Source organism: Salmonella sp. SAL4457 (assembly GCF_046548235.1).
Taxonomy (GTDB): domain Bacteria; phylum Pseudomonadota; class Gammaproteobacteria; order Enterobacterales; family Enterobacteriaceae; genus Salmonella; species Salmonella enterica.
Window position 1 is genome coordinate 116952 of record NZ_JBGDZO010000007.1, and the last position, 57671, is coordinate 174622.

The following is a 57671-nucleotide window of genomic DNA, read 5'->3' on the forward strand; positions in this document are numbered from 1 at the left end:
AACAGCGGTGTGCTTCAGGTCGGCGAGGGCGAGCTGGAAAATACGCTTTCCGGCAGCGGTTCGCTGGTCAAAACCGGTACCGGCGAGCTGACGTTAGGCGGCGATAACAGCTATTCCGGCGATACCACCATCGCCGACGGCACGCTGATTGCCGCCAACGTCAACGCGCTGGGCAGCGGCAATATCGACAACAGCGGTACGCTGATGCTGGATGCCAACGGCGCATTTGAGCTTGCGAACATCACCACCCATACCGGCGCCACGACCGCACTGGCGGCGGGCAGCACCCTTGACGCGGGCCAGCTCACCCAGGAAGACGGCAGTACGCTAAGTATTGACCTCGGCGCGGCCACCGACGACGCCGTGATTACCGCCGACAGCGTCACGCTGGGCGGCACTCTGAATGTTACCGGCATCGGCAGCGTTACAGACAGCTGGACGCCTGAGGCATACACCTATACGCTGATTGACAGCGACAGCGCCATTACGAGCGATTTCGACGATCTGACCATTGCAGGGATGAACCGCGAAGATGTTGACTTCCTGACTATCGACGGAAAAGTCGATGAAGCAGACAACACCCACTATGATCTGACGGCCTCCCTCTCCTGGTATGCGGACAGAGACAACGCCACTACCGACGCCCACGGCACCTTTACCCTGAGCGACCCTGACGGCAGCTTTAACGTTGCGGCTACACTGACAGACGTTGATGACACGCTGGATCCGGGTAGCAGATGGGACGGTAAATCGCTGACCAAAGAAGGCGCAGGCACGCTGATCCTCTCCGGCGACAACGACTACAGCGGCGGCACCACCATCAATGAAGGTACGCTGGTCGCCGCCAGTACGACGGCGCTGGGCACCGGTCTGGTAGACAATAACGCCACGCTGGTGCTGGACGTAGACGGTGAAGTCAGCGCGGTGGGCGGCATCACCACTCATAGCGGCGCGACGACCCAACTGGCGCTCGGCACCTCGTTGGATCTCGGCGACAGCGCGTTAATTCAGCAAGATGGCAGTACGCTGAACGTTGAGCTGAATAGTGACTCAGTGCAACCGCTGATCACCGGCGGCAGCGCCACGCTTGGCGGCGATTTGGTCGTCAGCGACGCCAGCCTGCAAGCGCGCGCCTCCGATGCGGAGTTCCAGTCCTTTAAACTGATGGATATGGACAGCGATATCAGCGGCGACTTTACCAGCCTGACGATGAACCTCACTGACCAGCCGGACTATCTGACCGTAACCGGGACAATCAATCCTGAAGATGCGTCAGAATATCTGCTTACCGAAGGGCTGAGCTGGAATGCGACCGCCACGTCAGCGACGCCAGCACACGGCACGTTTACTCTGGGCGCAGGCGACAGTTTTGAAGTCACCAGCGTACTGGGCGATAAAACCGGCAACGGCGACTGGGACGGCAAATCGCTGACCAAACTGGGCGCGGGTAAATTGACGCTGAGCGGCGCGAACACCTACACCGGCGATACTAACGTACAGGAAGGCACGCTGTGGCTGGCCGGAGACGGTACGATTGGCGAAGTGGGCAGCCAGCAGGCGGTGAACGTCGCTTCCGACGCGACCTTTGGCGGCAGCAATGGTACGACCGTTAACGGTAAGGTGACCAATGAAGGGACGCTGGTCTTCGGCGACAGCGAGGAGACAGGCGCTATCTTCACCCTCAATGGCGATCTGATCAACATGGGGACAATGACCAGCGGTAGCAGCTCCAGCACGCCTGGCAATACGCTTTATGTTGACGGCGATTATACCGGTAACGGCGGCTCGCTTTACCTGAATACCGTCCTGGGCGACGATGATTCGGCGACCGATAAGTTAGTCATTACCGGCGATGCCTCCGGCACCACCGATCTGTACATCAACGGCATCGGCGATGGAGCACAGACCACTAACGGTATCGAAGTGGTGGACGTTGGCGGCGTATCGACCAGCGATGCGTTTGAGCTAAAAAATGAGGTTAACGCCGGTCTGTATACCTACCGTCTGTACTGGAATGAAAGTGACAACGACTGGTATCTGGCGTCAAAAGCACAGTCTGATGATGACGACAGCGGCGGTGATGACACGCCTTCGGATGGCGGTGACGATGGCGGTAATGTCACGCCTCCGGACGACGGCGGCGATGGCGGCGATGTCGCACCGCAGTACCGTGCGGATATCGGCGCGTACATGGGCAACCAGTGGATGGCGCGCAACCTGCAAATGCAGACCCTCTATGACCGCGAGGGCAGCCAGTATCGTAACGCAGATGGCAGCGTATGGGCGCGCTTCAAAGCGGGTAAAGCGGAATCCGAGGCTGTCAGCGGCAATATCGATATGGACAGCAACTACTCCCAGTTCCAGTTAGGCGGCGACATTCTGGCCTGGGGCAACGGCCAGCAGAGCGTTACCGTTGGCGTCATGGCGAGCTACATCAACGCCGATACCGACAGCACCGGTAACCGTGGCGCGGACGGTAGCCAGTTCACCAGTAGCGGCAACGTAGACGGCTATAACCTTGGCGTCTATGCCACCTGGTTTGCCGATGCCCAAACGCATAGCGGCGCGTATGTCGACAGCTGGTACCAATATGGTTTCTACAACAACAGCGTAGAGAGCGGTGATGCGGGATCTGAATCTTATGATTCAACCGCTAACGCCGTCTCGCTGGAAACTGGTTATCGCTACGATATTGCGCTTAGCAACGGTAATACTGTCAGTCTGACGCCGCAGGCGCAGGTTGTCTGGCAGAATTACTCAGCGGATAGCGTGAAGGATAACTACGGCACCCGGATCGATGGTCAGGATGGCGACAGTTGGACAACGCGTCTGGGTCTGCGTGTTGACGGCAAGCTGTACAAAGGCAGCCGTACGGTTATCCAGCCGTTTGCTGAAGCTAACTGGCTGCACACCAGCGATGATGTGTCGGTATCGTTTGATGATGCTACGGTGAAACAGGATCTTCCGGCTAACCGTGCGGAGCTGAAAGTGGGTCTGCAGGCAGATATCGATAAGCAGTGGAGCGTTCGCGCTCAGGTTGCCGGGCAGACTGGCAGCAATGACTTTGGCGATCTGAACGGTAGCCTCAATCTGCGCTATAACTGGTAAGTTAGACAAAACCGGGCGGGTGTTCCCTGCCCGGTTTTGAGGCGAATGACAAACCGGTTGATCGTCAGATTATGGCTACACCTTATCCGACGTGGCGCGTAGGTTGGCTGAGGCGAAGTCGAAACCCAACATCGCGCTGCAAAGGGTGGGGGAGTGTTGGATTACGTGCCCGGCGTGACGGATTTGACTTCACTTTCAAGCCAGCCGTCCTCCAGTCTCGTGGTCATGATATCGCCTGCTTTGACCTGTTTGATCTTTTTCAGCACCTTGCCGTCCGTTGTCGTCGAAACCGTATAGCCGCGCGCCAGCGTGGCTAACGGGCTGACCGCTTCCAGATGCGTGACCGCGTTGCCAAAACGCTCGCGCTGTTCGCTTAACCGTGAGCGGATATTCTCCGTCAGACGATATTCCAGCTGTTGGATGCGCGACTGCGCGCGGTGAATGCGCGGCTGCGGATTTTGCTGGCTCAGGCGTTGACTTACGCGCTGTTGGCGTTGATTGGCCTGCTTAATCCTGGCCTCAAGCGCAAATCCCATCCGTTGGCGTAGACGTTCCAGCGCGGTTTGCTGACGGGCCAGACGCAGTTGCGGATGTTGCTGTTGCAGACGGTGAAAAATCTGCGTGAAACGGCGGCTGCGATTGGCGAGGTAGTAGTCCATCGCCATGCCCAGACGCTGCTGGGCGGACTGGATCTGACGCAACAACTCCTGCTGGTTACGGCTGACAATTTCTGCCGCTGCTGATGGCGTAGGCGCGCGCAGGTCGGCGACAAAATCAGCTATCGTGACGTCCGTTTCGTGACCGACGGCGCTGACCACCGGAATGCGGCTGGCAAAAATCGCCCGCGCCACGCGTTCGTCGTTAAAACTCCACAAATCTTCCAGCGAACCGCCGCCGCGTCCGACGATCAGTACATCACATTCGCCGCGCGCGTTCGCCAGTTCGATAGCACGAACGATCTGCCCCGGCGCGTCGTCGCCCTGGACTGCGGTTGGATAGATAATAACGGGCAGGGATGGGTCACGACGCTTTAGCACGTGGAGAATATCGTGCAGCGCCGCGCCGGTTTTCGAAGTGATCACCCCAACGCAGTGGGCCGGGGAGGGCAACGGCTGTTTATGCTGCTGATCGAACAAGCCTTCGGCCTGCAGTTTGGCTTTTAGCTGCTCATATTTCTGCTGCAACAAGCCTTCGCCCGCGGGCTGCATACTTTCGGCGATGATTTGATAATCGCCGCGCGGCTCGTACAGCGTAATGTTGGCGCGTACCAGCACCTGCTGCCCGTGCTGCGGGCGGAACGTCACCCGGCGATTGCTGTTACGGAACATCGCACAGCGCACCTGAGCGGTATCGTCTTTGAGCGTAAAGTACCAGTGGCCCGACGCAGGCTGCGTGAAATTAGAAATCTCGCCGCTGATCCATACCTGTCCCATCTCCTGTTCTAACAGCAGACGAACCGTCTGGTTAAGGCGGCTTACGGTAAAAATTGAGGAAGTTTGAGAGGATAACATGTGAGCGGGATCAAATTCTAAATCAGCAGGTTATTCAATCGATAGTAACCTGCTCACGGGGGATCGCAAGCACTATTTGCAAAAAAATGTAGATGCAACCGATTACGTTCTGTATAATGCCGCGGCAATATTTATTAACCTCCCAGGTGAGATATTGCCCATGCTACGTATCGCTAAAGAAGCCCTGACGTTTGACGACGTCCTCCTTGTTCCCGCTCACTCCACCGTTTTGCCGAATACTGCCGATCTCAGCACGCAGTTGACGAAAACCATTCGTCTGAATATTCCTATGCTTTCTGCGGCGATGGACACCGTGACGGAAGCGCGTCTGGCAATTGCCCTGGCCCAGGAAGGCGGCATCGGTTTTATCCACAAAAACATGTCTATTGAGCGCCAGGCGGAAGAAGTTCGCCGCGTGAAGAAACACGAGTCCGGCGTAGTGACCGACCCGCAGACCGTCCTGCCAACCACCACGTTGCATGAAGTGAAAGCCCTGACCGAGCGTAACGGTTTTGCGGGCTATCCGGTGGTGACTGAAGATAACGAGCTGGTGGGTATCATCACCGGTCGTGACGTGCGTTTTGTGACTGACCTGAACCAGCCGGTGAGTGTTTACATGACGCCGAAAGAGCGTCTGGTGACCGTTCGTGAAGGCGAAGCCCGTGAAGTCGTGCTGGCAAAAATGCACGAAAAACGCGTAGAAAAAGCGCTGGTCGTTGATGATAACTTCCATCTGCTTGGCATGATTACCGTAAAAGATTTCCAGAAAGCGGAACGTAAACCAAACTCCTGTAAAGATGAGCAGGGCCGTTTACGTGTCGGCGCGGCGGTCGGCGCAGGCGCGGGCAACGAAGAGCGCGTTGACGCGCTGGTGGCGGCAGGCGTTGACGTCCTGCTGATCGACTCTTCTCACGGTCATTCAGAAGGCGTGTTGCAACGTATCCGTGAGACGCGCGCTAAATATCCTGACCTGCAAATTATCGGCGGCAACGTCGCGACAGGCGCAGGCGCTCGCGCACTGGCGGAAGCCGGTTGCAGCGCGGTAAAAGTGGGTATCGGTCCGGGTTCCATCTGTACCACTCGTATCGTGACTGGTGTGGGCGTTCCGCAGATCACCGCTGTTTCCGACGCGGTAGAAGCGCTGGAAGGCACCGGAATTCCGGTTATCGCTGACGGCGGTATTCGCTTCTCCGGCGATATCGCCAAAGCCATCGCCGCAGGCGCGAGCGCGGTAATGGTGGGCTCTATGCTGGCCGGTACGGAAGAATCCCCGGGCGAAATCGAACTCTACCAGGGCCGTTCGTACAAATCTTACCGCGGGATGGGCTCGCTAGGCGCGATGTCCAAAGGTTCCTCCGACCGTTACTTCCAGAGCGACAACGCTGCTGACAAACTGGTGCCGGAAGGTATCGAAGGCCGCGTAGCCTATAAAGGTCGCCTGAAAGAGATCATTCACCAGCAGATGGGCGGCCTGCGCTCCTGTATGGGGCTGACCGGTTGTGCTACCATCGACGAACTGCGTACTAAAGCGGAGTTTGTGCGTATCAGCGGTGCGGGCATTCAGGAAAGCCACGTTCACGACGTGACCATCACCAAAGAGTCCCCGAACTACCGTCTGGGCTCCTGATTTTCTTCGCCCGACCTTCGCGTCGGGCGATTTATTTAATCTGTTTCACTTGCCTCGGAATAAGCGTCAATGACGGAAAACATTCATAAGCATCGCATCCTCATTCTGGACTTCGGTTCTCAGTACACTCAACTGGTTGCACGCCGCGTGCGTGAGCTGGGTGTTTACTGCGAACTGTGGGCGTGGGATGTGACAGAAGCACAAATTCGTGACTTCAACCCAAGCGGCATTATACTTTCCGGCGGCCCGGAAAGCACCACCGAAGAAAACAGCCCGCGCGCGCCGCAGTATGTCTTTGAAGCAGGCGTGCCGGTATTTGGCGTCTGCTACGGGATGCAGACCATGGCGATGCAGCTTGGCGGTCATGTAGAAGGTTCTAATGAGCGTGAATTTGGTTACGCGCAGGTCGAAGTGCTGACCGACAGCGCGCTGGTTCGCGGTATTGAAGATTCCCTGACCGCAGACGGCAAACCGCTGCTGGACGTGTGGATGAGCCACGGCGATAAAGTGACGGCGATTCCGTCCGACTTCGTGACCGTCGCCAGCACCGAGAGCTGTCCGTTCGCCATTATGGCCAACGAAGAAAAACGCTTCTACGGCGTACAGTTCCACCCGGAAGTGACCCACACCCGCCAGGGTATGCGCATGCTGGAGCGTTTTGTGCGTGATATCTGCCAGTGTGAAGCCCTGTGGACGCCGGCGAAGATCATCGACGACGCCGTGGCGCGCATTCGCGAGCAGGTGGGCGACGACAAAGTGATCCTCGGTCTCTCCGGCGGCGTGGATTCTTCCGTCACCGCCATGCTGCTGCACCGCGCCATCGGTAAAAATCTGACCTGTGTATTCGTCGACAACGGCCTGCTGCGTCTCAACGAAGCCGAGCAGGTGATGGACATGTTTGGCGACCATTTTGGCCTGAATATCGTTCACGTTCCGGCGGAAGAGCGCTTCCTGTCCGCGTTGGCTGGCGAAAACGATCCAGAAGCCAAGCGTAAGATCATTGGCCGTGTTTTTGTGGAAGTGTTCGACGAAGAAGCGCTGAAACTGGAAGACGTGAAATGGCTGGCGCAGGGCACCATCTACCCTGACGTTATCGAATCTGCGGCGTCTGCAACCGGTAAAGCGCACGTCATCAAATCTCACCACAATGTCGGCGGCCTGCCGAAAGAGATGAAGATGGGGCTGGTTGAACCGCTGAAAGAGCTGTTCAAAGACGAAGTGCGTAAGATTGGTCTGGAGCTGGGCCTGCCGTACGACATGCTGTACCGTCACCCGTTCCCGGGGCCGGGCCTCGGCGTACGCGTACTGGGCGAAGTGAAGAAAGAGTACTGCGACCTGCTGCGTCGCGCGGACGCTATCTTCATTGAAGAGCTGCGTAAGGCGGATCTGTACGACAAAGTCAGCCAGGCGTTCACCGTCTTCCTGCCAGTACGCTCCGTTGGCGTCATGGGCGATGGTCGTAAGTACGATTGGGTGGTCTCCCTGCGTGCCGTCGAAACCATCGACTTTATGACCGCGCACTGGGCGCATCTGCCGTATGATTTCCTGGGTCGTGTTTCCAACCGCATCATCAATGAAGTCAACGGGATTTCCCGTGTGGTGTATGACATCAGCGGTAAACCACCGGCTACCATTGAGTGGGAATAAGCCGATAATCCTTCCTGTGTTTTCATGAACAGGTAAAAGTGAATTTAACCCTCTGTTTTTGCAGAGGGTTTTTATTTATGTGCATAGATGAGTTTTCTGTGTAGTGCACAGCTTCTGACGGCAAAGCACTGCATCGACACAATAGTGGGTTTCACTGGCAGCACACAATCAAATCTGACAGTCGGCTTCGAGCGAGGTGCGGACATTGGTAGCCTCAACAACATGACTAGCATTGAGGTGTATTAATCAACGGGAAGCAGGTCAGTTTATTCCGCCAGCCCGACTTTTACGAAAGGGCTACCATGACTACGCGATTTTTTGATTAGCTTGCCTACGTATAATTCTCTGATTTCTGGTGATGCGATTCGTCCAACAAATTCTGAACGGTTGGTTTCGGGGGGGATGACCAATTCCCGGGTAAAGTATTGCTGAGAGCCTGCCTTCAACCAACACTGTATCTCGTAAACTTCCATCACCAAACCGCCGTAGGTGGCGTATGCAAATTGTAGGTTTTCATCTTTTGGTACTTTTGCCCAGACGCCACGCGTAGCTTCATATAATGCAAGTGCACTCATGCCAGACTTGTAGGTGCTGTTTAGCAAAAAAGCGAGCCCGGCATGTTCAGGTGCGATTTCCGTCTCTTGCTTAAGAAGAAGATGATTGAGCTCATCCAGCGTGATTCGCCCCATAAGGGAGCTGCTTCCTCGTACTTTGTTGGTCAGTTCTCCAACACCCAAGAGATCAATACATGTTGCTTCAACAAGCTTCGCGGTTGCCTCATCCATGCCATGGCGTAGTATGTCGATACCCAGATTTCCTGTTTTTAACAGATGATTAATTCGTTCTGATTTCGGAGAGTCATCATTATACTTTATATGATCAAGGCAGCGTTCTGACTTGCCTTTGCCTATATAAAACGGCTTTTTAGCTGCATCTTCAGTGTCATAAAATGCATAAACATAGAACTTAGCCATCCCTAACGCTTTTGAGTATTTTGAAAAATCTTTCAAACCTTGCTTCCTTAAGGCAAAAGTACTTAATTTTACTATCGGCACTTATAGTTCAGAACTTAAGCGCAAAACAATTAGCGTATAGATTGACCTGCGTCCATTGATGAATATGGGACAAAGTAAACAACGTCCGCTATTGGCACAGACCTGCCTGCCTGTCAGATTAGGTTTAGGTCTGTGCCATAGCTATGTCAGGTCAAATCTGAGCTAATACACATAAATGATTAGCAAAATCAGTTAAACCAGCCGCTTGCCTTTTCCTCACGGGCTTTACCTTCGCTTTGCAGCAGATCGCGACCGCCTTCAGATAGATTTCTGTTTGCATCAGCATGAGATTGAATAACATCTGTCTGGGCAGCTTTACTTTTCAGCTCTTGATCGATGAATTCATTTTCTCTTTTTACCCGGGCCTCTTCCCTGGCCAGCGCCAGTTTTTGTTTCTGAATTTCTAAACGACGAAGCTCATCTTCGTAGCTTTGATCGCGCGCTTTATCTTGCGCGGCTTCCGCTGCCAATTTTGCTTGCCGTGCTTTCCGTTCAGCTTCTGCCGCTTTTGCTCGCTGCTTAGCAACCGCTGCCGCATTGGCTTGCCTTTGTCTTTCCTGTTGAGCCTCTTGATCTCGTTTGGCTTGCAGAGCATCACGCTGTCTGTTTTCTTCATTTTTTCCTTGCTGTTCAGCCTGGGCTACCGCCGCAAGCTGATCCTGCAAAGAAGAAGATAAAACCGAGCCGCTTAGGGTGAATAAAACAGCGCCTAAAATAACTTTCTTCATAAAATCTCCCGATAGTTAGCTTTTCTCAGGACATTTCGTATTGGGTTGAATTCGCGTTTCGTTATCTTTGGTCGATATCACCATAGCCAGACCGGTGGTAAATTGGCACGTTTTTCCCACCTGGGTGGAGGTATAAACCTTCGTTCCTTCTTTGTAAGTCAAAGATACGGCTTCAACTAACGTTTTATCTTTAACTAATGAACCCGCCGCTGCGCCAACGGCTCCGCCGCCAACCGCGCCGGCAGTAGTACCCAAACCGCTACCTGAGCCCACGTTATGACCAGTAACGCCGCCCGCTACAGCCCCAAGAATTGCGCCGAAGGTCTGAGCGGTTTTTTTATTGGCGGTGTTATCTACGGCAACTTTCGCTGGCAAAACAGAGATAATATTGACGGTCTTTGTTTCTTGCTTCGCGTTTAACTGCCCGGTTTGGTAAACATCTGCGGCGTAGTCATCCGCATTGGACTGGCATCCGGCAAGAGAAAAAGAGGCAAACAAAACCAGAGGCAAAGCATTTTTTTTAAAATTCATCACAATTCCTTGTTTAGGTAATAACGCAAAAAGGAATGTATTTAAGACTAATCTTAAAAAAAGTAAACTATCGTTTCTTGTAGTTGATTGTTTTTTTACACTAAAAAACAAAGCATTAGATAATACGATGCTTTGTTTTTATCGGTTCATGCTAAGCCAGGGAAGGGGGTAACAGAGCGCTGGATAACACGGCAAACCTGTGACGATAATACCGCCATCACTATTTTAACGGATAACAGCTTAACGTTGTCCCGGCGTGGTGACAGAAAGCGATGACTGTTGCGCTTCTTTTTTATCCTGATGGTGCTGCCAGGCGCCGATAGAAGAGTAGACGAAACGTCCAAAGAAGAAGAGAAAACTGATAAGCAGTACGATACGGGTCATGCGAGTGTTAAATCGATGTCGTTTTCGCATACTGTTGGCCTGACTCACAAAGGGTTCCTTAACGTTGGCCCAGCGGTATGGGCGGGATCAGGCTGGGTTCTTCAAGGGTATTATCAAGGCGAAGAACGTAACAAGCCTGCGTTCACTCTACATTAAGGCATACTGCGAACCGATGGTCAATTCCTCTTAATGTAAAATTGCGTCAGTTGATTTATCTTATATTGTTATGGAAGATAATTTTAGTATTTACATTAATAATAAATTAATGATAACAAAGAATAAAAAGGCGAATAAAGGCTGCAGGAGAAAGGTAATAATTGACTTAAATCAAATGTTACTTTTGTTTAATAATTACAATCGATGACTATCGTGTGATGTATATCGCATCATCAATTTAAAGTCAGGTGGGATGCCTGTCTGTTAACGCCCCTTTGGGATTGGGGGGTTCTGCTGAGCATCTATGAAACTAAATAAAACTTATATAAATATCAGAGATAAATGGTGGGGACTACCGCTCATCCTTCCTTCGATTTTACTACCTGTTTTAAGTAGCGCAAATACTTATGCGCTTACCAGCACTGGAAATGTGGTTCTTTTTTACCTGCCGTTAGCTTATATGCTTAGCCTGATGCTCTTTTTCGGCTGGGCAGCACTGCCGGGCATTGTACTTGCTATCTTCTGGCGCAGATACCCGCAGACAGGGCTGTATGAAACCCTTTCTGTGACGATGCACTTTATCATTACTATCGTGCTAAGCTGGGGCGGCTATCGTGTCTTTTCCCCCCGGCGAAACAATGTTTCCCACGGCGACGCCCACCTGTTGTTTCAACGAATATTCTGGCAGGTATTTTGTTCAGCAACATTATTTCTGGTCATCTACCAGTTTGCCGCTTTTGTTGGCATGTACGAAAGCAAAGCCAGCCTGATGGGGGTAATGCCCTTTAATATCAACACGCTGATTAATTACCAGGCGTTACTGGTCGGTAACCTTGTCGGCGTGCCATTGTGCTATTTTATTATTCGTACTCTCCGCAATCCGCTGCACCTGCGGGGGTATTATCAGCAATTAAAGCTACAGATTGATAGCAAGGCCACTAAAAAAGAGATCGTTATTTGGCTGGCCGTATTGACTACACTAATGTTTATACTGTGTATGCCATTGACTGATAATAGTTCAATATTTAGTACCAACTATACGCTTTCGTTATTATTGCCGGTCATGCTGTGGGGCGCGATGCGCTATGGCTATAAGTTTATTTCAATTATCTGGGCCGTCGTGTTAATTACGTCGATTCATTATTATCAGCGTTATATGCCCTGGTATTCAGGTTATGATACGCAATTAGCGATTACCTCTTCGAGCTATCTGGTTTTTTCTTTTATTGTTAATTATATGTCTGTACTGGCCACGCGTCAGCGCGTAGTGAGTGGTCGCGCACGGCGGCTGGCCTATCTTGACCCGGTTGTACATCTTCCCAATTTACGTGCGTTAAACCGCGCGCTCCAAAATGCGCCCTGGTCTACGATCTGTTTTTTACACGTGCCGGGCCTGGAGCTATTGGGTAAAAATTATGGCGTCATGCTACGCATCCAGTATAAGCAAAAGCTCTCTCACTGGATTACGCCGATGCTGGCCTCAAATGAGTGCGTCTACCAGATGTCAGGGCACGACCTGGTGCTGCGTCTTAATACAGAGTCGCATCAGCAGCGTATTGAAGCGCTGGATAAACATATTAAGCAGTTTCGGTTTATCTGGGACGGACTGCCGCTACAGCCGCCTGTCGGCGTGAGCTACTGCTGCGTGCGTTCTCCGGTTAGCCACCTTTATCTTCTGCTGGGCGAATTAAGCACCAGTTCCGATCTTTCGTTGACGACTAACGCGCCGGAGGATTTACAGCGGCGCGGCGCAATGCACCTGCAGCGCGATTTGAAGGGCAGAATTGCGATGATGAATCGCCTGCAACAGGCGTTGGAGCACGATCATTTTTTCCTGATGGCGCAGCCTATTTTCGGTGTTCGTGGGGACGTTTACCATGAAATCTTACTGCGACTCAGGGATGACAACGGCGACGTTATCAACCCGGACAATTTTTTACCCGTGGCGCATGAGTTTGGATTGTCTTCCGCTATCGATCTCTGGGTGATTGAAAACACGCTGCGGTTTATGGCGGCCAGCCGGGAATATATGCCCGCGCATCGTTTTGCCATTAATCTGTCGCCAACATCGGTATGCCGCGCTCGTTTCCCTGCAGAAGTTAAGCAGTTGCTTACGCAATATCAGGTTGAACCCTGGCAACTGGTTTTTGAGGTAACGGAAAGCAACTCTCTCACCAATGCTGAGCAGGCGCAGTTGACGCTGGGACAGCTACAGCAGTTTGGCTGTCAGATAGCGATTGATGATTTCGGTACTGGCTACGCCAGCTATGCGCGGCTGAAAAACGTTGACGCCGATATTCTTAAAATTGATGGCAGTTTTATTCGCAATATAGTGTCAAACAGTCTCGATTATCAGATTGTGGCTTCTATTTGTCATTTAGCGCGAATGAAAAATATGCAGGTCGTCGCGGAGTATGTCGAGAGCGAAGAAATACGAAGCGTCGTGCTCTCGTTGGGGATCGACTATCTTCAGGGATATTTAATTGGCGAGCCGCAGCTATTATCTGAGATTCAGTAAAGACAGACGCCGCGGCGCGGCGTCTGATCCACAATTTACGCGGCGATCTCCGGCGAGCTTTCTTCCTCAATATTGAGACGCCAGCCAGTTACCGCTTCCCAGTACTGCTGTTCTTTTTCCAGATCAAGCAGTACCAGCGCATTCTGGCTGAACCAGTCATGCGGAAAACATAACGTCCAGTGGCTGTCATCGGTCGTTAGTCGCAGCGTCGGCGGCGTAGTGGTCGCCTGCCGCTGGTTGTTCAGTAATACGCCCAGACGAAGTAGCTGAATTAACGGCAGATACTGTTTTTTCTTAAACAGCGTAAAGCGGGGCATATCATCCAGTTTTATGGCTTTACGATGGTAACGCACCAGCGTCGCCATCATCATTTGCTGCTCCTGATTAAAGCCGGGCAAATCGCTGTGTTGCAGAATATAAGCCGAATGGCGATGTAAACCGCTGTGATTAATATTCAGTCCAACCTCATGCAGCATTGCCGCCCAGCGGAGCAACGCTTCAAGCTGCGGATGCGCCAGTTTTGGCTGCTGGGCCTGCCACTGCTCGTACATCTGCATGGTGGTTTCCAGCACGCGTCTGGCCTGTTCTCTGTCAATGTTGTATTGATTGGCCAGACTTTTTGCGGTACGGCTGCGAACATCCTGATGGCGGAAGCGGCCTTCCATTTCATACAGCACGCCTTCGCGCAACGCGCCGTCGGAAAGGCGAAGCTCGCGGATAGCCAGAGCATCAAAAACGCCGCACAGAATCGCCAGGCCCGGCACAAAGACCGCTTTGCGTTCTTCAGACAGACCCGGCAGGCTGAGCGCATTAAAGGAGCGGTGCTTCAACACTTCTGACTTCAGTTTATCGAGGCGCTCCGGCGTAATGAAGCCATCTTTCTCACCCAGCGCCAGGAGAACTTCATGAGCGGCCTTAATCGTACCGGAAGCGCCCATCGCTACGTTCCAACCCTGAATACGATACTGCCAGGTTAAGGTTTCCAGTTTTTGCGCCGCCGCCATTCGGGCGCGCTGGAAGTTTTCTTTATTGATAACGCCGCCGGGAAAGTAGAGCTGCGCGAAGCTCACGCAGCCCATACGACGGCTTTCAACCAGCCTGGGTTCGAAGTTTTCGCCAATGACCAGCTCTGTTGACCCGCCGCCGATATCGATCACCAGCTTGCGGCCTTTTTCCGGCTGCGTATGTTCTACGCCCATAAAAATCAGGCGCGCTTCTTCGTTACCGGAAATAATCTCTATCGGGTAGGGAATAACCTTTTCCGCGCGTTTGAGAAAATCAGCGGCATTTTGCGCCTGACGTAACGTATGGGTGCCTACGATACAGACGCTGGAAGGGGAGAAACCTTGTAAGCGTTCAGCAAACAGCGACAGACAGCTAAGCCCCCGTTCCATGGCTTCTTCGCTGAGTTTATTATCTGCGCCCAGCCCGTCCGCCAGATGGACGCGCTGTTTTAAACGCCCGATAATCTGCATTGCGCCGTCAACCACGCGGGCAATGACCATATGAAAGCTGTTTGACCCGAGATCGACCGCAGCGAACTCCTGCGGGCGGGGGGATTTATCGTAAATTGGCATAGCGTTAGTCTGGTTGCTCGAGTGATTTGATGTAGTCATAAATTGCCAGCTGCGCCTGGACTTTACGGCGATTGCCGCGCGGTACGTAGCGGTTGCTGAGTTCTTTATCGATAAAACGCGCTTTTACCGTGTCGCTAAACAGAATGTCAATGATATCCAGGACGCGCTGTTTAAGCCGCGGGTCGAGGATAGGCGTAGCGACTTCGATACGGTAGTCAATATTACGCGTCATCCAGTCAGCTGAAGAGAGCCAAACTTGCTTATCACCGCCGTTTTCGAAAATATAAACTCGATCGTGTTCCAGATAGCGATCCACGATGCTAATCGCGCGAATATTATCGCTAATGCCTTCCAGTTGCGGAATAAGAGAACACATACCGCGTACCAGCAGATTGACCTGGACGCCCGAACCCGACGCGGCGTATAGCCTGTCGACCAACCCTTTATCAACCAGGTTGTTAAGCTTTAAGGTAATCCCTGACGGTAAGCCTTGCTGGGCATTGGCGATTTCACGATCGATCATCTCATACAGCAGACGCCGTGAGTTTTGTGGAGAAACCATCAAATAATCGAAAGTGACCGGGCGATAGGGGTTTTCAATAAAATTAAAGACCCGACGCACTTCATTGGTAATGCGCGCATCGGCGGTCAGCAGCGAATAATCGGTATACAGCCGCGCTGTTTTTTCGTTGAAGTTACCGGTGCCGATATGCGCATAACGCACCACGTCATCGCCCTCTTTTCGTGAGATGAGGAAGAGTTTGGCGTGAATTTTCAGCCCGGGCGCAGAGAAAATAACATGGACGCCCGCTTCGGTTAACCGCTTGGCCCAGTGAATATTCGCCTCTTCATCGAAGCGCGCCTGCAACTCCACCACCACGGTGACTTTTTTGCCGTTATGGGCGGCATGGATCATCGAGTCAATAATGCGCGAGTCTTTCGCTACGCGATAAATATTGATTTTGATCGCCAGCACGCTTGGGTCAAACGACGCCTGACGCAGCAGTTCCAGCACATGTTCAAAGGTGTGATAAGGATAATAGAGCAGCACATCACGTTCACGAATCGCGTCGAAACCGTTACGAAACTTCTCTTTATCAAACCAAAGATGGCGTAACCGCGGTAACGGTTTATTGACCAGGTTGGCTTTACCGACATTCGGAAAATTAATAAAGTCTTTAAAATTGTGGTAGCGCCCGCCGGGTACGATTGAGTCATACCGGGAGATCGTCAGTTTTTCCCGCAGTACGTCGACCAGCGCGGCGGGCATATCGCGTTGATAGACAAAGCGCACAGGCTCAGCGGTCAGGCGCTGCTTCAGGCTGGAAGACATCAGCTCCATCAGACTGGATTCCATCTCATGCACCAGGTCATATTCGGCATCGCGGGTCATTTTCATCGAATAGGCATTAAGCGCGTCATAGTCGAAGAACCCTTTAAAAATGTCATCCAGGCAGTAGCGCAGAATATTATCCAGCAGGATCATCGGCTTGCGTCTGCGCGGTGTCTCCGGCGGCAGATTAACGAAGCGTGGGACTTTGTCGGACGGTATCTCCAGCAGCGCATAGTTGATGGTGTCGCCGCGGATAATCTCCACCGCCAGATAGGTGTAATCATCTTTTAAAAACTGAACAAGATCCGTCTCCCGGTTAATGAGAATCGGGGTAATATGCTGGCGCAAATAGTGCTTAAAATAGTGGCGCAACCAGCTTTGTTGGTTCACCGAGAGCTGACGCTCGTTGATCAGAAAGATTTGATTACGCGCCATTTCCAGCAGTAATTCGTTGTACAGGCCGTCGAACTCCTGGTCTGCTTTCAACACGCGGGACTGAATTTTGCCTAACAAATGGCGTGAATGAGAATTTGAACCCTGTTCTTCGCTGATAATAATGCGTCGTTTCAGTTCAGCGAAACGCACTTTGTAGAACTCGTCGAGGTTATTAGAATAGATTCCCAGGAACCGCATCCGCTCAATCAACGGGTTGGATTTGTCCGCCGCTTCCTGTAACACGCGTTCGTTAAATGCTAACCAGCTTAGTTCTTTCTCGATATATAGCTTTTCCTGACCCATTACTACCTATACTCCGTTTTATTCACGGGACACTGCCTGATGATTATGGCGAGCATTACGCGTTAATGTCCAACTGCGCCAGAAAAATATGACAATAAACTGATAGCATAAAGGAAGGGAAAAGAGTAGGCCGGATAGGCATTTATGCCGCCATCCGGCAAGCAGACGCAGTCCTGTTCGATGACGTATTATTCGTCAGACGCATAACCTTGCGGCGGCAGACGACGCCCGTCCAGCCAGGCGGCGTTATCGCGCATCTTTAGACGCCCCTGCGCAAACCAGCTAATCACCAGCGGATAAATCGCATGTTCCTGAGTCTGTACGCGTGCGGTGATATCATCTTCGCTGTCGTCGGCAAAAACCGGCACCTTCGCCTGGAGAATGACCGGGCCGCCGTCGAGTTCGTCTGTCACGAAATGTACCGAGGTACCGTGCTCCTCATCGCCGTTTTCCAGTGCCTGGCGATGGGTATGCAACCCCGGATATTTTGGCAGCAGGGAAGGGTGAATGTTCAGCAGACGCCCGTAGTAATGCGCGACAAACATCGGACTCAGAATACGCATAAAACCAGCCAGCACGACCACATCGGGCGCATACGCGTCTATCTTGCGAATTAACTCGCGATCGAAGGCGTCGCGGCTGTCAAACCGATCGGCAGTCAGCGCTTGCGCCGGAATACCGGCTTCTCTGGCGCGTTCAAGGCCGAACGCATCGGCCTTATTGCTGAATACTGCCCTGAGGGTGCCTTTAATTTTCTTCGCTTCGCAGGCATCGATAATCGCCTGTAAATTGCTTCCGTTGCCGGAAATCAGCACCACAATATTCATTATTCAATAACCACACGCTGTTCGGAATCAGAGGCTTTGATGATACCGATTTTCCATGCGTTTTCACCTTTCTCGTTTAGCAGAGCAAGCGCTTTGTCCGCTTCCGGAGCGGAGAGCGCAATCACCATGCCGACGCCGCAGTTAAAGGTACGGTACATTTCATGTCGGCTGACATTACCGGCGGTTTGCAGCCAGGTAAAGATGGCGGGCCACTGCCAGGACGACTCATTAATTACCGCCTGGGTATTCTCCGGCAGAACGCGCGGAATATTTTCCCAAAAGCCGCCGCCGGTGAGGTGGGCGATAGCGTGTACATCGATGTTTTCAATCAGTTCCAGAACCGATTTTACGTAGATACGGGTCGGTTCAAGCAGATGATCGGCCAGCGGCTTCCCTTCCAGCAGAGTGGTTTGTGGGTCGCAGCCGCTAACGTCAATAATTTTCCGCACCAGCGAATATCCATTCGAATGTGGGCCGCTGGAGCCGAGCGCAATCAGCACGTCGCCTTCGGCAACCCGGGAGCCGTCGATGATTTCTGATTTTTCGACTACGCCGACGCAGAAACCCGCCACATCGTAATCTTCGCCGTGATACATGCCCGGCATTTCCGCCGTCTCGCCGCCGACCAGCGCGCAGCCGGATTGCAGGCAGCCTTCGGCAATACCGTTGATCACGCTGGCGGCGGTATCGACATCCAGTTTACCCGTGGCATAGTAATCGAGGAAAAACAGCGGTTCCGCGCCCTGAACGACCAGATCGTTTACGCACATTGCCACCAGATCAATACCGATAGCGTCGTGGCGCTTTAAGTCCATCGCCAGGCGAAGTTTGGTGCCTACGCCGTCAGTGCCGGAAACCAGTACCGGTTCACGATATTTTTGCGGCAACGCGCACAGCGCACCGAAACCGCCCAGACCGCCCATAACCTCCGGGCGGCGAGTTTTCTTCACTACGCCTTTGATTCGATCAACCAGAGCGTTACCCGCATCAATATCGACGCCGGCATCTTTATAGCTAAGAGAGGTCTTATCGGTCACTGCCTGGTTCCCCACGTTTTTTTTGCGGTAAAAGTTAAATTCGGCGCAATTCTAACAGGGAAAGCAAACGTTTGCGAGCGTGGTCTGCGCCCTGGTTATCCGGGCGATTTTTTTTGCATGGTTTCGATCGCTGCTTGAAAATTTCCCTGTTGGTAAAAAAGAAAAGAATATCCAGCACTTGGTTTACGACAGGCGGTCGGGACAGGTCATTCACCCTTAAAATTGCTAATATTCAAACGGTTGTTAGCCTTTATCGCCTGTTTCAACGTGAGTGATTTATACTCACTTTTCCGCTATCAGCGCTTTTGGTTGATCCAGGTCAAGCATACATTGTGTTGCGTCAGAGAGGAAAAGCGGTATAATCCGGCGATTTTTTTTGTGGTTGCCAGTCATCTGAGGATAGGAGAAGAGTATGAAGATCGTGGAAGTCAAACACCCACTCGTCAAACACAAGCTGGGTCTGATGCGTGAAAACGACATTAGCACTAAACGCTTTCGTGAACTCGCCTCAGAAGTAGGCAGCCTGCTGACGTATGAAGCGACAGCCGACCTGGAAACGGAAAAAGTCACCATCGAAGGCTGGAATGGCCCGGTGGAAATCGACCAGATCAAAGGTAAAAAAATTACCGTTGTGCCGATTCTGCGCGCGGGTCTGGGCATGATGGAAGGCGTTCTGGAAAATGTACCGAGCGCGCGTATCAGCGTAGTCGGGATGTACCGTAACGAAGAGACGCTTGAGCCAGTACCTTATTTCCAGAAACTGGTATCGAACATTGATGAGCGCATGGCGCTGATCGTCGACCCGATGCTGGCGACCGGCGGTTCTGTCATCGCGACCATCGACCTGCTGAAAAAAGCCGGCTGTAGCAGCATTAAGGTGCTGGTGCTGGTCGCCGCGCCGGAAGGCATTGCGGCGCTGGAAAAAGCGCACCCGGACGTTGAACTGTACACCGCCTCTATCGATCAGGGGCTTAACGAGCACGGATACATTATTCCGGGGCTTGGCGATGCCGGCGATAAGATTTTTGGTACCAAATAAGTGAATAAATAATTAAAAGCCGACTTTAAGAGTCGGCTTTTTTTTGAATAAAACCACTCATAACAAACACACTTAGAGGAAAACACTATGACGCGCCGTGCTATCGGGGTGAGTGAAAGACCGCCGCTTTTACAGACAATCCCGCTTAGTTTACAGCACCTTTTCGCCATGTTTGGCGCGACCGTGCTGGTGCCAGTTCTGTTTCATATCAACCCCGCGACGGTGCTGTTGTTTAACGGTATCGGAACGTTGCTGTATCTCTTTATCTGCAAAGGTAAAATTCCGGCCTACCTCGGATCGAGCTTTGCCTTTATTTCCCCGGTACTACTGCTGTTGCCGCTGGGTTATGAAGTGGCGCTGGGCGGTTTTATTATGTGCGGCGTGCTGTTCTGTCTGGTCTCTTTCATCGTTAAAAAAGCGGGCACCGGCTGGCTGGATGTGATGTTCCCGCCTGCGGCAATGGGCGCAATCGTTGCCGTCATCGGTCTGGAGCTGGCTGGCGTCGCGGCGGGGATGGCCGGATTGCTGCCTGCGCAAGGGCAGTCGCCGGACACGAAAACAATTATCATCTCCATGGTCACGCTGGCGGTGACGGTGTTCGGCTCCGTACTGTTTCGCGGTTTCCTGGCGATCATTCCGATTTTGATCGGCGTGCTGGCGGGCTATGCGCTGTCATTCGCGCTGGGAGTGGTCGATACCACGCCGATTGCCCAGGCACACTGGTTTGCGCTGCCGACCTTCTATACGCCGCGTTTTGAATGGTTCGCGATCCTGACGATTCTGCCCGCGGCGTTGGTCGTGATCGCCGAGCATGTCGGTCATCTGGTGGTGACGGCGAATATCGTCAAAAAAGATTTAGTGCGCGATCCCGGTTTGCACCGCTCGATGTTCGCTAACGGACTGTCAACGATCGTCTCCGGCTTCTTCGGCTCCACGCCGAATACCACCTATGGGGAAAATATTGGCGTCATGGCGATCACCCGCGTCTACAGTACCTGGGTTATCGGCGGCGCGGCGATTTTCGCCATTCTGCTTTCCTGCGTCGGCAAACTGGCGGCGGCGATTCAGATTATCCCGTTACCCGTGATGGGCGGCGTCTCGCTGCTGTTGTACGGCGTTATCGGCGCGTCGGGGATTCGCGTATTGATCGAATCGAAAGTCGATTACAACAAAGCGCAAAACCTGATCCTCACCTCGGTGATTTTGATCATCGGCGTGAGCGGCGCGAAAGTGCATATCGGCGCGGCAGAATTGAAAGGGATGGCGCTGGCGACCATCGTCGGGATTGGCCTGAGCCTGATTTTTAAACTGATTAGCCTGTTGCGTCCGGAAGAAGTGGTACTGGAGGCAAATGATGCGGAGCCCCCGCATCAGTAACGGGTTGCCGGGCAGCGATGCTGCCCGGTTCTATCTCACGGGAATTATGTGGTAAACTCAGCGCGATTTTATGTCATCCTGGGTTGAGGTATCTCTGAACACACCGGCACAGCTCTCTTTGCCACTTTATCTTCCTGACGACGAAACTTTCGCAAGTTTCTGGCCGGGGGATAACGCCTCTCTACTGGCCGCGTTACAAAACGTGTTGCGCCAGGAACATAGTGGATATATCTACCTTTGGGCGCGTGAAGGCGCGGGCCGCAGCCATTTGCTGCACGCCGCCTGCGCTGAATTGTCGCAGCGTGGAGATGCGGTAGGCTACGTCCCGCTCGATAAACGTACCTGGTTCGTGCCGGAAGTGCTCGACGGTATGGAACACCTCTCGCTGGTGTGTATTGATAACATTGAGTGTGTCGCTGGCGATGAACTGTGGGAGATGGCGATCTTTGATCTCTATAACCGCATTCTGGAGTCCGGTAAGACGCGGTTATTGATCACCGGCGATCGTCCGCCAAGACAGTTAAATCTGGGCTTGCCCGATCTCGCTTCCCGTCTGGATTGGGGGCAAATCTATAAACTCCAGCCTCTTTCCGATGAAGACAAACTTCAGGCGCTACAGTTGCGTGCCCGGTTACGGGGGTTTGAACTGCCGGAAGATGTTGGGCGGTTTTTACTCAAACGTCTTGATCGCGAAATGCGCACGCTGTTTATGACGCTGGATCAGCTCGATCATGCGTCGATCACTGCCCAGCGAAAACTGACGATCCCGTTTGTCAAAGAGATTCTGAAACTGTAATACGCCGCGACGGCGGCGTTCAACGGTTAACCGAGGATGTCCAGCACCTGCTCAGGCGGTCGGCCAATGCGCGCCTGACCATTTGCCACCACAATGGGGCGCTCCATCAGTTTAGGGTGTTCAACCAGCGCCTGGATTAACGCCTCTTCACTCAGCTGGCTATCCGCCAGGTGAAGCGTTTTATAGAGATCTTCTTTCTGGCGCATCAGTTCGCGCGCGCTGGACATGCCCAACATACGCAGCAGTTCCCGCACGGTGGCGGCGTCGGCGGGCGTATCCAGATAAAGCACCACTTCCGGTTCCACGCCGTTAGATTTCAGTAGGTTCAGCGTGTCGCGGCTCTTCGAGCAGCGCGGGTTATGGTAGATTTTAATCGTGTCGGTCATGAGTTCTCCTTGTGACGCCATCCGGCTAATAAACGGCGATTACATTTTCGTGTATGGCTTGAAGCGTTCCTGTAACTGGCGCAGCTGGTCGATACGCGCATCGTAACGCGCCTGTTGCTGGCTACCCAGTTTTGCCTGGGCGCTGGCGCTACTGAGCAGTGAAATTGCCTGATCCAGTCGTCCCGCCAGCGCATAACTTTCAGCGCGCGCCGCCAGCTCCTGATCGCGGTTGTTCAGCGCGGCTTCGGCCTGAGCAAGCAGATCCCAGCCGTTACCGTCATCTTTATGGCTAAAGGTGTAGCGATTCAGAATGGTTTCCGCCGCTTTTGGCTGGCCTCCCTGGAGGTACGCATTGGCGAGGTTTAACTGCAGCACAGGATTAACGCGCAGATCGCGGGCATTTTTCAGGCGATTAATCGCGTCGTTGGCTCTTTTCTGCCCGAGGTCAATATCGGTGGCGAGGTCAAGATACCAGGCATTGTTCGGTTCTGCGCTTAACAGCGGCTGCAACGTTTTGCGCGCTTCATCGTACTTGCTCGCTTCCATCGCCTGCAACGCCCGGCCATATTGCGCCGCATGTTGCTGACGCACGTTGCCTTTAGACCACTGATCCAGCAGGTCGCTGGTGAGCTGGTTACGTCCGGAATTGTACATTCCCAGGGCGCGCGCTTTGGCGAAATAAAAGTCGGCGGAAGATTGCACCACGACCGGGCGCATCTGGTTGGCACGGTTGCGGGCATCCGCAAGGCGGCTTTCCGGTAAGGGGTGAGTGAGCAAAATTTCAGGCGGACGCGTGGAGTAACGCGCCTGGTCGAGCAGTTTTTCGAGGAAAGAGGGCATCGCCTGTGGGTCAAATCCGGCGCGTTGCAGTACCTGAATACCAATACGGTCGGCTTCTTGCTCATTTTGCTGGGTGAAACTTATCATTCCCTGGCGCGTTCCCGCCAGAGTACCGGTTAGCGCCGCCATACCGGCCTGTGGGCTGGCCATGGCCAGCAAAATGGAACCCAGCGCGCCCACCCAGGTAAGCGGCGCGCTGCGCTTTTGATCTTCCATCGCGCGCGCCAGGTGGCGCTGCGTCACGTGGGAGATTTCATGCGCCATGACTGAAGCTAGCTGGCTTTCGTTATCCGCGTAGCGAAAAAGCGCCGAGTGCAGCACCACATTGCCGCCAAAGAACGCGAACGCGTTGATTTCGTCATTATTGATTAAGAAAAAATGGAAGGGCGTTTTGACGGAGTCGGCGTGCGAGACCAGACGCATCCCCAGCGCGTTAATGTATTGCACCAGCAGCGGATCGTTGATTAACGGCGCGCTACCGCGTAGCTGGCGTACATAAAAGTCGCCCATTTGCATCTCTTGTCCGATAGAAAGCGTGCTTCCTGCCGAGGTTCCCATATCGGGCAGCGTGTCGGCAGGGTCGGCAAATGCGGGCGCGACCTGACCGAGAGCCAATGCTGCAATGAGGGTTGCCACCAGGTTTTTTTTCAACTGCCTGAACATAACCTCTATCCTGTTGTTTTGAGATAGCCCTTTGACCAACGTCGTGAAATATCGTTCCACGCTCCGACACTTCATAAGTGTAACTGTGATGAGCACAGACTCACTATTTTAGTTTCCTGAATCAACGATAAAAAGCGAAGTCTTTTTTGTGACATTTCGATACAATTCGGCATCACAATCCCGCAGTTGAGTTCTGGGAAGGGTTTTATGCTCGAAATGTTAATGCAATGGTATCGCCGTCGCTTCAGCGACCCGGAGGCGATTGCCTTGCTGGTCATTCTGGTGGCTGGTTTTAGCATCCTCTTTTTCTTTAGCGGCCTGTTAGCGCCGCTGCTGGTCGCAATCGTACTGGCCTACCTGCTGGAGTGGCCGACGGCGCGCCTGCAGGCGATTGGCTGTTCCCGGCGCTGGGCAGCCTCCATTGTCCTTATCCTCTTTGTCGGCATTCTGTTATTAATGGCGTTTGTGGTGATGCCGATTGCCTGGCAGCAGGGTATTTACCTGATTCGTGATATGCCCGGTATGCTGAATAAACTGTCCGATTTCGCCGCGACCTTGCCGCGACGCTATCCGGCGCTGATGGATGCGGGCATTATTGATGCGATGGCGGAAAACATGCGTACCCGGATGCTTAACATGGGCGATTCGGTGGTGAAATATTCGCTGGCTTCGTTAGTCGGGCTACTGACGCTGGCGGTATATCTGGTGCTGGTGCCGCTGATGGTCTTTTTCCTGGTAAAAGATAAAGAGCAGATGCTGAATGCCGTGCGCCGCGTGCTGCCGCGTAATCGCGGGCTGGCGGGGCAGGTGTGGAATGAGATGAATCAGCAGATCACCAACTATATCCGCGGAAAAGTGCTGGAGATGGTAGTGGTGGGCGTGGCGACCTGGCTGGGCTTTTTGCTGTTTGGCCTCAACTATTCGCTACTGTTGGCGGTACTGGTGGGCTTTTCGGTCCTGATCCCCTATATCGGCGCCTTTGTGGTGACAATTCCGGTGGTGGGCGTCGCGCTGTTTCAGTTTGGCCTGGGGACGGAATTCTGGAGCTGTTTTGCCGTTTATCTGATTATTCAGGCACTGGATGGCAATCTGCTGGTACCGGTACTTTTCTCCGAAGCGGTGAATTTGCATCCGCTGGTGATTATTCTGTCAGTGGTGATTTTCGGCGGTCTGTGGGGTTTCTGGGGGGTGTTTTTCGCCATTCCATTGGCGACGCTGATTAAAGCCGTTGTCCATGCCTGGCCGGATGGTCAGGTGACGGATGCCTCATCCTGAGCGGTCTGTACAAAAGTTGTAAAGCGTGAACAACATCATAGTGCCCTGCCGCCATTTTGCGCACGCCTGATGAGGGACAAGCGCTTAGAAAGCCGCTCTTTTTTTTAATGCCGCACCGTGTTGCGGCATTTTTATTGTCGGAACCTACAAAATGCTCGCTGCTGAAGGAAAACTGTATTGTAGAAATTGATTCCGCTACCGCCAATCAGCTTAAAGGCGTGCGATGTCAACAATCCGCTGTGTGGTCCTCAGGGCGCATCGGCCATTTTTGGCCCACAAAAAGGGGCGACAGCGGAAATGGTGAACACCCTGGACGAGGCGCTGGAAAACTGCGGCCGGCATATTTATCAGGCTACGGGACGTGAGGTGATTAACGCTCCCGGCGCGGCAGGCGGAATGGGCGCCGCGCTTTTAGGGTTGCTCAATGCTGAATTACGCGCCGGCGTAGAGATTGTCGTGGAAACGCTACAGCTTGAGCAGGCGGTTAAAGATGCCGATCTGGTGATGACCGGAGAAGGGCGTCTGGCGCGGCAAGCCTGACGGCGCATTCCCTTTCCAGGCCGCACATCAGCGCGGCCTGAGGCTTTTACGCGTTTTCTTTCAGCCAGTTCAGCACCACATCATGGTGATTGCTGGTTTTAAAATCATTAAAGACGTGTTCAATCTTACCATCAGCGTCAATCAAAAAGCTGATGCGGTGAATGCCGTCATACGTTTTGCCCATAAACGACTTTTCGCCCCAGACGCCGAACTGTTCACACACCTGATGGTTTTCATCGGACAAAAGGGTAAAGTTCAGCAGCTCTTTTTCAGCGAAACGGGAGAGTTTTTCAGGTTTATCGGTGCTGATGCCCAGCACGTCCACGCCTGCTTTTTTGAGCTCGTCCATGTTATCGCGTAAGCCGCAGGCCTGCACGGTACAGCCGGGTGTCATGGCTTTTGGGTAGAAATAAACCAGAACGCGCTGTCCCTGGAAGTCGGTCAAATTTACTTGTTCCCCGTCTTGATCCGGCAAGCTAAATTTCGGTGCGATATCACCGGCTTTCAGTGGATTCATTACTTAACTCCATCCTGTTCATCATGTTGTGAGTAATTGACGACGTTTATACTGCCTTGCGCATTGAGTTCTGTACATAGTGCTTTAAAGGCTTGCTCAATATTTGCGGAATTTTGCGACGCCGGGCTATGTGCGGTGATTTGAATAAATAATTGCGCAGCTTTATCACCTTCAGCCGGCTGTGTGCGGGAGACCAGCTCCGCAATATTCATTTCATGACTATTAAACAGCGCGGTGAATCGCTCAATTAAATGCGGGGAGTCGGCGACCTCAACCTGAACCCATACCGTCGCGGGCATTGCCGGGCGGGGGCGGTCGGACGTCCGTTTCATCACAATCAGCAGATCCAGCTCCGCGCCTTTTAACGGCAATGTCGATTCAATCAAGGTAATCGCGTTCCACGTGCCGGACAACAGCATAATAAACGTGAATTCATCGCCCAGCATCGCCAGTCGGCTGTCTTCGATATTACAGCCGCAACTGCTGACATGGCGAGTAATGGTATTCACAATACCGGGCCTGTCGGCGCCCAGCGCAGTGATAACCAAATAGTGTTGTGATGACGGTGTCAAACCAGTTATTCCTTTGAGCGGTGAGGTAATCTTAAGGAAACCATAAAAAAAACCTGCATACAACAATCAGAACGGCTTTGGTCGCTTGCTTTTATTGCCATACCAAACGTACCATTGAGAGACTTGTTTGCACAGAGGATGGCCCATGTTCACGGGAAGTATTGTCGCGCTTGTTACGCCGATGGATGAGAAAGGTAACGTCAGTAGGTCTTGCCTGAAAAAACTCATTGATTATCATGTCGCCAACGGTACCTCGGCGATTGTTTCGGTTGGCACTACCGGCGAGTCTGCCACGCTAAGCCATGATGAACATGGCGATGTCGTGATGATGACGCTGGAACTGGCTGACGGACGTATTCCGGTTATCGCCGGCACGGGCGCAAACGCGACCGCGGAAGCGATTAGCCTGACGCAGCGTTTTAACGATAGCGGTATTGTAGGCTGCCTGACGGTAACGCCGTACTACAATCGCCCCACGCAGGAAGGTTTGTTCCAGCATTTCAAAGCCATCGCGGAACACACTGACTTGCCGCAAATTCTGTATAATGTGCCGTCCCGTACCGGTTGCGACATGTTGCCGGAAACCGTGGGTCGTCTGGCGGAAATAAAAAATATTATCGCTATCAAAGAGGCGACAGGGAACTTAACCCGCGTTCACCAGATCAAAGAGCTGGTTTCAGACGATTTTATTCTGCTTAGCGGTGATGACGCGTCTGCGCTGGACTTTATGCAACTGGGTGGTCATGGCGTGATTTCCGTTACGGCTAACGTAGCGGCGCGCGATATGGCTGACATGTGCAAACTGGCGGCGGAAGGGCAATTTGCCGAGGCGCGCGCTATCAACCAGCGTCTGATGCCGTTACACAACAAACTATTTGTCGAACCCAATCCTATCCCGGTGAAATGGGCATGTAAGGCATTGGGTCTTGTGGCGACCGACACGCTGCGCCTGCCAATGACGCCTATCACAGACCATGGTCGTGACATCGTCAAAGCAGCGCTTCAGCATGCTGGCCTGCTGTAAAGTTTAGGGAGATTTGATGGCTTACTCAGTACAAAAGTCGCGCCTGGCGAAGGTTGCGGGTGTTTCGCTTGTTTTGCTGCTCGCTGCCTGTAGTTCCGATTCGCGCTACAAGCGCCAGGTAAGCGGCGATGAATCCTATCTGGATGCCGCGCCGCTTGCTGAACTTCACGCCCCGGCAGGAATGATCCTGCCGATAACGACCGGCGACTACGTTATTCCGGTCACGAAGGGGAGCGGCGCGGTTGGTAAGGCGTTGGATATCCGTCCGCCAGCGCAGCCGTTAGCGTTAGTGAGCGGCGCGCGTACCCAGTTCTCTGGCGATACCGCTACGCTATTGGTGGAAAATGGTCGTAGCAGCACGCTGTGGCCGCAAGTCGTCAGCGTGATTCAGGCGAAAAATTATCCGATTGAAAAACGTGACGATGCCAGCCAGACTCTGACGACCGATTGGGTGAACTGGAACCGACTGGATGAAGACGAACAGTATCGTGGACGTTATCAAATCTCGGTGAAGCCGCAGGGCTATCAGCAGGCGGTAACGGTAAAACTGGTTAATCTGGAACAGGCTGGCAAGCCGGTCGCTGACGCGGCGTCGCTGCAGCGCTATAGCACGGAAATGATGAACGTCATTTCCGCCGGTCTGGATAAGACCGCTACGGATGCGGCAAATGCCGCGCAGAACCGTTCCGCCGCAACGATGGATGTGCAGAGCGCCGCTGATGATACCGGTTTACCTATGCTGGTCGTTCGCGGTCCGTTCAACCTCGTGTGGCAGCGCCTCCCGGCCGCGCTGGAAAAAGTGGGCATGAAAGTCACCGACAGCACTCGCTCTCAGGGCAGCATGGCGGTAACGTACAAACCATTGTCTGACAGCGACTGGCGGGATCTGGGCGCTAGCGACCCGGGCCTGGCATCCGGAGACTATAAATTGCAGGTCGGCGATTTAGATAACCGCAGCAGCTTGCAGTTTATCGATCCTAAGGGGCATACTCTGACGCAAAGCCAGAACGACGCGCTGGTTGCCGTCTTCCAGGCAGCGTTCAACAAGTAATTTAACAGGGCTGGAGTAATCCGGCCCTTTTTTCTGATAAGATACGCAAACGTGTGCGTCGGTACAAAAACGCGATTTAACCGCTATTTCGCACCACAATTACAGGCCGACGTCTCCGGCAGGCGTAGCAGGAAATGAATACTTATCGTTAATTCACACCCAGGAGTGTTAAAGATGCAAAAGCAAGCTGAGTTGTATCGTGGTAAAGCGAAAACCGTATACAGCACGGAAAACCCGGACCTGTTGGTGCTCGAATTCCGCAATGATACGTCAGCAGGGGATGGCGCGCGCATTGAACAGTTTGATCGCAAAGGCATGGTAAATAACAAATTCAACCATTTCATTATGACCAAACTGGCCGAGGCGGGCATCCCGACCCAGATGGAACGTTTGCTGTCTGATACCGAGTGTCTGGTGAAGAAGTTGGAGATGGTGCCGGTTGAATGTGTGGTGCGCAACCGTGCGGCAGGGTCGCTGGTCAAGCGTCTGGGCGTGGAAGAAGGCATGGAGCTTAACCCGCCGATCTTCGATCTGTTCCTGAAAAACGACGCGCTGCACGACCCGATGGTGAATAGTTCCTACTGTGAAACTTTCGGGTGGGTAAGCCAGGAAAATCTGGCGCGTATGAAAGAGCTAACCTACAAAGCCAACGACGTACTGAAAAAACTGTTTGATGACGCGGGTCTTATCCTGGTGGATTTCAAACTGGAGTTTGGCCTGTATAAAGGCGAAGTGGTGCTGGGCGATGAGTTTTCACCGGACGGTAGCCGCCTGTGGGATAAAGAGACGCTGGACAAAATGGACAAAGACCGCTTCCGCCAGAGCCTGGGCGGTCTGATTGAAGCCTATGAAGCCGTTGCGCATCGCCTGGGCGTGAAATTAGATTAATTCCGCTTCTGACCGGGGGGCAACCGCTCTCCGGTATCATCCTTTCCTCATTCTGATAGCGTTTACCTGTGGTAATCCTGCGCCTGACCGCCTACGATCATCTGTATAACAAAGAGAGAATGAGGTGATTATGCGCTGGCAAGGGCGTCGTGAAAGTAACAATGTAGAGGACAGACGTAATCGGCCAGACGGCCCCTCGCTGGGTGGCCCTGGCTTTCGTCTTCCGCGCGGAAAAGGCGGCATCATTCTGTTGGTGGTGGTGTTGGTCGCAGGGTACTATGGGGTGGATTTAACCGGTCTGTTGACCGGTCAGCCGGTTTCGCAGCAGCAGTCGACGCGTTCGATAAGCCCCAATGATGATGAAGCGGCAAAATTTACCTCGGTGATCCTGGCGACGACCGAAGATACCTGGGGGCAACTCTTTCAAAAAATGGGGCGCGGCTATCAGCAGCCAAAACTGGTGATGTACCGTGGTATGACGCGTACCGGCTGTGGTGCGGGTCAGTCCGTGATGGGGCCGTTTTACTGCCCGGCGGACGGCACCGTTTATATCGATCTCTCATTTTACGATGATATGAAAAATAAGCTGGGCGCGGACGGTGATTTTGCTCAGGGTTATGTCATCGCCCACGAAGTCGGCCACCACGTACAAAAACTGTTAGGTATTGAGCCGAAAGTACGCCAGCTACAGCAAAACGCGTCGCAAACGGAGGTGAATCGCCTTTCGGTGCGCATGGAGCTACAGGCGGATTGCTTTGCCGGCGTGTGGGGACACAGTATGCAGCAGCAAGGCGTACTGGAGGCGGGCGATCTGGAAGAGGCGCTCAATGCCGCACAGGCTATCGGCGACGATCGCTTACAGCAACAGGGGCAGGGGCGCGTCGTGCCGGATAGTTTTACCCACGGCACCTCAGAACAGCGCTACAGCTGGTTTAAGCGTGGCTTTGACAGCGGCGACCCGGCGCAATGTAATACGTTTGGCAAAAACTTTTGATAAACCGGGGCAGGGATGTCTGATATCGATGCGCTACGGGCGTTAACGTCGCAAATGACACAGGAAGGCATTCGCCGTTTACTGGTCATCAGCGGCGACGCGGCGTGGTGCCGGGAGCGGGCCGAGGCGATACGCGCTGCATTGCCCGGTGACTGGCTGTGGGTCTCGCCTGACGCGCCCGCCCAGCCGTGCTGTACGCCACAGGCGTTACAAACGCTGCTGGGCCGTGAATTCCGTCATGCGATATTTGATGCCTGGCAGGGCTTTGACGCCGCAGCGTTTGCCGCCCTGAGCGGGACCTTGCAGGCCGGAAGCTGGCTGCTTCTGCTGATGCCGTCGTACGAGACGTGGGAAAGCAGGCCTGATACCGATTCACTGCGCTGGAGCGACTGCGCGCAGCCTATCCCCACACCGCAGTTTGCACAGCATCTTAAACGGACTCTCTCCCACGATCCGCAAACGCTGCTTTGGCGACAGCGCCAGCCGTTTTGCTGGCCATCTTATCCTTCCCGTGAACGCTGGCGACCCGCCACCGGCGAGCCGCAGCCGGAGCAGGCGGCTATCTTATCGCGTTTACGTGAAATGCCGCCCGGCGTGGCGACGGTGATTGCCCCCCGTGGGCGCGGCAAATCGGCGCTGGCCGGGCAATTCATCTCCCGGATGGCGGGCACGGCTATCGTGACCGCACCGGCGAAAACGGCAACGGATATCCTGGCAGCGTTTGCCGGTGAGCGGTTCTGCTTTATGGCGCCGGATGCGTTGCTGGCGAGCGGGGCAAGAGCCGACTGGCTGGTGGTTGATGAGGCGGCGGCAATCCCCACGCCGCTGCTGCTGCAACTGGTTTCGCGCTTTCCCCGCATACTACTCACCACCACCGTTCAGGGCTACGAAGGCACCGGACGCGGTTTTTTACTTAAGTTTTGCGCCCGTTTTCCGCAGCTTCACCGCTTTACGCTTCGTCAGCCTGTCCGCTGGGCGCCAGAATGCCCGCTGGAAAATATCGTCAGCGAGGCGCTGATATTCGACGATGAAGCGTTTGCGCAGGCGCCGCATGGCGGGATAGCAATCTCGGCTTTTTACCAGCAGGCCTGGGGGGAGACGCCCGCGTTGCCGAGGGCTGTGTATCAGTTACTGTCGGGGGCGCACTATCGTACTTCGCCGCTGGATCTGCGCCGAATGATGGATGCGCCAGGACAGCATTTCTTGCAGGCTACGGCGAATAACCGTGTGGCGGGCGCCCTCTGGCTGGTCGAAGAGGGTGGGTTATCCGCAGAACTCAGTCAGGCTGTATGGTGCGGTTTCCGGCGGCCGCGTGGGAATCTGGTGGCGCAGTCGCTGGCGGCGCACGGTAGCGACCCTTTAGCCGCGACGCTGGTTGGGCGTCGCGTAAGCCGTATCGCAGTGCACCCCGCTCGCCAGCGTGAAGGCATCGGTCAGCAGTTGATTGCCTGCGCGTGCATGCAGGCGGCGCAGTGTGATTATCTTTCCGTCAGCTTCGGCTATACGCCGGAGCTGTGGCGTTTCTGGCAACGCTGCGGCTTTGTACTGGTACGGATGGGCAACCATCGGGAGGCGAGCAGCGGTTGCTATACGGCGATGGCGTTATTGCCGCTGAGCGACGCGGGAAAACGGCTGGCGCAGCAGGAACACCGGCGTTTGCGCCGCGATGCGGACATCCTGACGCAGTGGAACGGCGAGGCGATACCGCTGGCGGCGTTAGATGAACAGGCGCTTAATGATGAAGACTGGCGTGAGCTGGTCGGTTTTGCGTTCGCGCACCGTCCGCTACTGACATCGTTAGGTTGCCTGCATCGTTTACTGCAATACAGCGCATTGCCATTACCGGCGCTGAGAGGGCGGCTGGAGGAAAAAGCCAGCGATGCCGAACTGTGCGCCCGGCTACGCATTTCAGGCCGTAAAGCTCTGCTGGCGTTGCAGCGTGCGCAGGCGGCGCAGGCGCTGATTGCGCTGGATGCCGGACGAACGCAGCGTTTGCGCGACGTAATGTCCGGCGGTGGGGACCATGCCGGATAGCGATACCTGTCCGGCATGTTATCCAGTTACTTTTTCGGCTGATCTTTCTTCGGCCAGTCGTCTTCATCGTCCCACTTATCGTTAAAATCGCGATGCGGGGGCAGCTCAGGTTTGTTGGCAAGGAATTTCTTATGGTCGATGCGTTTGAGATCTTTGATCACATTCAGCAGTACGCCTACCAGAAACACCAATACCAGAATCCACCAATATTTTGCCAGCCAGTCCATGCTTATTTCCTCTTACCGGAACGCTCATCAGGCGACGAGCTGTTCCATAATACGTTGATACATACGGGCCAGTAGCTGGAGATCGGCGGCATTCACACATTCATTAATTTTATGAATGGTGGCGTTCACCGGCCCCAGTTCTACCACCTGCGCTCCCATACGGGCGATAAAACGTCCGTCGGACGTACCGCCCGTCGTCAGTAATTGCGGTTTAATTTCATTATAGTGCTCAATGGCGTTTACCACCGCGTCCACCAGCTTTCCGCGTGCGGTCAGGAACGGCTGACCGGAAAGCCACCAGTCTACGGTATAACGTAGCTGATGCTTCTCAAGCAGCGCATGTACCCGCTCTTTGATCATCTCATCGGTCAGTTCCGTGCTGAAACGGAAGTTAAACTGCACGAACAGTTCGCCGGGAATGACATTATTGCTGCCGGTGCCTGCCTGGATATTGGCTACCTGCATGCTGGTGGCCGGGAAAAAGTCATTGCCCCGATCCCACTCGATAGCGACCAGTTCATTAAGAAAAGGCGCGGCGCGATGAACAGGGTTATCCGCCAGATGCGGATAGGCGACGTGCCCCTGAACGCCATGAATAGTGAGGTTACAGGTGAGGGAACCGCGACGCCCGTTTTTGACGACATCGCCCACAATTTCAGTACTGGAAGGTTCGCCGACCAGACAGTAATCCAGCCGCTCGTTACGGGCCATCAGCGCTTCAACCACCTTTACGGTGCCATTTTTTGCGCTGGCTTCCTCATCAGAGGTAATCAAAAACGCGAGGCGGCCCCGGTGATGAGGATGCTGCGCAACAAAACGTTCAGCAGCCACCACCATGGCCGCCAGTGAACCTTTCATATCCGCCGCGCCGCGACCGAACAACATTCCGTCGCGAATCGTAGGTTCAAACGGCGGATTGATCCAGCGATCGACATCGCCAGCCGGTACGACGTCAGTATGCCCGGCGAACGCCAGCGTTTCGCCACGCCCACGCCATGCCCAAAAATTTTGCGTGTCGCCAAAATCCATATGCTCAATGGTAAAACCGATTTTACGAAGGCGTTCAATCATTAATGCCTGACAGCCTGCGTCATCCGGACTCAGGGAGGGACGACGAATAAGTTGCTGTGTCAGCTCAATAACCGGGCACGACATAGACTACACCTCATCAAAAAACTGCTGATAACGGGATTCACTGAAACCAAGCAGCATAGGCTTCCCGGGCGCGCAGAGCAATGGGCGTTTGATGATTGCCGGCTGTTCAACCATGAGAGCAGCGGCGGAGTCGGCATCGGTAATCCCGCTGCGGTCGCCTTCATCCAGTTTGCGCCATGTTGTGCCGCGCGTATTCAGTAACGGCTGCCAGCCGAGTTCGGCAATAAAGGTATTAAGAAGAGGGAGGTCTATGCCATCCACACGGTAATCGTGAAAACGATAATCAATGCCATGCTCCTCCAGCCAACGGCGCGCTTTTTTGATCGTGTCGCAATTCTTAATGCCATAGAGGGTAATCATATTGAATCCTTTAACGCGAAATTCGAATAAATAATCAATAGTATCGTCTGCGGGATAATAAGTGTGGCTGTTAATGGTTATTTATCCAGCGCTGATCGGCAATCAATATAACATTGTTGAGTGAATGTGAATAATGATTCCAAAACGTTCCAGATGTGGCTTGTTTATAATTCGCGAGGAAAATCCTATTTTGCGCACATGCAATTGATTGTTTTTTAACCCGATTTGATAAAGTAGTAGAAAAGGTATTAATGTTGCTAAATATTGCAGGAAGTCACATAAAATTTACGGCTACAGCGCCATAGTAATATCATAGACAGCATAACCAGAGGATATCGCAACAATCGGTTAAATGAACTTCTCTCTATACCGCTAACTACGTAGAATACCCATAATAATAAGAGAGGCTATTATGATTGAACGTGAACTGGGGAACTGGAAAGATTTTATCGAAGTCATGCTTCGTAAATAAATGCCTGGAAGGCACCGCGCTCCCATAGGGGATAAGAAAAGGCGACTCAACGAAAGTCGCCTTTTTTGTGCCCGACACCTCGTATCAGGCTGGCCGGGAGCTTATTCCGGGCGCGGCTTCAGCGGGAAGCGGCGACGTATCAGCACGAAAAACAGGGGTACAAAGAAGATAGCCAGAATGGTTGCTGAGATCATTCCCCCCATCACGCCGGTTCCGACAGCATGTTGGCTACCCGAGCCTGCCCCGGTGCTGGTGGCCATCGGCAATACGCCAAAGATAAACGCCAGCGAAGTCATCAGTATCGGTCGCAGGCGCTGGCGGCTGGCGTACAGCGTGGCGTCTAACAGCGCGTGTCCCTTCTGATTCATTTCGTTGGCGAATTCCACAATCAGAATCGCGTTTTTCGCCGAGAGGCCGATAACGGTCAACAGCCCCACCTGGAAGTAAACATCGTTTTCCAGCCCGCGCATCCAGGTAGCGAGTAGCGCGCCAATGACGCCGAGCGGCACAACCAGCATCACCGAGAAGGGCACCGACCAGCTTTCATACAATGCCGCCAGACACAGGAAGACGACTAATAGCGAAATAGCGTACAGCGCGGGCGCCTGCGCGCCGGAGAGCCGTTCCTGGTAAGACATGGCTGTCCATTCCAGGCCAAAACCGCCCGGTAGCTGATGCACTAACGACTCCATGACATCCATCGCCGTCCCGGTACTGACTCCCGGCGCGGCCTCTCCGACAATTTCTACCGCCGAATAGCCGTTATAGCGTTCCAGACGCGGCGATCCGGTTTCCCAGCGTGAGGTGGCGAAGGCGGAGAAGGGGACCATGCCGCCGTCTTTGTTACGGACATACCAAAGATTAATATCATCCGGCAACATACGATATTTCGCTGCGGCCTGAACATAGACCTTCTTCACGCGGCCCCGGTCCATGAAGTCGTTGACGTAGCTCGACCCCCAGGCTGTTTGCAGGGTGTCGTTGATATCGTCAATCGATACGCCCAGCGCCTGCGCTTTCCGTTGGTCAATATCAATTTGCAGTTGCGGGCTGTCGTCCAGGCCGTTGTGGCGCACGCGGGTCAAGGAACTGTTTTTCCCGGCCAGCTCAATGAGTTGATCTCGTGCGGCCATCAGCGCGTCATGGCCTGCTCCGGCGTGATCCTGTAATTCCATATCAAAACCGGCGGAGCTGCCCAGACCGCTAATTGCCGGCGGGCTGCTGGCGAAGACGCGAGCTTCTTTAATCTGGTTAAATGCTTTTGTCGCCCGCTCAATAATGGCGAACGAGGAGCCGGTGGTGGGATCGCGCGCGTCCCAGTCTTTCAAGCGAACAAACATGCGCGCGACGTTTTGCCCGTTCCCGCCAGGGCCGGAACCGACCGTCGAGAAGACCGACATAATGTTGTCTTTCTCATGGGTGAAGTAATAGTTTTCAACCTTTTCAACGACTTTCAGGGTCTGCTGTTGCGTAGAACCGCTCGGTAGCTGGATAGACGTAGTGAACATGCCCCGATCTTCCTGCGGTAGAAAGGAGGTGGGGAGACGCAAAAACAGGAACACCATGCCGCCAAGCAACAGAACATAAATCAGAATCCAGCGCAGGCTGCGATGCAAAATTTTCGCTACGCCTTTCTCATAACGTTCGGCATTACGATTGAAGGTACGGTTAAACCAGCCGAAAAATCCGCGTTGCCCGTGCTGCTCGCCTTTGTGCAGCGGTTTTAATAACGTTGCGCACAGCGCCGGTGTCAGGATCATGGCGACCAGCACCGACAGCACCATTGCCGAGACAATGGTAATAGAAAACTGACGATAAATCGCCCCGGTGGTACCGCCAAAGAACGCCATCGGCACGAATACCGCAGACAGCACCATCGCGATACCGACCAGCGCCCCCTGGATTTGTCCCATGGATTTGCGCGTCGCTTCACGCGGCGTGAGCCCTTCTTCGCTCATGATACGTTCGACGTTTTCCACCACCACGATGGCATCGTCGACCAGGAGCCCGATCGCCAGCACCATCGCGAACATGGTTAATGTGTTAATACTGTAGCCAAACGCGTAAAGCACGGAGAAGGTGCCCATTAATACTACCGGCACGGCGATCGTCGGAATGAGCGTGGCGCGAAAGTTTTGCAGGAACAGATACATCACCAGGAAAACCAGCGCGATAGCTTCCAGCAACGTTTTGACCACATCGATAATCGAGGCTTTGACAAAGGAGGTGGTTTCATACGCGATCTTGTATTCCAGGCCGTGAGGGAAGTACTGCGCCAGCTCGTTGAGGCGATCCAGTACCAGCTTCGCGGTCGCCATTTCGTTCGCGCCGGAGGCCAGCTTAACGCCAAGGCCGGAAGCCGGATTGCCGTTAAAACGGCTGAGGTAGTCATACTTTTCCGCCCCCAGCTCCACGGTGGCGACATCGCCCAGTTTGACCTCGGAACCGTCCTGATTAACGCGCAGGGTGATATCGCGAAATTGTTGCGGCGTTTGCAGCAGTGACTGCGCATTAATGGTGGCGTTCAGCGCCTGTTTGTCGACCGAAGGCGTACCGCCAAGCTGCCCGACGGCGATTTGCGCATTCTGCGACTCAATTGCATCGGTCACGTCTTTCGTGGTCATCTGAAAACTATTCAATTTGGCCGGATCGAGCCAGATACGCATAGAGTACTGTGAACCATAAGCGTCAATATCGCCGACGCCGTTGACGCGGCTGAGCGGGTCCTGAATATTACTGGCGACGTAGTCGGCGATATCCTGCTTGTCCATAGAACCGTCGGTAGAGACGAAAGCGATGGTCAAAATATTGGTATCGCCCGTTTTGCGTACCGTGACGCCTTGATCCTGTACCGCCTGCGGCAGTTTACGCATCGCGGACTGTAACTGGTTTTGCACTTGCTGAACCGCCTCATCAGGATCGGTTCCCGCAATAAAGCTCAGGGTGATGGTCGCCTGTCCGGTTCCGCTGCTTTGTGATGACATGTACATCAGATTATCGAGGCCCGTCATATTCTGCTCAATAACCTGGGTTACGGTATTTTCCAGCGTTTGCGCCGACGCTCCCGGATAATTCGCGGTAATACGTACGTTGGGCGGCGCCAGATCGGGATATTGTTCAACAGGTAAAGAGAAAATGGCTAACGCCCCTGTCAGACACAACAGGATAGCCAGCACCCAGGCAAAAATGGGGCGATCGATAAAAAAATTCGCCATTAAAGGGAAACCTCGTGTTTCTACATATCGTTATAGATTTGAACTGCTTCACTGTAGCGGCAAGCTACGAGCCAAACGTGGAGAAATAAAGGAGATAATGTAAATTATCATGCGCTTTTACAGCATACTTTTTGTGCCAACGCCGGAAAGCCTGACATCTGGCCTTCCGGCGATTTGCCGTTCTTTACGTTAACTGACTCTCTTCCTTGTTGGAGGAGCGAAAACTGATACTGACCAGTGTGCCGCCGCCGGAGGGTTGCGAAAAATTCAGCGTGCCGCCAAGGCGCTCCGCGCGCTCACGCATTATATTCAGACCATAGTGTCCGGCAGGCTCATGCGGTTCGCCGATACCAATGCCATTATCGCGAATATAAACGGTATGATCGCCGTCAGGCGCGGTGACGCAGCTCACGGCGATTTCGCTCGCGTTGGCGTGTTTAATGGCGTTCAGGACCGCTTCACGCACAATTTGCAACAAATGCACCTGCATTTGCGCATCCAGCGCCAGCGTGGGTAAACGGCAATCCAACGTGAGTTTGGCCGGGGTCTGACTCTGTAAATCTTCCAGCATCTCATGCAATGCGGAGGGTAAATCGGCCTGCTGTAACGTCAGACGGAACGTGGTGAGTAGCTCGCGAAGCTGACGGTAGGCGTCGTTCAGCGCTCTGGAAAAATCCGCCATGATGCTTTGCGCGCCGGCGTTATCCTCAGGAATAGCGCGCTTCAAAAGCGTTAACTGAATACGTAAATAAGAAAGTACCTGCGCCAGCGAATCGTGTAGCTCACGGGCAATTGTCGCGCGTTCTTCCATTAACAAAAGTTGCTGGAAGTGTTTTTGCGCCTGATTAAAGTACAAACCACGCCCCAGCATCGTGGAGACGCTGTTCAGCAACGGCGTAGAGGCATTAACGTTGGGGCTTTGCCAGTGGAGTTCGCCATAGACCGTGTCCTGCATCGTCACAGGCAGCATTTGCATCGGCAGGTCGGGGCTTTGCGCGCCTTCGCTAATCCGCCAGTTATCGCCCACGGTTAACTCCAGATACCAGGCGGCGTCATGTTCACGGACAATTTGCAAAATATGGCGAAAACAGTGGACGTCGATTTGGCTGGTATTCAGCGCCTGGGAGCACTGGTATAACACCTCCAGGCGGCGGTGCGCTTCGTGCAGATCGTGCGTTTTTTCTTCCACCGAGGCTTCCAGCGAACGGTAAAGTTTATGCAGCTCGCTCGACATCTGACTAAACGTTTTCGCCAATAATCCCAGCTCATTGGGTAAGCTGGTATCCAGCGGCAGCGGGGCGAACTGACCATGCTCAATACGCTGACTGGCGGTGACCAGTTGATTTAGCGGGCGAACGACCTGCTGGCGGATACGTCGTAGGGTAAAAAAGACCAGCGTAAATATGCCGATACCGCCCGCCAGCGATATGGCGACGACCAGCATGACTTTACGCTCGGCGTAATGCTGTAATGCCAGAACGAAGAGATCAATTTGATTGACGTAATTGTTGATATTGGTCTGATACCAGGCAATGTCGCCGTCCTGTAGGCGGCTATTCATCTCCAGCCAGTTGGCGTGCAGGCGCGCGTAGCGAGTTTTCACCGCCTGCGGCACATACCAGGCGTTGAGATTTTGCAGTACCGGCGAGTTGAGCGCGTGCTGGAAAAGTTGACGATGCGCATTAATCTGCGGGCTACGGCTTTGCAGATCGTAACCCAGCCGATAGCTCTGCATTCGTAGCGAACCGGCGATATTGATCGCTTCGGCATCCCGTAAACTGCTGGTCAGCGTCAGTAATGCGCTGCCGGTGGACAGAATAGACAACAGCACAATATAGAAAAAAGCCTTAGCCAGACTGGCCGAGACCGGGCGTTTAACCGTCACACTGGTACTCCCCGCATTTAGCTGAACCGCAATTTCATTTGCTTTGAAATAAATTGATCTGCCACAGGTTCTGGACAGATAGTTGTGCTTCCTGGGCAGATGAACATTGCCGACCCCGCCTTCGTCAGTTAATAACAATGCTCATATAAAGAATAAGGTTTTTGCAACCAAAACAGAAGGACGCCATGAATCGTTTTATTATGGCCAATAGCCAGCAGTGTCTGGGCTGCCATGCCTGCGAGGTCGCCTGCGTAATGGCTCACAATGATGAGCGACATGTCCTGACGCCACAGCGCTATCAGCCCCGAATTACTGTCATCAAACATCAGCACCAGCGCAGCGCGGTCACATGTCACCATTGCGAAGATGCGCCCTGCGCCCGTAGCTGTCCGAACGGCGCGATCGCGCATATTAACGACAGCGTGCAGGTCAATGCGCAGAAGTGTATCGGCTGTAAATCCTGCGTCGTCGCCTGCCCATTCGGCACCATGCAGATGGTATTGACGCCCGTCGCGCCAAACCAGTTCAAAGCCAGCGCGCATAAATGCGATCTGTGTCAGGGACGTGAACAGGGTCCGGCTTGTGTGGAAAATTGCCCGGCGGATGCGCTGCAACTGGTCACCGAAGACTCGTTGACCCGTCTGGCTAAAACGCGACGGCTGCGTACCGCCCGGCAGGAGATTCGCCCCTGGCATACCGTTGATACACAACACCGTGGGACAGCAAGCAGCAAAGTCGAGCGTATGCAGGCGACGCCGCCGCGCGGCGAACCGGATAAACTGGCGATTGAAGCGCGTAAAACCACCTTTGAGGAAATTTATCTGCCGTTTCGCGCCGCGCAGGCGGAGCGTGAAGCGTCCCGCTGCCTCACATGCGGGGAACACAGTATCTGCGAATGGACCTGTCCGCTGCATAACCATATTCCCCAGTGGATCGAACTGGTGAAAGCTGGCGATATTGATGCGGCGGTAGAGCTTTCTCACCAGACCAACTGCCTGCCGGAAATTACCGGGCGCGTTTGTCCGCAGGACCGGCTATGCGAAGGCGCGTGTACACTCCGCGATGAGTATGGCGCGGTTACCATCGGCAACATTGAGCGCTATATCTCCGATCGCGCTCTGAGCAAAGGCTGGCGTCCCGACCTGTCGGACGTACAGAAGAGCGACAAGCGCGTGGCGATTATCGGCGCGGGGCCGGCAGGTCTTGCCTGCGCTGACGTGCTGGCGCGTCACGGCGTAAGCGCCACCGTCTACGATCGCCATCCGGAAATCGGCGGTTTGCTCACCTTTGGTATTCCGGCTTTCAAACTGGATAAATCTCTGCTGGCGCGCCGTCGGGAAATCTTCAGCGCGATGGGGATTCGTTTTGAGCTTAACTGCGAAGTGGGGAAAGATATTTCTCTGGAGACGCTGCTGGAAAGTTATGACGCCGTCTTTGTCGGGGTAGGAACCTATCGTTCCATGAAGGCTGATTTACCGAATGAAGACGCGCCGGGGGTATATGATGCGTTGCCATTCCTCATCGCCAATACCAAACAGGTGATGGGGCTTCCGGCGTTGCCTGACGAGCCGTTTATTGATACTGCGGGCCTTAACGTGGTTGTGCTGGGCGGCGGTGACACCGCAATGGACTGCGTACGTACGGCGCTGCGTCATGGCGCTGCTAACGTCACCTGCGCTTATCGCCGCGATGAGGCCAATATGCCGGGGTCGAAAAAAGAGGTGAAAAACGCGCGGGAAGAGGGCGCGAACTTTGAATTTAACGTTCAGCCGGTTGAGTTGGTGCTGGATACGCACGGGCGCGCCAGCGGTATTCGCTTTTTGCGTACGCGGCTTGGCGAACCGGATGGTCAGGGGCGACGCCGCCCGGTACCTGTACCGGACAGCGAGTTCGTGATGCCGGCGGATGCGGTCATTATGGCGTTTGGTTTTCATCCGCATGGTATGTCGTGGCTGGAATCGCATGGCGTGAAGGTGGATAACTGGGGACGTATTGCCGCCAGCGTCGAGAGCGAGTTTCGTTACCAGACGTCCAACCCGAAAATTTTCGCCGGCGGCGATGCGGTGCGCGGCGCCGATCTGGTGGTGACGGCGATGGCAGAAGGCCGACATGCCGCGCAGGGGATTCTCGACTGGTTAGCTAAATAAGCGTATTTGTAGGCCGGTTAAGGCCTGGTACGGTTAAATGATTGAGTGATAAAAAATCTTAAACTTATTGGCTAACCTTATTCCGTTTGCAGAAATGTTGACGCTCGCAGGGCTGGACGCCCTGCGATAAACATTTTCCCGCTGGGTCGATGTTTAACAGGCCTGATAAGGTCAATCTTAGTATTGAAAATAGAGTGTAAATTGAAGGAAGGGACGCTATCAGAATCCCTTCTTAGAGCCTATTCCATTAGGGCTATTTTACTTGCCATTTTGGACCTGGGCAGTGCTCGCCAAAACGCGTTAGCGTTTTGAACGCCGCTAGCGGCGGCCCGAAGGGCGAGCGTAGCGAGTCAAACCTCACGTACTACGTGTACGCTCCGGTTTTTGCGCGCTGTCCGTGTCCAAACTGGCTGCGCCAATAACGTCTGGTGGGATAGGCTCTTAATTTTTATTTTAAGGAACCATATATCTGGTCAACAATCCAGCCATACGTCGCCGCAGGTAATAATCCACTGACAAAAACATTCGGGTTCACTTTAGGATTTGCTACCGGCGAGTGCGGCCTGTTACCTAAAATAACAATCGCCATATGATTAACCGGATCGATAGACGTCAGCGTGCCGGTCCATCCGGTATGTCCATACGTTTGCGGACTGGCTAATACCCCGAACGTGGGGGTCATTGAGGCGTTGCCGTTAACGCGCCACCCCAGACCAAAGGTAGCATCTTCTGGCGAGCGGCGAGTAAACTGCGCAACCGTTTTGTCGTCGAATAGCTTCACGTTACCGTAGCCGCCCCCATTGAGCATGACTTGCATTAACACAGCCATATCATGGGTGTCAGAAAACAGTCCGGCGTGTCCTGAAACGCCGCCCATTGAGTACCAGGCTTTTTCATCATGCACCTGGCCCCATAGTGTATTGGTGCGAATATTGGGGAAATGAATCACGCCGTCACGCGTGTTGCCATGTAGTTCCGTTGCGGCGATTTGCGGCGGCGTGAAGCCTTTCATCAGCGGGTTAAAGACGGTATGTTTTAATCCGAGCGGTTTATAAATGGTGGTTTCGACGTAGCGATCTAATGGCATTGCCGTTATCGATTCAATGATAAAACCAAGAATCATATAATCCACGTCGCTGTAGATATGCTTCGACCCAGGTTGATATTCCAGCGGTGTCTTTTTAATCATCTCCAGAGTAGTGCTTTTACTCTGTGAGAATAATTTACCGGCGACGTTTTTATTAGGATATTGTGGGTCGGCAGGAAAGCCCGCGACGTGATGAAGAATATCAATAATGCGGAGTTTATCTTTGCCTTTTATTTTATCCCCAGGCATATCCTTAAAGCCGGGGATATATTTTGATACCAAATCATTGACATCTATTTTTCCTTCATACACTAGTTTTTGCAATGCGAAATTAGTGGCATACATTTTTGTGTTTGAAGCCAGGTCATACATCGTGTTAGTGGTCGCCCGAATGGGATGGGCTAACAGCGTGGAACCGTCATATTTTTTGGCATAGCCCCAGGCTTTTTGTAGAACAATATGATTATCTTTTATCACCAGAAGATTGATGCTGGGATATCCGGCATCAATTTGATTTTGAATCCAGCCATCAAGTCGGTGAAGTTTTTGGCTATCAAACCCCACCTGATCAGGGCTCGCGGTGGTCAATACCGGATACTCAACGGCAAAAGCTGAAAGGGAAAACGTCAGTAGAACCGTCGCAACGAGAGTAAATTTCATGATGATTCCCTCAGTCTCACTCCGGCCGTCAAATCATATCGCGAGCATGGACTCTGCGGCCCGGAGAAGCAGAATATGGTCATGGCAGTGACAGAAAAATATGGCTGTACATCCGTTCAGTCGGCATTAAGGATTAACCCTTCAGCAGACAAAACCGACCTCACGGCGTAATATTAATGCTCTTTTTACACCCTGGAGCCAGCATGTCGCAAACCATTACGCTTATTAAGGATAAAATTCTTTCTGATAATTATTTTACTCTGCGCAACATTACCTATGACCTGACCCGTCGTAATGGCGAGGTTATCCGTCACAGGCGTGAGGTTTACGATCGCGGGAATGGCGCAACCATTCTGCTTTACAACTCAACTAAAAAAACCGTGCTTCTGGTTCGCCAGTTTCGCGTGGCGACATGGGTCAATGCTAATCAAGACGGTATGTTAATTGAAACCTGCGCTGGCCTGCTTGATAACGACGAGCCGGAGGTCTGTATCCGTAAAGAGGCCATTGAAGAGACAGGGTATGACGTTGGCGAGGTACGCAAGATATTTGAGCTTTATATGTCGCCAGGCGGCGTCACGGAGCTGATTCATTTCTTCATTGCCGAATATCATGATAGCGAGCGCGCCAGCATCGGCGGCGGCGTGGAGGACGAAGAGATTGAGGTGCTTGAACTGCCGTTTTCCCGGGCGCTGGAAATGGTGCGCTCAGGTGAGATTCGGGACGGTAAGACCGTGTTATTGCTTAACTATTTACAGACATCTCATCTAATGGACTGAAAAAAAAGAAATATATTTCTTTACACAAAAAAGACCAATCCGATAAATCTGATTGAGAACCCTGAGGCGCGCAAGGAAGATACCGCCTGAGCTGTGTTGTTCTGAATCTGGGGTTGTTCCGTTCATGCGCTACCGCGTTATTCTTTTTTGTCTGTTTGGCCTGTTGCCGGTCCAGCTACTGTGGGCTGCGCCAGCGCAACGGACTTTTTCCGACTGGCAGGTCACCTGCAATAACCAAAATTTTTGCGTAGCGCGCAATACTGGCGAACATCATGGGCTGGTGATGACATTAAGCCGCAGCGCCGGGGCGCGTACCGATGCGGTACTGCGTATCGATCGCGGCGGTTTGGCGCCGCCCGACGCTAAAGAAGCCGCAATTGCGCCTCGCTTATTGCTGGATGGCAAACCGCTTTCGTTCAACAGTCCACACTGGCGCGTGTCGCCCTGGCATCTCATGACCGGCGATCCTGCCACCATCACCGCATTTTTACAGACGATTCAGGATGCGCAGGCCATCACCTTAAAAAACGGCGTTCAGACGCTTTCGCTGGCGGGATTAAAAGCGGCATTACTGTTTATCGACGCGCAACAAAAACGTGTGGGCAGCGAAACCGCCTGGATTGAAAAAGGAAACGAACCGCCGCTCAGCGTGCCTCCGGCACCGGCATTAAAGGGGATCGCCGTGATTAATCCAACGCCCGTACCGCTGAGTGAGGAAGAACGCGACGATCTGCTGGACTACGCAGCATGGCGGGTAAACGGCATTCGTTGTTCGCTTGACCCTCTGCGTCGCGAGACGCAGGTCAGCGCGTTGACGGATGATAAAGCGTTATTGATTGTTAACTGCGAAGCCGGCGCCTATAACACTATTGATCTCGCCTGGGTAGTTTCACGCAAAAAAACGCTCGCCTCGCGCGCCGTGCGTTTGCGGCTGCCGTTTAATCGCGGCGTCGAAAGTAATGACATGGAGTTGATGAACGCCTTCTTTGACGAGAAAACGCGCGAGCTGGTGACGTTGGCGAAAGGGCGGGGGTTAACCGACTGTGGTATCCAGACGCGCTGGCGTTATGATGGCGATCGTTTTCGTCTGGTGCGTTATGCCGAAGAACCGAGCTGCGATAACTGGCACGGGCCGGATGCCTGGCCTACGCTGTGGATCACGCGTTGAATCCTGGTTGTTATCCCCTTTTCAGAATAGGGATACACCTATTGAGGTTTCATTTATGGTATAGAGATTGCTACGTTACGGTAGGATTGTTACTTTACCCGATAGCCTCACCACAGCAGGAAATAGTATGAAAATAAATAATGGCCCCGTATTATGCCCCCATTGTGGCTGCCTGAGCGCTTATTATGAAATAGATCGGCTGGCGGCGATAAGAGAGAAAGTGAATAAAGAAGGCGGATCAGCGGCATGGGATTCAACATTACAGGCGCATAAAAAAAAGGCCTTTTGCCTGATGTGCCATAAATCCATTGATGAGGTCGTCATCGGGCAGTCAGATGCGCCTGAGTCTACGAAGTAATTTTGCACAGCCTACAGAACAGGTCTGCAGACTGTGCAAAGTCTGTGTTGCTAACGCTCGCCTTAGCCTTTGATGTTCAGCACCCGGCGGGCTTTTTCTACAATATTTTCCACGGTAAAGCCAAAATACGGGAACAGTTTGTCAGCCGGGGCGGATTCACCGTATCCCGTCATGCCAATAATTGCGCCTTTTAGGCCAACATATTTATACCAGTAGTCGGCTATACCGGCTTCCACCGCGACGCGGGCGGTCACGTGCGCCGGTAGCACTGATTCGCGATATGCCTCGTCCTGCGCATCGAAAATATCCGTTGAAGGCAACGACACCACGCGAACGTTATGCCCCTCGCCAGTCAATTTTTCCGCCGCCTGTAGGGTAATTTCCATTTCCGATCCGGTAGCGATCAGAATGATATCCGGCTTGCCGCCGCTATCTTTCAGAATATAACCGCCGCGGGCAATCGCTTTCACCTGTTCCGGCGTGCGTTCCACCTGCGCCAGATTCTGCCGCGAGAGAATCAACGCCGTCGGCCCGTGGTGACGTTCAATGGCCAGCTTCCAGCCGACCGCCGCCTCAACCTGATCGCAGGGACGCCAGGTGCTGAAGTTTGGCGTTAAGCGCAGGCTCGCCAGTTGTTCCACGGCCTGGTGCGTCGGGCCATCTTCGCCCAAACCGATGGAGTCGTGGGTATAGACCATAATCTGCCGGGCTTTCATTAAGGCCGCCATACGTGCCGCGTTACGCGCATATTCGACAAACATCAGAAACGTGGCGGTATACGGTACAAAGCCGCCGTGGTGGGCGATGCCGTTGGCAATGGCGGTCATGCCGAATTCGCGCACGCCATAGTGGATGTAATTACCTGCCGGATCCTCTTTCAACGAGGTCGAACCTTTCCAGATAGTCAGGTTGCTCGGCGCCAGATCCGCCGATCCGCCCAACAGTTCCGGCAACAGGGGACCATAGGCATTGAGCGTATTTTGCGATGCTTTACGGGTGGCGATTTTGGCCGGATTAGCCTGCAAGTCGTTAATAAATTTTTGCGTGGCGGATTCCCATGCCTCCGGCAGTCCGCCGCTCATCCGGCGGGTAAACTCTGCGGCCAGCTCAGGATAAGCCTCCTCATAAGCAGCAAACTTTTCCTGCCACTGCTGCTGCGCTTTCTCGCCTTTTTCACGGCCATCCCACGCGCGGTAAATCTCTTTTGGGATCTCAAACGCCGGATGGTGCCATCCCAGCTTCTGGCGGGTCAGCGCCACCTCTTCTTCGCCCAGCGCCGCGCCGTGCGACTCCTCCTTCCCGGCTTTATTCGGCGAGCCAAAACCTATCACCGTCCGACAGATAATTAGCGAAGGTTTATCTTTTACGCTCTGGGCTTCGAGAATGGCTTTTTTCACCGCTTCCGGATCGTGCCCGTCAATGTCATGCACGACATGCCAGTGGTAGGCTTCAAAACGTTTGGCGGTATCGTCGGTAAACCAGCCTTCGGTTTCGCCATCAATGGAGATGCCGTTGTGATCGTAAAAGCCGATCAGTTTGCCCAGTCCCAGCGTACCAGCCAGCGAACACACCTCATGCGAGATCCCCTCCATCAGACAGCCGTCGCCCATAAAGACATAGGTGTAGTGGTCGACAATCTCATGGTCCGGCCGGTTGAACTGTGCGCCTAACGTACGCTCGGCAATCGCCAGCCCGACGGCATTCGCCAGCCCCTGGCCCAGCGGCCCGGTGGTGGTTTCAACGCCGGGCGTATAGCCAATCTCCGGGTGACCAGGCGTTTTAGAGTGCAGTTGACGGAAGTTTTTTAACTCCTCCAGCGGCAGGTCATAACCGGTTAAATGCAGCAGACTATAGAGCAGCATGGAGGCGTGACCGTTGGAAAGGATAAAACGGTCACGGTCATACCAGGTCGGATCGGTGGGGTTATGTTTAAGAAAATCGTTCCATAGCACTTCAGCGATATCCGCCATCCCCATCGGCGCGCCGGGGTGCCCGGAATTGGCTTTTTGAACGGCATCCATGCTCAGCGCACGAATCGCATTGGCAAGGTCTTTACGGGACATAAATCACTCCATGCAAGGTTTATAGTTTGGCGGCAAGCAGGTCTTCCAGTTTGCGCTGGTCAATGGCAAAAAGACGGATACCTTCCGACAGCTTCTCTACGGCCATCGCGTCCTGATTATGTTCCCAGCGGAACTCCGCTTCCGTCATTGGCGTAGGACGGTGGAACATCTGCGAGGAAGGCACCAGTTTACGGATTACCGGTTCTTCTTTTTCTTTCAGCTCTTTAAGCAGGTTAGGGGAGATAGTCAGTCGATCGCAGCCGGTTAGCGCGAGGATTTGCTCAGTACGGCGGAAACTTGCACCCATCACGATGGTTTCATAGCGATGCTGTTTAAAGTAATCGTAGATATTGCGTACCGATTTCACGCCGGGATCTTCCTCCACGACATACGGCTCCAGCGGACTACGCGCCTGATACCAGTCGTAAATTCGGCCCACGAACGGAGAGATCAAATAGACGCCCGCTTCGGCGCAGGCGCGCGCCTGGGCAAAAGAGAACAACAACGTCAGGTTGCAATTAATGCCTTCTTTTTCGAGCTGCCCGGCGGCGCGGATACCTTCCCAGGTTGCGGCGAGCTTGATCAGAATGCGCGATTTATCAATACCCTGCTGCTGGTAGAGATCCACCAGATGGCGCGCTTTCTCGATACTTTTTTCTTTATCGAATGATAACCGCGCGTCGACTTCAGTGGAGACGCGACCAGGAATACTTTTCAGTATTTCCGCGCCAAAATTAACCGCCAGTTTATCGCTGGCTGCCGCAACCTGCTGTTCCTGCGTACCGCCGTGTTTTTTCCCCCAGGCAATCGCATCCTCAATCAAATGACCATACTGCTCAAGTCCGGCGGCTTTCAGCAGTAAAGAGGGATTTGTCGTGGCATCCTGCGGCTGGTAGTGGCGGATGGACTCGATGTCGCCGCTGTCGGCGACGACGGTAGTGAATTGTTTGATGCCGTCTAGCTGGTTCATAGGAAATACTCCTTGAAAAGTAAAGTGTTAGATGAGTGTGTTGATTCACACTTCTGAAAGATTGATACACTACATAACCAAAAAGCATAGCAGACAGGCATGGTATTGCTGGTATAAGCAGGTAACATGGCTGTTATAAGTTGATAACAAACTCTTGCGCCGCGTCGTGATAGTTTGCAGACCTTCAAAGTTTGTGTTGCGCAGTACGGTGATAATGTGCGGCGCACCAGGCCGCGTCACTTTTTGAACGATACGTGAAAGGAACAACAAAATGGATGAGCAGTTAAAACAAAGCGCCCTTGATTTCCACGAATTTCCGGTACCCGGTAAAATTCAGGTTTCTCCGACTAAGCCCCTTGCCACCCAACGCGATCTGGCGTTGGCTTACTCGCCAGGCGTGGCGGCGCCCTGCCTGGAAATCGAAAAAGATCCGCTGGCAGCCTACAAATACACCGCGCGCGGCAACCTTGTCGCGGTCATTTCCAACGGTACAGCGGTGCTGGGGTTAGGCAACATCGGCGCGCTGGCCGGCAAGCCGGTCATGGAAGGCAAAGGCGTTCTGTTTAAAAAATTCGCCGGTATCGATGTGTTTGACATTGAAGTCGATGAGCTTGATCCGGACAAATTTATCAATGTGGTCGCGGCGCTGGAGCCGACCTTTGGCGGCATTAACCTCGAAGACATTAAAGCGCCGGAATGTTTCTATATTGAACAGAAACTGCGCGAGCGCATGAACATCCCGGTTTTCCATGACGATCAGCACGGAACGGCGATCATCAGTACGGCCGCCATTCTTAATGGCCTGCGAGTCGTAGAGAAAAATATTTCCGACGTGCGGATGGTCGTCTCCGGCGCAGGGGCGGCGGCAATCGCTTGTATGAACCTGCTGGTCGCGTTGGGGATGCAAAAGCACAACATCGTGGTGTGCGACTCTAAGGGCGTTATTTACAAAGGCCGTGAGCCGAATATGGCGGAGACCAAAGCGGCCTATGCGGTAGACGACAGCGGCAAGCGCACGCTGGATGAGGTCATTGACGGCGCGGATATTTTCCTCGGCTGTTCAGGCCCGAAAGTGCTGACTCAGGAGATGGTGAAGAAAATGGCCCGCGCGCCAATGATTCTGGCGCTGGCTAACCCGGAACCGGAAATTCTGCCGCCGCTGGCGAAAGAAGTGCGTCCGGACGCCATCATCTGTACCGGTCGTTCCGACTATCCGAACCAGGTGAACAACGTATTGTGCTTCCCGTTTATCTTCCGCGGCGCACTGGACGTCGGCGCGACGGCGATCAACGAAGAGATGAAACTGGCGGCGGTCCGTGCGATTGCCGAGCTGGCGCACGCCGAACAGAGCGAAGTGGTGGCCTCGGCCTATGGCGATCAGGACCTGAGCTTTGGGCCGGAATACATTATTCCGAAACCGTTTGACCCGCGTCTGATTGTCAAAATCGCTCCAGCGGTCGCGAAAGCGGCAATGGATTCCGGCGTGGCGACGCGCCCGATTGCTGACTTTGATGCCTATATCGATAAACTGACCGAGTTTGTCTACAAAACCAACCTGTTCATGAAGCCGATCTTCTCGCAGGCACGCAAAGATCCGAAGCGCGTAGTGCTGCCGGAAGGGGAAGAGGCGCGCGTGCTGCACGCAACCCAGGAGTTGATAACCCTGGGGCTGGCGAAGCCCATCCTGATCGGGCGTCCGAGCGTGATCGAAATGCGTATCCAGAAACTGGGGCTACAGATCAAAGCGGGCGTTGATTTCGAGATCGTGAATAATGAATCCGATCCGCGCTTCAAAGAGTACTGGAGCGAGTATTACCAGATCATGAAGCGTCGCGGGGTAACTCAGGAACAGGCGCAGCGTGCGATGATCGGCAACCATACGGCCATTGGCGCGATCATGGTGCAGCGTGGGGAAGCGGATGCGATGATCTGCGGCACCATCGGCGACTACCATGAGCATTTCAGCGTCGTGAAAGCCGTCTTTGGCTACCGTGATGGCGTGCATACGGCAGGGGCGATGAACGCCTTACTGCTGCCAAGCGGCAACACTTTTATCGCCGATACTTATGTTAACGAAGATCCCACGCCGAAACAGTTGGCGGAGATCGCCGTAATGGCGGCGGAAACCGTTCGCCGCTTTGGTATTGAGCCGAAAGTCGCGCTGTTGTCGCACTCTAACTTTGGTTCCTCAAATTCGCTGTCCGCCAGCAAAATGCGCGAAACCCTTGAGCGGGTACGCGAACGAGCGCCCGATCTGATGATTGACGGTGAGATGCACGGTGATGCGGCGTTGGTGGAAAGTATTCGTAATGACCGGATGCCGGATAGCCCGCTGAAGGGAGCCGCCAATATTCTGGTGATGCCGAATATGGAAGCCGCTCGCATTAGTTACAACTTACTCCGCGTCTCCAGTTCCGAAGGCGTCACGGTCGGCCCGGTCCTGATGGGCGTGTCTAAACCGGTACATGTATTAACGCCGATCGCCTCTGTACGCCGTATCGTGAATATGGTGGCGTTAGCGGTAGTTGAAGCGCAAACCACGCCGCTTTAATAACGCATTACTCTCTCTTCTGGCGCAGGTTCTCCTGCGCTTTTTTTATGCGCCGCTGGGCTTCGCCATGGCATGAAAGGCTCGGGTGGGGATATTCTGGAACCTGTTGCGCTTACCCCTACTTATTTCACTGAATCTGTACTATGCACAAATCGAGTGATACGCATTATTTTTATCAATGGTAGTAATACAAAGAATAGTCGGTGAGTATTTATTGCGGAACAGGCTTAAATTCAGAATGACGCCTGAAAATGTGATGCACCACGATATTTATCGTTAACACCTTCGACAGAAGTCACTTTTATTTTCTTTCTCTTAGTGATCTACCTCACCTTTTACATCACCTTGCCGAATTTTGTTATTTACTCCGACAAAAAATTGCCACGATGACGGCAGTTTCAGTGGAGACGGTGAGCAATGAATAAAGAACGCATTATTCAGGAATTTGTGCCGGGCAAACAGGTCACGCTGGCGCATCTCATTGCGCACCCTGGTGAAGAACTGGCGAAAAAGATCGGCGTTCCCGATGCTGGCGCGATTGGCATTATGACCTTAACGCCGGGGGAAACGGCCATGATCGCTGGCGATTTAGCGATGAAGGCTGCGGATGTACACATCGGTTTTCTCGACAGATTTAGCGGTGCGCTGGTGATTTATGGCACCGTCGGCGCAGTAGAAGAAGCGCTATTACAGACGGTCAGCGGGCTGGGGCGATTATTAAACTTTACCCTGTGTGAGTTAACAAAAAGTTAATTGGTGGCGGTAATGAAACGTATTGCTTTTGTCGGCGCGGTCGGCGCCGGAAAGACAACGCTTTTTAACGCGTTACGGGGAAATTATTCCCTCGCCAGAAAAACGCAGGCCGTGGAATTTAATGATCATGGCGATATCGATACACCGGGTGAATATTTTAGCCATCCCCGTTGGTATCACGCCTTAATTACCACGTTGCAGGATGTGGACACGCTGATTTATGTCCACGCGGCAAACGATAAAGAAAGTCGCTTACCTGCCGGGTTATTGGATGTTGGAACCCGTAAACGACATATCGCCGTTATCAGCAAAACGGACATGCCGGATGCCGACGTCGCCGCTACGCGGCAGTTGCTTTGCGAGACTGGATTCCGGGAGCCGATTTTCGAGCTCAACGGCCACGACCCGCAAAGCGTGCGGCAGTTGGTGGATTATCTGGCGGCTCTCAGTGAACAGGAGGAAGAGGCAGGTGAAAAAACTTATCACAGCTAACGATATTCGTGCGGCCCACGCCCGCGGCGAACAGGCGATGTCGGTAGTGCTGCGCGCCAGCATTATTACCCCGGAGGCTCGCGAAGTGGCGGAACTACTGGGCTTCACGATTACCGAATGCGACGAGCCCGTCCCGGCATCCACATCGGCGCAGGCGTGTAAAAGCGAAAGCCAGCGCATTCGGGAAGCCATCATCGCGCAGCTCCCGGAAGGGCAGTTTACTGAAAGCCTGGTGGCGCAGTTGATGGAAAAAGTGCTCAAGGAAAAGCAGTCGCTGGAACTGGGGACGATGCAGCCGAGCTTTACCTCCGTCACGGGTAAAGGCGGCGTGAAAGTCATTGACGGCAGCAGTGTGAAATTTGGCCGCTTCGACGGCGCCGAACCGCACTGCGTCGGCTTAACCGATCTGGTTACAGAGCAGGACGGCAGCAGCATGGCCGCCGGGTTTATGCAGTGGGACAACGCCTTTTTCCCGTGGACGCTGAACTACGACGAAATCGACATGGTGCTGGAGGGCGAACTGCATGTACGCCATGAAGGCGAAACCATGATTGCCAAAGCCGGAGATGTCATGTTCATCCCTAAAGGCTCCAGCATTGAATTTGGCACGCCAACGTCCGTGCGCTTTCTGTACGTCGCCTGGCCTGCGAACTGGCAATCCGTATGAACGATTTCATCACCGAAACGTGGCTCAGAGCGAATCATACGCTCAGCGAAGGATCGGAAATCCATCTGCCCGCTGATGCACGACTGACGCCCGCGGCCCGGGAACTGCTGGAAAGCCGCCGCCTGCGCATTAAGTTTCTGGATCCACAAGGCCGGCTGTTTGTCGATGATGACGAACAGCAGCCGCAGCCGGTACATGGCTTAACCAGTAGCGATACGCATCCACAGGCCTGCTGTGAACTGTGCCGCCAGCCGGTGGTGAAAAAGCCCGATACGCTGACCCATCTGACGGCGGACAAAATGGTCGCCAAAAGCGACCCGCGCCTCGGCTTTCGCGCCGCGCTCGACAGCGCCATCGCGCTGACCGTGTGGCTACAAATCGAACTGGCGGAACCCTGGCAGCCGTGGCTTTTCGATATCCGCTCGCGGCTGGGCAACATTATGCGCGCCGACGCTATAGATGAACCGCTGGCGGCGCAGTCTATCGTCGGGCTCAACGAGGATGAGCTGCATCGGCTTTCCCACCAGCCGCTGCGCTATCTCGACCACGATCACCTGGTGCCGGAGGCCAGCCACGGTCGCGATGCGGCGCTGCTTAATCTCCTGCGAACCAAAGTCCGTGAAACAGAAACCCTCGCCGCACAAGTGTTTATTACCCGTAGTTTTGAGGTCTTGCGCCCGGACATTTTACAGGCGCTGAACCGTCTCTCCAGCACGGTTTACGTGATGATGATTTTGAGCGTGGCGAAACATCCGCTGACGGTCGCCCAAATTCAACAACGGTTGGGAGAGAAGCCATGATCATTGAACGCGCCCGCGAACTGGCGGTACGCGCCCCCGCCAGAGTCGTCTTTCCTGATGCGCTGGACGAACGCGTGCTGAAAGCGGCGCATTACCTGCAACAGTACGGTCTGGCTCGCCCCGTTCTGGTCGCCAGTCCGTTTGCGCTGCGTCAGTTTGCCCTGAGTCATCGTATGGCGATGGATGGCATTCAGGTCATCGACCCACACAGCAACCTGAGTATGCGCCAGCGTTTTGCGCAACGCTGGCTTGCCCGTGCCGGAGAAAAAACGCCGCCGGACGCAGTGGAAAAGCTTAGCGACCCGCTAATGTTCGCTGCTGCCATGGTGAGCGCCGGTGAGGCTGATGTGTGTATCGCAGGCAACCTGTCGTCAACGGCGAACGTGCTGCGCGCAGGGCTGCGGGTGATTGGCCTGCAACCCGGGTGCAAAACATTGTCGTCTATTTTCCTGATGCTGCCGCAGTATGCCGGCCCGGCATTAGGGTTCGCCGATTGCAGCGTAGTGCCGCAGCCGACGGCGGCGCAGCTGGCGGATATCGCTATCGCCAGCGCCGACACCTGGCGGGCCATTACCGGCGAAGAGCCGCGCGTGGCGATGCTGTCATTTTCAAGCAAAGGCAGCGCCCGTCACCCCAATGTCGCCAACGTGCAGCAGGCGACAGAGCTCGTTCGCGAACGTGCGCCGCAACTGCTTGTGGACGGTGAATTGCAGTTTGACGCCGCTTTCGTCCCGGAGGTCGCCGCGCAAAAAGCGCCTGACAGCCCGCTGCAAGGCCGCGCCAACGTGATGATTTTCCCGTCGCTGGAGGCGGGCAATATTGGCTACAAAATCGCTCAGCGTCTGGGAGGCTATCGCGCTGTTGGGCCGCTAATTCAGGGGCTTGCCGCGCCGCTTCACGACCTCTCCCGAGGCTGTAGCGTGCAGGAAATTATCGAACTGGCGTTGGTGGCAGCCGTGCCGCGCCAGGCTGACGTGAGCCGCGAACGCAGCTTACACACACTGGTTGAATGAACGGTCCCGTTCTGGACCCCTTTAATGAGAGGAAAACACGATGGAAGCATTAGGAATGATTGAAACCCGGGGCCTGGTTGCGCTGATTGAGGCCTCAGATGCGATGGTAAAAGCCGCACGCGTGAAGCTGGTCGGCGTGAAGCAGATTGGCGGTGGCCTGTGTACGGCCATGGTGCGTGGCGACGTGGCGGCGTGCAAAGCCGCAACCGATGCTGGCGCCGCTGCGGCGCAGCGCATTGGCGAGCTGGTCTCTGTACACGTGATTCCACGCCCGCACGGCGATCTGGAAGAAGTGTTCCCGATCAGCTTCAAAGGCGACAGCAACATTTGATGGTAGGCCGGATAAGACGCGCAGCGTCGCCATCCGGCATGAATGCGCGCCATTGCCTGATGGTGCGCAGATTCAAGGCCTACGACCCAACGGGCAATCCATGGAGGCGGATATGAAACTGGCAGTCGTCACAGGACAAATCGTATGTACCGTCCGCCATCAGGGACTGGCGCATGACAAATTGCTGATGGTGGAAATGATCGATGCCCAGGGCAACCCCGACGGGCAGTGTGCCGTCGCCATCGACAGTATCGGGGCGGGAACCGGAGAGTGGGTACTGCTGGTCAGCGGCAGTTCCGCACGCCAGGCGCATCGCAGCGAATTATCACCGGTCGATCTGTGCGTCATTGGCATCGTCGATGAAGTGGTGGCTGGCGGGAAAGTGGTTTTCCATAAATAGGACTGAACATCATGAATCAACAGGATATTGAACAGGTGGTGAAAGCGGTACTGCTGAAAATGAAAGACAGCAGCCAGCCGGCCAGCACTGTTCATGAGATGGGCGTTTTTGCCTCCCTGGATGACGCAGTGGCGGCAGCAAAACGTGCCCAGCAGGGGCTGAAGAGCGTGGCGATGCGCCAGCTTGCTATTCATGCCATTCGCGAGGCGGGCGAAAAACACGCCCGAGAATTAGCGGAGCTTGCCGTCAGCGAAACCGGCATGGGACGCGTTGACGATAAATTTGCTAAAAACGTGGCGCAGGCGCGCGGCACGCCGGGCGTCGAGTGTTTATCTCCGCAGGTGCTGACCGGCGATAACGGCCTGACGCTGATTGAAAATGCGCCGTGGGGCGTGGTGGCCTCGGTCACGCCGTCCACCAATCCGGCGGCGACGGTGATTAATAACGCCATCAGCCTGATCGCCGCAGGCAACAGCGTCGTGTTTGCCCCGCATCCGGCGGCGAAAAAGGTCTCTCAGCGGGCAATCACCCTCCTCAATCAGGCGGTGGTCGCCGCCGGCGGCCCGGAAAATCTGCTGGTCACCGTGGCGAACCCGGATATCGAAACCGCCCAGCGGTTGTTCAAATATCCCGGTATTGGCCTGCTGGTGGTGACCGGCGGCGAAGCGGTGGTGGACGCGGCGCGTAAACATACTAATAAACGCCTGATCGCCGCCGGTGCCGGTAATCCCCCGGTGGTGGTGGATGAGACCGCCGACCTGCCGCGCGCCGCACAATCCATCGTCAAAGGCGCGTCGTTTGATAACAACATCATCTGCGCCGACGAAAAAGTGCTGATTGTGGTGGATAGCGTCGCCGACGAGCTGATGCGTCTGATGGAAGGTCAGCACGCGGTGAAACTGACTGCCGCTCAGGCCGAACAGCTCCAGCCGGTGCTGCTGAAGAATATTGATGAGCGCGGCAAAGGCACCGTCAGCCGTGACTGGGTCGGTCGTGACGCGGGCAAAATCGCCGCAGCCATTGGCCTGAACGTCCCGGATCAAACGCGCCTGCTGTTTGTGGAAACGCCCGCCAACCATCCGTTTGCCGTTACTGAAATGATGATGCCGGTACTGCCGGTGGTGCGGGTCGCCAACGTCGAAGAAGCCATCGCCCTGGCGGTTCAGCTTGAAGGCGGTTGCCACCATACGGCGGCGATGCACTCGCGCAATATCGACAACATGAACCAGATGGCGAACGCCATCGACACCAGCATTTTCGTCAAAAACGGGCCGTGCATTGCCGGGCTTGGATTGGGCGGAGAAGGCTGGACCACCATGACTATCACTACGCCAACCGGCGAAGG

Annotated in this window: 49 protein-coding genes and 1 pseudogene (1 of these 50 only partly in view); 29 read left to right on the plus strand and 21 right to left on the minus strand. The window is 53.9% G+C overall.

The features are described 5' to 3' along the window. On the plus strand, positions 1-3108 hold a 3108-nt coding region (shdA, locus tag ACLJNW_RS19690), incomplete at its 5' end, for a fibronectin-binding autotransporter adhesin ShdA (RefSeq protein WP_410961059.1). Positions 3109-3269: 161 nt separating this feature from the next. Here the strand turns inward: shdA and xseA are convergent. Continuing rightward, positions 3270-4619 carry an exodeoxyribonuclease VII large subunit gene (gene xseA / locus ACLJNW_RS19695; RefSeq protein WP_000953167.1) on the minus strand — a complete coding sequence of 450 codons (1350 nt, stop codon included), beginning with the start codon at positions 4617-4619 and terminating at the stop codon, positions 3270-3272. 160 nt (positions 4620-4779) lie between these two features. On the opposite strand from xseA, the gene guaB reads away from it, so the two are divergent. After that, positions 4780-6246, plus strand: a complete 1467-nt coding sequence (gene guaB, locus ACLJNW_RS19700) for an IMP dehydrogenase (RefSeq protein ID WP_000944174.1) — start codon at positions 4780-4782, stop codon at positions 6244-6246. Positions 6247-6315: 69 nt separating this feature from the next. After that, on the plus strand, positions 6316-7893 hold the full coding sequence (gene guaA / locus ACLJNW_RS19705; RefSeq protein ID WP_000138296.1) for a glutamine-hydrolyzing GMP synthase: 1578 nt from the start codon (positions 6316-6318) through the stop codon (positions 7891-7893). A gap of 266 nt (positions 7894-8159) precedes the next feature. Here the strand turns inward: guaA and ACLJNW_RS19710 are convergent, their stop codons facing one another. The 4 genes from ACLJNW_RS19710 to ACLJNW_RS19725 all read right to left on the minus strand — a co-directional run bounded on the left by ACLJNW_RS19710 (position 8160) and on the right by ACLJNW_RS19725 (position 10639). Further along, on the minus strand, positions 8160-8903 hold the full coding sequence (locus tag ACLJNW_RS19710; RefSeq protein ID WP_000651379.1) for an LEM-3-like GIY-YIG domain-containing protein: 744 nt from the start codon (positions 8901-8903) through the stop codon (positions 8160-8162). A gap of 233 nt (positions 8904-9136) precedes the next feature. After that, positions 9137-9676, minus strand: coding sequence for a DUF5384 family protein (locus ACLJNW_RS19715; protein ID WP_000755800.1), 540 nt, complete (start codon positions 9674-9676; stop codon positions 9137-9139). Positions 9677-9691: 15 nt separating this feature from the next. Beyond that, positions 9692-10207: a glycine zipper 2TM domain-containing protein gene (locus ACLJNW_RS19720; RefSeq protein WP_001009636.1), complete on the minus strand. Its 516-nt coding sequence runs from the start codon at positions 10205-10207 to the stop codon at positions 9692-9694. 240 nt (positions 10208-10447) lie between these two features. After that, positions 10448-10639 carry a YfgG family protein gene (locus tag ACLJNW_RS19725; protein WP_000075924.1) on the minus strand — a complete coding sequence of 64 codons (192 nt, stop codon included), beginning with the start codon at positions 10637-10639 and terminating at the stop codon, positions 10448-10450. Between the two features lie 178 nt (positions 10640-10817). On the opposite strand from ACLJNW_RS19725, the gene ACLJNW_RS19730 reads away from it, so the two are divergent. Both ACLJNW_RS19730 and ACLJNW_RS19735 read left to right on the plus strand, forming a co-directional pair. Beyond that, positions 10818-10955, plus strand: a complete 138-nt coding sequence (locus ACLJNW_RS19730) for a hypothetical protein (protein WP_001540598.1) — start codon at positions 10818-10820, stop codon at positions 10953-10955. 96 nt (positions 10956-11051) lie between these two features. Further along, on the plus strand, positions 11052-13265 hold the full coding sequence (locus tag ACLJNW_RS19735) for a sensor domain-containing phosphodiesterase (RefSeq protein ID WP_024154786.1): 2214 nt from the start codon (positions 11052-11054) through the stop codon (positions 13263-13265). Positions 13266-13300: 35 nt separating this feature from the next. On the opposite strand, the gene ppx is transcribed toward ACLJNW_RS19735, so the two are convergent. The 4 genes from ppx to purM all read right to left on the minus strand — a co-directional run bounded on the left by ppx (position 13301) and on the right by purM (position 18777). After that, positions 13301-14842, minus strand: coding sequence for an exopolyphosphatase (gene ppx, locus ACLJNW_RS19740; RefSeq protein ID WP_001123330.1), 1542 nt, complete (start codon positions 14840-14842; stop codon positions 13301-13303). 4 nt (positions 14843-14846) lie between these two features. Then, on the minus strand, positions 14847-16913 hold the full coding sequence (gene ppk1, locus ACLJNW_RS19745) for a polyphosphate kinase 1 (protein ID WP_000529555.1): 2067 nt from the start codon (positions 16911-16913) through the stop codon (positions 14847-14849). A 188-nt stretch (positions 16914-17101) separates the two neighbouring features. Continuing rightward, complete coding sequence (gene purN, locus ACLJNW_RS19750) at positions 17102-17740, minus strand: phosphoribosylglycinamide formyltransferase (RefSeq protein WP_001028589.1); 639 nt, start codon at positions 17738-17740, stop codon at positions 17102-17104. Next, complete coding sequence (gene purM / locus ACLJNW_RS19755) at positions 17740-18777, minus strand: phosphoribosylformylglycinamidine cyclo-ligase (protein WP_000130475.1); 1038 nt, start codon at positions 18775-18777, stop codon at positions 17740-17742. Before purM ends, purN begins: the two co-directional genes overlap by 1 nt. A 412-nt stretch (positions 18778-19189) precedes the next feature. Between purM and upp the strand changes: the two genes are divergently transcribed. From upp to ACLJNW_RS19770, 3 genes are all read left to right on the plus strand, one after another. Beyond that, the gene (upp, locus tag ACLJNW_RS19760; protein ID WP_000706208.1) at positions 19190-19816 is read left to right on the plus strand and encodes a uracil phosphoribosyltransferase; all 627 of its coding nucleotides are present in this window, start codon (positions 19190-19192) and stop codon (positions 19814-19816) included. 87 nt (positions 19817-19903) lie between these two features. After that, the gene (gene uraA / locus ACLJNW_RS19765; protein ID WP_000198345.1) at positions 19904-21193 is read left to right on the plus strand and encodes a uracil permease; all 1290 of its coding nucleotides are present in this window, start codon (positions 19904-19906) and stop codon (positions 21191-21193) included. Positions 21194-21287: 94 nt separating this feature from the next. Beyond that, positions 21288-21989, plus strand: coding sequence for a DnaA inactivator Hda (locus ACLJNW_RS19770; protein ID WP_061835882.1), 702 nt, complete (start codon positions 21288-21290; stop codon positions 21987-21989). A gap of 26 nt (positions 21990-22015) precedes the next feature. On the opposite strand, the gene arsC is transcribed toward ACLJNW_RS19770, so the two are convergent. Both arsC and bepA read right to left on the minus strand, forming a co-directional pair. Next, positions 22016-22375: an arsenate reductase (glutaredoxin) gene (gene arsC, locus ACLJNW_RS19775; RefSeq protein ID WP_000132650.1), complete on the minus strand. Its 360-nt coding sequence runs from the start codon at positions 22373-22375 to the stop codon at positions 22016-22018. Between the two features lie 39 nt (positions 22376-22414). Continuing rightward, positions 22415-23878, minus strand: coding sequence for a beta-barrel assembly-enhancing protease (gene bepA, locus ACLJNW_RS19780; protein ID WP_000489630.1), 1464 nt, complete (start codon positions 23876-23878; stop codon positions 22415-22417). 207 nt (positions 23879-24085) lie between these two features. On the opposite strand from bepA, the gene ACLJNW_RS19785 reads away from it, so the two are divergent. Together ACLJNW_RS19785 and ACLJNW_RS19790 are read left to right on the plus strand one after the other, a co-directional pair. After that, positions 24086-25153, plus strand: a complete 1068-nt coding sequence (locus tag ACLJNW_RS19785) for an AI-2E family transporter (protein ID WP_000892056.1) — start codon at positions 24086-24088, stop codon at positions 25151-25153. A gap of 216 nt (positions 25154-25369) precedes the next feature. Then, a pseudogene (locus ACLJNW_RS19790) lies at positions 25370-25690 on the plus strand (glycerate kinase); the annotation flags it as partial. Positions 25691-25739: 49 nt separating this feature from the next. Here the strand turns inward: ACLJNW_RS19790 and bcp are convergent. Beyond that, complete coding sequence (gene bcp / locus ACLJNW_RS19795) at positions 25740-26210, minus strand: thioredoxin-dependent thiol peroxidase (RefSeq protein WP_001068686.1); 471 nt, start codon at positions 26208-26210, stop codon at positions 25740-25742. Beyond that, positions 26210-26782, minus strand: coding sequence for a glycine cleavage system transcriptional repressor (locus tag ACLJNW_RS19800; RefSeq protein WP_000189061.1), 573 nt, complete (start codon positions 26780-26782; stop codon positions 26210-26212). The genes bcp and ACLJNW_RS19800 overlap by 1 nt, the downstream gene beginning before the upstream one ends. 145 nt (positions 26783-26927) lie before the next feature. On the opposite strand from ACLJNW_RS19800, the gene dapA reads away from it, so the two are divergent. From dapA to tmcA, 5 genes are all read left to right on the plus strand, one after another. Then, positions 26928-27806, plus strand: a complete 879-nt coding sequence (gene dapA, locus ACLJNW_RS19805; protein ID WP_000494019.1) for a 4-hydroxy-tetrahydrodipicolinate synthase — start codon at positions 26928-26930, stop codon at positions 27804-27806. Positions 27807-27822: 16 nt separating this feature from the next. Beyond that, on the plus strand, positions 27823-28857 hold the full coding sequence (gene bamC / locus ACLJNW_RS19810) for an outer membrane protein assembly factor BamC (protein ID WP_000331877.1): 1035 nt from the start codon (positions 27823-27825) through the stop codon (positions 28855-28857). Positions 28858-29031: 174 nt separating this feature from the next. Then, on the plus strand, positions 29032-29745 hold the full coding sequence (purC, locus tag ACLJNW_RS19815) for a phosphoribosylaminoimidazolesuccinocarboxamide synthase (RefSeq protein WP_001171630.1): 714 nt from the start codon (positions 29032-29034) through the stop codon (positions 29743-29745). 130 nt (positions 29746-29875) lie between these two features. Further along, a complete protein-coding gene (locus ACLJNW_RS19820) occupies positions 29876-30739 on the plus strand; it encodes a neutral zinc metallopeptidase (protein ID WP_023203851.1) in 864 nt (287 codons plus the stop codon). Positions 30740-30754: 15 nt separating this feature from the next. Further along, positions 30755-32773 (plus strand): tRNA cytosine(34) acetyltransferase TmcA, encoded by a 2019-nt coding sequence (gene tmcA, locus ACLJNW_RS19825; protein WP_058663503.1) that lies wholly within the window; start codon positions 30755-30757, stop codon positions 32771-32773. A 26-nt stretch (positions 32774-32799) separates the two neighbouring features. On the opposite strand, the gene ACLJNW_RS19830 is transcribed toward tmcA, so the two are convergent. The 3 genes from ACLJNW_RS19830 to ACLJNW_RS19840 are packed head-to-tail and all read right to left on the minus strand — an operon-like array spanning position 32800 to position 34515. Then, a complete protein-coding gene (locus ACLJNW_RS19830; RefSeq protein WP_000383839.1) occupies positions 32800-33000 on the minus strand; it encodes a YpfN family protein in 201 nt (66 codons plus the stop codon). A gap of 27 nt (positions 33001-33027) precedes the next feature. Further along, positions 33028-34155, minus strand: coding sequence for a succinyl-diaminopimelate desuccinylase (dapE, locus tag ACLJNW_RS19835; protein WP_001277825.1), 1128 nt, complete (start codon positions 34153-34155; stop codon positions 33028-33030). A 3-nt stretch (positions 34156-34158) separates the two neighbouring features. After that, on the minus strand, positions 34159-34515 hold the full coding sequence (locus ACLJNW_RS19840; RefSeq protein ID WP_000631923.1) for an ArsC family reductase: 357 nt from the start codon (positions 34513-34515) through the stop codon (positions 34159-34161). 412 nt (positions 34516-34927) lie between these two features. Here ACLJNW_RS19840 and ypfM point away from each other — a divergent pair, with 412 nt between their 5' ends. Further along, entirely contained in the window at positions 34928-34987 is a 60-nt protein-coding gene (gene ypfM / locus ACLJNW_RS19845) for a protein YpfM (protein ID WP_001386977.1), read from the plus strand. 101 nt (positions 34988-35088) lie between these two features. On the opposite strand, the gene acrD is transcribed toward ypfM, so the two are convergent. After that, positions 35089-38202, minus strand: coding sequence for a multidrug efflux RND transporter permease AcrD (gene acrD, locus ACLJNW_RS19850; RefSeq protein WP_001263076.1), 3114 nt, complete (start codon positions 38200-38202; stop codon positions 35089-35091). Between the two features lie 184 nt (positions 38203-38386). Continuing rightward, positions 38387-40087 carry a nitrate/nitrite two-component system sensor histidine kinase NarQ gene (narQ, locus tag ACLJNW_RS19855; RefSeq protein WP_023203848.1) on the minus strand — a complete coding sequence of 567 codons (1701 nt, stop codon included), beginning with the start codon at positions 40085-40087 and terminating at the stop codon, positions 38387-38389. Between the two features lie 185 nt (positions 40088-40272). Here narQ and aegA point away from each other — a divergent pair, with 185 nt between their 5' ends. Next, on the plus strand, positions 40273-42234 hold the full coding sequence (gene aegA, locus ACLJNW_RS19860) for a formate-dependent uric acid utilization protein AegA (RefSeq protein WP_023203847.1): 1962 nt from the start codon (positions 40273-40275) through the stop codon (positions 42232-42234). A gap of 448 nt (positions 42235-42682) precedes the next feature. Here aegA and pbp4b read toward each other — a convergent pair whose 3' ends face one another. Beyond that, positions 42683-43981: a penicillin binding protein PBP4B gene (gene pbp4b, locus ACLJNW_RS19865; protein ID WP_000673293.1), complete on the minus strand. Its 1299-nt coding sequence runs from the start codon at positions 43979-43981 to the stop codon at positions 42683-42685. A gap of 203 nt (positions 43982-44184) precedes the next feature. On the opposite strand from pbp4b, the gene nudK reads away from it, so the two are divergent. The 3 genes from nudK (at position 44185) to ACLJNW_RS19880 (ending at position 46286) form a co-directional block, all read left to right on the plus strand. After that, positions 44185-44760 carry a GDP-mannose pyrophosphatase NudK gene (gene nudK, locus ACLJNW_RS19870; RefSeq protein WP_023203846.1) on the plus strand — a complete coding sequence of 192 codons (576 nt, stop codon included), beginning with the start codon at positions 44185-44187 and terminating at the stop codon, positions 44758-44760. Between the two features lie 124 nt (positions 44761-44884). After that, entirely contained in the window at positions 44885-45928 is a 1044-nt protein-coding gene (locus tag ACLJNW_RS19875) for a DUF1176 domain-containing protein (protein ID WP_001270668.1), read from the plus strand. Between the two features lie 127 nt (positions 45929-46055). Beyond that, on the plus strand, positions 46056-46286 hold the full coding sequence (locus ACLJNW_RS19880; RefSeq protein ID WP_000700635.1) for a hypothetical protein: 231 nt from the start codon (positions 46056-46058) through the stop codon (positions 46284-46286). 62 nt (positions 46287-46348) lie between these two features. On the opposite strand, the gene tkt is transcribed toward ACLJNW_RS19880, so the two are convergent. Both tkt and tal read right to left on the minus strand, forming a co-directional pair. Next, positions 46349-48349 (minus strand): transketolase, encoded by a 2001-nt coding sequence (gene tkt / locus ACLJNW_RS19885; protein ID WP_024154784.1) that lies wholly within the window; start codon positions 48347-48349, stop codon positions 46349-46351. A 19-nt stretch (positions 48350-48368) separates the two neighbouring features. Then, positions 48369-49319, minus strand: coding sequence for a transaldolase (tal, locus tag ACLJNW_RS19890; protein ID WP_023203845.1), 951 nt, complete (start codon positions 49317-49319; stop codon positions 48369-48371). Between the two features lie 271 nt (positions 49320-49590). Here tal and maeB point away from each other — a divergent pair, with 271 nt between their 5' ends. The 9 genes from maeB to ACLJNW_RS19935 form a co-directional block, all read left to right on the plus strand. Beyond that, positions 49591-51870: an NADP-dependent oxaloacetate-decarboxylating malate dehydrogenase gene (gene maeB / locus ACLJNW_RS19895; RefSeq protein WP_023203844.1), complete on the plus strand. Its 2280-nt coding sequence runs from the start codon at positions 49591-49593 to the stop codon at positions 51868-51870. A 417-nt stretch (positions 51871-52287) separates the two neighbouring features. Further along, positions 52288-52623 carry an ethanolamine utilization microcompartment protein EutS gene (gene eutS, locus ACLJNW_RS19900; RefSeq protein ID WP_001031445.1) on the plus strand — a complete coding sequence of 112 codons (336 nt, stop codon included), beginning with the start codon at positions 52288-52290 and terminating at the stop codon, positions 52621-52623. A gap of 12 nt (positions 52624-52635) precedes the next feature. Continuing rightward, positions 52636-53115, plus strand: coding sequence for an ethanolamine utilization acetate kinase EutP (gene eutP / locus ACLJNW_RS19905; RefSeq protein ID WP_000820754.1), 480 nt, complete (start codon positions 52636-52638; stop codon positions 53113-53115). After that, entirely contained in the window at positions 53093-53782 is a 690-nt protein-coding gene (gene eutQ, locus ACLJNW_RS19910) for an ethanolamine utilization acetate kinase EutQ (protein WP_000733861.1), read from the plus strand. The genes eutP and eutQ overlap by 23 nt, the downstream gene beginning before the upstream one ends. Then, a complete protein-coding gene (gene eutT / locus ACLJNW_RS19915) occupies positions 53779-54582 on the plus strand; it encodes an ethanolamine utilization cob(I)yrinic acid a,c-diamide adenosyltransferase EutT (protein ID WP_000997650.1) in 804 nt (267 codons plus the stop codon). The genes eutQ and eutT overlap by 4 nt, the downstream gene beginning before the upstream one ends. Then, entirely contained in the window at positions 54579-55595 is a 1017-nt protein-coding gene (gene pta / locus ACLJNW_RS19920; protein WP_023203843.1) for a phosphate acetyltransferase, read from the plus strand. Before eutT ends, pta begins: the two co-directional genes overlap by 4 nt. 40 nt (positions 55596-55635) lie before the next feature. Further along, positions 55636-55926 carry an ethanolamine utilization microcompartment protein EutM gene (eutM, locus tag ACLJNW_RS19925; protein ID WP_000387716.1) on the plus strand — a complete coding sequence of 97 codons (291 nt, stop codon included), beginning with the start codon at positions 55636-55638 and terminating at the stop codon, positions 55924-55926. Positions 55927-56038: 112 nt separating this feature from the next. Continuing rightward, positions 56039-56326, plus strand: coding sequence for an ethanolamine utilization microcompartment protein EutN (eutN, locus tag ACLJNW_RS19930; RefSeq protein ID WP_001522340.1), 288 nt, complete (start codon positions 56039-56041; stop codon positions 56324-56326). 11 nt (positions 56327-56337) lie between these two features. Further along, positions 56338-57671 carry the 5' portion of an aldehyde dehydrogenase family protein gene (locus ACLJNW_RS19935; RefSeq protein WP_001075640.1) on the plus strand. The gene runs 70 nt beyond the window's last position, so 1334 of the gene's 1404 nt are visible here — the first part of the coding sequence; the start codon lies at positions 56338-56340; its stop codon lies beyond the right edge, outside the window.

Excerpts from the sequence above, each read along its gene's own strand:
- xseA (WP_000953167.1), bottom strand. The coding sequence starts at position 4,619 with ATGTTATCCTCTCAAACTTCCTCAATTTTTACCGTAAGCCGCCTTAAC.
- pta (WP_023203843.1), top strand. The coding sequence starts at position 54,579 with ATGATCATTGAACGCGCCCGCGAACTGGCGGTACGCGCCCCCGCCAGA.
- purC (WP_001171630.1), top strand. The coding sequence starts at position 29,032 with ATGCAAAAGCAAGCTGAGTTGTATCGTGGTAAAGCGAAAACCGTATAC.
- bepA (WP_000489630.1), bottom strand. The coding sequence starts at position 23,878 with ATGTTCAGGCAGTTGAAAAAAAACCTGGTGGCAACCCTCATTGCAGCA.
- ACLJNW_RS19715 (WP_000755800.1), bottom strand. The coding sequence starts at position 9,676 with ATGAAGAAAGTTATTTTAGGCGCTGTTTTATTCACCCTAAGCGGCTCG.
- tkt (WP_024154784.1), bottom strand. The coding sequence starts at position 48,349 with ATGTCCCGTAAAGACCTTGCCAATGCGATTCGTGCGCTGAGCATGGAT.
- ACLJNW_RS19875 (WP_001270668.1), top strand. The coding sequence starts at position 44,885 with ATGCGCTACCGCGTTATTCTTTTTTGTCTGTTTGGCCTGTTGCCGGTC.
- ACLJNW_RS19730 (WP_001540598.1), top strand. The coding sequence starts at position 10,818 with ATGGAAGATAATTTTAGTATTTACATTAATAATAAATTAATGATAACA.
- ACLJNW_RS19820 (WP_023203851.1), top strand. The coding sequence starts at position 29,876 with ATGCGCTGGCAAGGGCGTCGTGAAAGTAACAATGTAGAGGACAGACGT.
- ACLJNW_RS19880 (WP_000700635.1), top strand. The coding sequence starts at position 46,056 with ATGAAAATAAATAATGGCCCCGTATTATGCCCCCATTGTGGCTGCCTG.
- eutN (WP_001522340.1), top strand. The coding sequence starts at position 56,039 with ATGAAACTGGCAGTCGTCACAGGACAAATCGTATGTACCGTCCGCCAT.
- eutS (WP_001031445.1), top strand. The coding sequence starts at position 52,288 with ATGAATAAAGAACGCATTATTCAGGAATTTGTGCCGGGCAAACAGGTC.
- bamC (WP_000331877.1), top strand. The coding sequence starts at position 27,823 with ATGGCTTACTCAGTACAAAAGTCGCGCCTGGCGAAGGTTGCGGGTGTT.
- eutP (WP_000820754.1), top strand. The coding sequence starts at position 52,636 with ATGAAACGTATTGCTTTTGTCGGCGCGGTCGGCGCCGGAAAGACAACG.
- ACLJNW_RS19720 (WP_001009636.1), bottom strand. The coding sequence starts at position 10,207 with ATGAATTTTAAAAAAAATGCTTTGCCTCTGGTTTTGTTTGCCTCTTTT.
- ppx (WP_001123330.1), bottom strand. The coding sequence starts at position 14,842 with ATGCCAATTTACGATAAATCCCCCCGCCCGCAGGAGTTCGCTGCGGTC.
- purN (WP_001028589.1), bottom strand. The coding sequence starts at position 17,740 with ATGAATATTGTGGTGCTGATTTCCGGCAACGGAAGCAATTTACAGGCG.
- tal (WP_023203845.1), bottom strand. The coding sequence starts at position 49,319 with ATGAACCAGCTAGACGGCATCAAACAATTCACTACCGTCGTCGCCGAC.
- tmcA (WP_058663503.1), top strand. The coding sequence starts at position 30,755 with ATGTCTGATATCGATGCGCTACGGGCGTTAACGTCGCAAATGACACAG.
- eutM (WP_000387716.1), top strand. The coding sequence starts at position 55,636 with ATGGAAGCATTAGGAATGATTGAAACCCGGGGCCTGGTTGCGCTGATT.
- maeB (WP_023203844.1), top strand. The coding sequence starts at position 49,591 with ATGGATGAGCAGTTAAAACAAAGCGCCCTTGATTTCCACGAATTTCCG.
- ACLJNW_RS19830 (WP_000383839.1), bottom strand. The coding sequence starts at position 33,000 with ATGGACTGGCTGGCAAAATATTGGTGGATTCTGGTATTGGTGTTTCTG.
- bcp (WP_001068686.1), bottom strand. The coding sequence starts at position 26,210 with ATGAATCCACTGAAAGCCGGTGATATCGCACCGAAATTTAGCTTGCCG.
- upp (WP_000706208.1), top strand. The coding sequence starts at position 19,190 with ATGAAGATCGTGGAAGTCAAACACCCACTCGTCAAACACAAGCTGGGT.
- ppk1 (WP_000529555.1), bottom strand. The coding sequence starts at position 16,913 with ATGGGTCAGGAAAAGCTATATATCGAGAAAGAACTAAGCTGGTTAGCA.
- eutT (WP_000997650.1), top strand. The coding sequence starts at position 53,779 with ATGAACGATTTCATCACCGAAACGTGGCTCAGAGCGAATCATACGCTC.
- uraA (WP_000198345.1), top strand. The coding sequence starts at position 19,904 with ATGACGCGCCGTGCTATCGGGGTGAGTGAAAGACCGCCGCTTTTACAG.
- ACLJNW_RS19785 (WP_000892056.1), top strand. The coding sequence starts at position 24,086 with ATGCTCGAAATGTTAATGCAATGGTATCGCCGTCGCTTCAGCGACCCG.
- aegA (WP_023203847.1), top strand. The coding sequence starts at position 40,273 with ATGAATCGTTTTATTATGGCCAATAGCCAGCAGTGTCTGGGCTGCCAT.
- ACLJNW_RS19735 (WP_024154786.1), top strand. The coding sequence starts at position 11,052 with ATGAAACTAAATAAAACTTATATAAATATCAGAGATAAATGGTGGGGA.
- pbp4b (WP_000673293.1), bottom strand. The coding sequence starts at position 43,981 with ATGAAATTTACTCTCGTTGCGACGGTTCTACTGACGTTTTCCCTTTCA.
- acrD (WP_001263076.1), bottom strand. The coding sequence starts at position 38,202 with ATGGCGAATTTTTTTATCGATCGCCCCATTTTTGCCTGGGTGCTGGCT.
- guaB (WP_000944174.1), top strand. The coding sequence starts at position 4,780 with ATGCTACGTATCGCTAAAGAAGCCCTGACGTTTGACGACGTCCTCCTT.
- nudK (WP_023203846.1), top strand. The coding sequence starts at position 44,185 with ATGTCGCAAACCATTACGCTTATTAAGGATAAAATTCTTTCTGATAAT.
- arsC (WP_000132650.1), bottom strand. The coding sequence starts at position 22,375 with ATGACCGACACGATTAAAATCTACCATAACCCGCGCTGCTCGAAGAGC.
- ACLJNW_RS19840 (WP_000631923.1), bottom strand. The coding sequence starts at position 34,515 with ATGATTACCCTCTATGGCATTAAGAATTGCGACACGATCAAAAAAGCG.
- dapA (WP_000494019.1), top strand. The coding sequence starts at position 26,928 with ATGTTCACGGGAAGTATTGTCGCGCTTGTTACGCCGATGGATGAGAAA.
- dapE (WP_001277825.1), bottom strand. The coding sequence starts at position 34,155 with ATGTCGTGCCCGGTTATTGAGCTGACACAGCAACTTATTCGTCGTCCC.
- guaA (WP_000138296.1), top strand. The coding sequence starts at position 6,316 with ATGACGGAAAACATTCATAAGCATCGCATCCTCATTCTGGACTTCGGT.